Origin of the sequence: Sporanaerobacter sp. PP17-6a (assembly GCF_900095615.1) — a bacterium.
GTDB classification, from domain to species: Bacteria; Bacillota; Clostridia; order Tissierellales; family Acidilutibacteraceae; genus Acidilutibacter; species Acidilutibacter cellobiosedens.
In genome coordinates, this window is sequence record NZ_FMIF01000004.1 from 115,344 (window position 1) to 173,014 (window position 57,671).

69 protein-coding genes and 2 other annotated features (2 of these 71 cut by a window edge) are annotated in these 57,671 nt (G+C 33.9%); of the genes, 63 read left to right on the forward strand and 6 right to left on the reverse strand.

Annotated elements, in window-relative coordinates; translation table 11 throughout:
• From PP176A_RS03570 to PP176A_RS03630, 13 genes are all read left to right on the forward strand, one after another.
• On the forward strand, positions 1-915 hold the 3' portion of the coding sequence (locus PP176A_RS03570) for a sigma-54 interaction domain-containing protein (RefSeq protein ID WP_071139078.1). 492 nt of this gene lie to the left of the window's left edge; 915 of the gene's 1,407 nt are visible here — the last part of the coding sequence; its start codon lies off the left edge, out of view; the stop codon is at positions 913-915.
• 209 nt (positions 916-1,124) lie between these two features.
• Positions 1,125-2,177 (forward strand): 2,4-diaminopentanoate dehydrogenase, encoded by a 1,053-nt coding sequence (gene ord, locus PP176A_RS03575; protein ID WP_071139079.1) that lies wholly within the window; start codon positions 1,125-1,127, stop codon positions 2,175-2,177.
• Between the two features lie 35 nt (positions 2,178-2,212).
• Positions 2,213-2,521, forward strand: a complete 309-nt coding sequence (gene ortA / locus PP176A_RS03580) for a 2-amino-4-oxopentanoate thiolase subunit OrtA (RefSeq protein ID WP_071139080.1) — start codon at positions 2,213-2,215, stop codon at positions 2,519-2,521.
• On the forward strand, positions 2,521-3,939 hold the full coding sequence (ortB, locus tag PP176A_RS03585) for a 2-amino-4-oxopentanoate thiolase subunit OrtB (protein WP_071139081.1): 1,419 nt from the start codon (positions 2,521-2,523) through the stop codon (positions 3,937-3,939). The genes ortA and ortB overlap by 1 nt, the downstream gene beginning before the upstream one ends.
• A gap of 15 nt (positions 3,940-3,954) precedes the next feature.
• Complete coding sequence (locus PP176A_RS03590) at positions 3,955-4,320, forward strand: ornithine aminomutase subunit alpha (protein WP_071139082.1); 366 nt, start codon at positions 3,955-3,957, stop codon at positions 4,318-4,320.
• Positions 4,320-6,542, forward strand: coding sequence for a D-ornithine 4,5-aminomutase subunit OraE (oraE, locus tag PP176A_RS03595; protein ID WP_071139083.1), 2,223 nt, complete (start codon positions 4,320-4,322; stop codon positions 6,540-6,542). Before PP176A_RS03590 ends, oraE begins: the two co-directional genes overlap by 1 nt.
• Positions 6,532-7,899 carry a GlmL-related ornithine degradation protein gene (locus PP176A_RS03600; protein WP_071139084.1) on the forward strand — a complete coding sequence of 456 codons (1,368 nt, stop codon included), beginning with the start codon at positions 6,532-6,534 and terminating at the stop codon, positions 7,897-7,899. The genes oraE and PP176A_RS03600 overlap by 11 nt, the downstream gene beginning before the upstream one ends.
• A 51-nt stretch (positions 7,900-7,950) precedes the next feature.
• Complete coding sequence (gene orr, locus PP176A_RS03605) at positions 7,951-9,015, forward strand: ornithine racemase Orr (protein WP_071139085.1); 1,065 nt, start codon at positions 7,951-7,953, stop codon at positions 9,013-9,015.
• 51 nt (positions 9,016-9,066) lie between these two features.
• A complete protein-coding gene (locus PP176A_RS03610; protein ID WP_071139086.1) occupies positions 9,067-10,392 on the forward strand; it encodes a replication-associated recombination protein A in 1,326 nt (441 codons plus the stop codon).
• 25 nt (positions 10,393-10,417) lie between these two features.
• Positions 10,418-10,656: a binding site (T-box leader), on the forward strand.
• Between the two features lie 63 nt (positions 10,657-10,719).
• Positions 10,720-12,111, forward strand: a complete 1,392-nt coding sequence (gene asnS, locus PP176A_RS03615; protein ID WP_071139087.1) for an asparagine--tRNA ligase — start codon at positions 10,720-10,722, stop codon at positions 12,109-12,111.
• 58 nt (positions 12,112-12,169) lie between these two features.
• Positions 12,170-12,376, forward strand: a binding site (T-box leader).
• 42 nt (positions 12,377-12,418) lie between these two features.
• Positions 12,419-14,830 (forward strand): leucine--tRNA ligase, encoded by a 2,412-nt coding sequence (gene leuS, locus PP176A_RS03620; protein ID WP_071139088.1) that lies wholly within the window; start codon positions 12,419-12,421, stop codon positions 14,828-14,830.
• Between the two features lie 298 nt (positions 14,831-15,128).
• Positions 15,129-16,085, forward strand: a complete 957-nt coding sequence (locus tag PP176A_RS03625) for an L-threonine 3-dehydrogenase (protein ID WP_071139089.1) — start codon at positions 15,129-15,131, stop codon at positions 16,083-16,085.
• A gap of 171 nt (positions 16,086-16,256) precedes the next feature.
• Entirely contained in the window at positions 16,257-16,529 is a 273-nt protein-coding gene (locus PP176A_RS03630; protein WP_071139090.1) for a DUF3343 domain-containing protein, read from the forward strand.
• Between the two features lies 1 nt (position 16,530).
• Here the strand turns inward: PP176A_RS03630 and PP176A_RS03635 are convergent, their stop codons facing one another.
• Positions 16,531-17,850, reverse strand: coding sequence for a hypothetical protein (locus PP176A_RS03635; RefSeq protein WP_071139091.1), 1,320 nt, complete (start codon positions 17,848-17,850; stop codon positions 16,531-16,533).
• A gap of 103 nt (positions 17,851-17,953) precedes the next feature.
• On the opposite strand from PP176A_RS03635, the gene PP176A_RS03640 reads away from it, so the two are divergent.
• From PP176A_RS03640 to PP176A_RS03745, 23 genes are all read left to right on the forward strand, one after another.
• Positions 17,954-18,613 carry a hypothetical protein gene (locus PP176A_RS03640; RefSeq protein ID WP_071139092.1) on the forward strand — a complete coding sequence of 220 codons (660 nt, stop codon included), beginning with the start codon at positions 17,954-17,956 and terminating at the stop codon, positions 18,611-18,613.
• The gene (locus PP176A_RS16165) at positions 18,591-18,761 is read left to right on the forward strand and encodes a hypothetical protein (protein ID WP_159429029.1); all 171 of its coding nucleotides are present in this window, start codon (positions 18,591-18,593) and stop codon (positions 18,759-18,761) included. Before PP176A_RS03640 ends, PP176A_RS16165 begins: the two co-directional genes overlap by 23 nt.
• Positions 18,745-19,200 carry an RrF2 family transcriptional regulator gene (locus PP176A_RS03645; RefSeq protein WP_071139093.1) on the forward strand — a complete coding sequence of 152 codons (456 nt, stop codon included), beginning with the start codon at positions 18,745-18,747 and terminating at the stop codon, positions 19,198-19,200. The genes PP176A_RS16165 and PP176A_RS03645 overlap by 17 nt, the downstream gene beginning before the upstream one ends.
• Positions 19,200-20,375 (forward strand): cysteine desulfurase NifS, encoded by a 1,176-nt coding sequence (gene nifS / locus PP176A_RS03650; protein WP_234958774.1) that lies wholly within the window; start codon positions 19,200-19,202, stop codon positions 20,373-20,375. The genes PP176A_RS03645 and nifS overlap by 1 nt, the downstream gene beginning before the upstream one ends.
• Before the next feature lie 2 nt (positions 20,376-20,377).
• Positions 20,378-20,812, forward strand: a complete 435-nt coding sequence (nifU, locus tag PP176A_RS03655) for a Fe-S cluster assembly scaffold protein NifU (protein WP_071139095.1) — start codon at positions 20,378-20,380, stop codon at positions 20,810-20,812.
• A 216-nt stretch (positions 20,813-21,028) separates the two neighbouring features.
• The gene (locus tag PP176A_RS03660; RefSeq protein ID WP_071139096.1) at positions 21,029-21,556 is read left to right on the forward strand and encodes a PRC-barrel domain-containing protein; all 528 of its coding nucleotides are present in this window, start codon (positions 21,029-21,031) and stop codon (positions 21,554-21,556) included.
• Positions 21,556-21,762 carry a hypothetical protein gene (locus PP176A_RS03665; RefSeq protein ID WP_071139097.1) on the forward strand — a complete coding sequence of 69 codons (207 nt, stop codon included), beginning with the start codon at positions 21,556-21,558 and terminating at the stop codon, positions 21,760-21,762. The genes PP176A_RS03660 and PP176A_RS03665 overlap by 1 nt, the downstream gene beginning before the upstream one ends.
• Positions 21,763-21,835: 73 nt before the next feature.
• The gene (locus PP176A_RS03670; RefSeq protein ID WP_071139098.1) at positions 21,836-23,005 is read left to right on the forward strand and encodes an AI-2E family transporter; all 1,170 of its coding nucleotides are present in this window, start codon (positions 21,836-21,838) and stop codon (positions 23,003-23,005) included.
• Positions 23,006-23,131: 126 nt separating this feature from the next.
• Positions 23,132-25,771: an alanine--tRNA ligase gene (gene alaS / locus PP176A_RS03675; RefSeq protein ID WP_071139099.1), complete on the forward strand. Its 2,640-nt coding sequence runs from the start codon at positions 23,132-23,134 to the stop codon at positions 25,769-25,771.
• A gap of 92 nt (positions 25,772-25,863) precedes the next feature.
• A complete protein-coding gene (locus PP176A_RS03680) occupies positions 25,864-26,109 on the forward strand; it encodes an IreB family regulatory phosphoprotein (RefSeq protein ID WP_071139166.1) in 246 nt (81 codons plus the stop codon).
• Positions 26,110-26,121: 12 nt separating this feature from the next.
• On the forward strand, positions 26,122-28,272 hold the full coding sequence (locus PP176A_RS03685; RefSeq protein WP_071139100.1) for a hypothetical protein: 2,151 nt from the start codon (positions 26,122-26,124) through the stop codon (positions 28,270-28,272).
• Positions 28,273-28,335: 63 nt separating this feature from the next.
• Positions 28,336-28,788: a Holliday junction resolvase RuvX gene (ruvX, locus tag PP176A_RS03690; RefSeq protein ID WP_071139167.1), complete on the forward strand. Its 453-nt coding sequence runs from the start codon at positions 28,336-28,338 to the stop codon at positions 28,786-28,788.
• Positions 28,757-29,014 (forward strand): DUF1292 domain-containing protein, encoded by a 258-nt coding sequence (locus PP176A_RS03695; RefSeq protein ID WP_071139101.1) that lies wholly within the window; start codon positions 28,757-28,759, stop codon positions 29,012-29,014. Before ruvX ends, PP176A_RS03695 begins: the two co-directional genes overlap by 32 nt.
• Before the next feature lie 28 nt (positions 29,015-29,042).
• Positions 29,043-29,486: a Fur family transcriptional regulator gene (locus tag PP176A_RS03700; RefSeq protein ID WP_170177312.1), complete on the forward strand. Its 444-nt coding sequence runs from the start codon at positions 29,043-29,045 to the stop codon at positions 29,484-29,486.
• Positions 29,487-29,567: 81 nt separating this feature from the next.
• Entirely contained in the window at positions 29,568-31,235 is a 1,668-nt protein-coding gene (locus PP176A_RS03705; protein ID WP_071139102.1) for a ribonuclease J, read from the forward strand.
• Between the two features lie 154 nt (positions 31,236-31,389).
• Positions 31,390-31,725 carry a YlbF family regulator gene (locus PP176A_RS03710; RefSeq protein ID WP_071139103.1) on the forward strand — a complete coding sequence of 112 codons (336 nt, stop codon included), beginning with the start codon at positions 31,390-31,392 and terminating at the stop codon, positions 31,723-31,725.
• A 30-nt stretch (positions 31,726-31,755) separates the two neighbouring features.
• Entirely contained in the window at positions 31,756-32,229 is a 474-nt protein-coding gene (locus PP176A_RS03715) for a QueT transporter family protein (protein ID WP_071139104.1), read from the forward strand.
• Between the two features lie 81 nt (positions 32,230-32,310).
• Complete coding sequence (gene mltG / locus PP176A_RS03720) at positions 32,311-33,366, forward strand: endolytic transglycosylase MltG (protein WP_083381760.1); 1,056 nt, start codon at positions 32,311-32,313, stop codon at positions 33,364-33,366.
• Between the two features lie 64 nt (positions 33,367-33,430).
• Complete coding sequence (locus PP176A_RS03725; protein WP_071139105.1) at positions 33,431-34,075, forward strand: O-methyltransferase; 645 nt, start codon at positions 33,431-33,433, stop codon at positions 34,073-34,075.
• Positions 34,076-34,165: 90 nt separating this feature from the next.
• Positions 34,166-35,356, forward strand: coding sequence for a peptidase U32 family protein (locus PP176A_RS03730; protein WP_373419497.1), 1,191 nt, complete (start codon positions 34,166-34,168; stop codon positions 35,354-35,356).
• Positions 35,349-35,969: a uridine kinase gene (gene udk, locus PP176A_RS03735; protein WP_071139107.1), complete on the forward strand. Its 621-nt coding sequence runs from the start codon at positions 35,349-35,351 to the stop codon at positions 35,967-35,969. Before PP176A_RS03730 ends, udk begins: the two co-directional genes overlap by 8 nt.
• 60 nt (positions 35,970-36,029) lie before the next feature.
• On the forward strand, positions 36,030-37,685 hold the full coding sequence (locus PP176A_RS03740) for a peptidoglycan D,D-transpeptidase FtsI family protein (RefSeq protein WP_071139108.1): 1,656 nt from the start codon (positions 36,030-36,032) through the stop codon (positions 37,683-37,685).
• A gap of 64 nt (positions 37,686-37,749) precedes the next feature.
• Positions 37,750-38,199 carry a sigma-70 family RNA polymerase sigma factor gene (locus PP176A_RS03745; protein ID WP_200795990.1) on the forward strand — a complete coding sequence of 150 codons (450 nt, stop codon included), beginning with the start codon at positions 37,750-37,752 and terminating at the stop codon, positions 38,197-38,199.
• 10 nt (positions 38,200-38,209) lie between these two features.
• On the opposite strand, the gene PP176A_RS03750 is transcribed toward PP176A_RS03745, so the two are convergent.
• A complete protein-coding gene (locus PP176A_RS03750) occupies positions 38,210-39,739 on the reverse strand; it encodes a recombinase family protein (protein WP_071139109.1) in 1,530 nt (509 codons plus the stop codon).
• Between the two features lie 588 nt (positions 39,740-40,327).
• On the opposite strand from PP176A_RS03750, the gene PP176A_RS03755 reads away from it, so the two are divergent.
• Positions 40,328-40,729: a hypothetical protein gene (locus tag PP176A_RS03755; RefSeq protein ID WP_071139110.1), complete on the forward strand. Its 402-nt coding sequence runs from the start codon at positions 40,328-40,330 to the stop codon at positions 40,727-40,729.
• 195 nt (positions 40,730-40,924) lie between these two features.
• On the opposite strand, the gene PP176A_RS03760 is transcribed toward PP176A_RS03755, so the two are convergent.
• The gene (locus PP176A_RS03760; RefSeq protein ID WP_200795992.1) at positions 40,925-41,263 is read right to left on the reverse strand and encodes a hypothetical protein; all 339 of its coding nucleotides are present in this window, start codon (positions 41,261-41,263) and stop codon (positions 40,925-40,927) included.
• 20 nt (positions 41,264-41,283) lie between these two features.
• The gene (locus tag PP176A_RS03765) at positions 41,284-41,679 is read right to left on the reverse strand and encodes a helix-turn-helix domain-containing protein (protein ID WP_083381761.1); all 396 of its coding nucleotides are present in this window, start codon (positions 41,677-41,679) and stop codon (positions 41,284-41,286) included.
• Positions 41,680-41,835: 156 nt separating this feature from the next.
• Here PP176A_RS03765 and PP176A_RS03770 point away from each other — a divergent pair, with 156 nt between their 5' ends.
• Entirely contained in the window at positions 41,836-42,036 is a 201-nt protein-coding gene (locus tag PP176A_RS03770) for a helix-turn-helix transcriptional regulator (RefSeq protein WP_200795994.1), read from the forward strand.
• A 35-nt stretch (positions 42,037-42,071) separates the two neighbouring features.
• Entirely contained in the window at positions 42,072-42,200 is a 129-nt protein-coding gene (locus tag PP176A_RS16580) for a hypothetical protein (RefSeq protein WP_255401466.1), read from the forward strand.
• A gap of 1 nt (position 42,201) precedes the next feature.
• Here the strand turns inward: PP176A_RS16580 and PP176A_RS03775 are convergent, their stop codons facing one another.
• Positions 42,202-42,423, reverse strand: coding sequence for a hypothetical protein (locus PP176A_RS03775; protein ID WP_071139112.1), 222 nt, complete (start codon positions 42,421-42,423; stop codon positions 42,202-42,204).
• Positions 42,424-42,530: 107 nt separating this feature from the next.
• Between PP176A_RS03775 and PP176A_RS16585 the strand changes: the two genes are divergently transcribed.
• Positions 42,531-42,662: a hypothetical protein gene (locus PP176A_RS16585; protein WP_255401467.1), complete on the forward strand. Its 132-nt coding sequence runs from the start codon at positions 42,531-42,533 to the stop codon at positions 42,660-42,662.
• On the opposite strand, the gene PP176A_RS03780 is transcribed toward PP176A_RS16585, so the two are convergent.
• A complete protein-coding gene (locus PP176A_RS03780; RefSeq protein ID WP_071139113.1) occupies positions 42,659-43,270 on the reverse strand; it encodes a hypothetical protein in 612 nt (203 codons plus the stop codon). The two genes, PP176A_RS16585 and PP176A_RS03780, sit on opposite strands and share 4 nt — an antisense overlap.
• A 149-nt stretch (positions 43,271-43,419) precedes the next feature.
• Between PP176A_RS03780 and PP176A_RS03785 the strand changes: the two genes are divergently transcribed.
• From PP176A_RS03785 to PP176A_RS03890, 23 genes are all read left to right on the forward strand, one after another.
• Positions 43,420-43,617 (forward strand): hypothetical protein, encoded by a 198-nt coding sequence (locus PP176A_RS03785; RefSeq protein ID WP_071139114.1) that lies wholly within the window; start codon positions 43,420-43,422, stop codon positions 43,615-43,617.
• Positions 43,610-43,801 carry a hypothetical protein gene (locus PP176A_RS03790; protein ID WP_071139115.1) on the forward strand — a complete coding sequence of 64 codons (192 nt, stop codon included), beginning with the start codon at positions 43,610-43,612 and terminating at the stop codon, positions 43,799-43,801. The genes PP176A_RS03785 and PP176A_RS03790 overlap by 8 nt, the downstream gene beginning before the upstream one ends.
• A gap of 6 nt (positions 43,802-43,807) precedes the next feature.
• On the forward strand, positions 43,808-44,014 hold the full coding sequence (locus tag PP176A_RS03795) for a hypothetical protein (RefSeq protein ID WP_071139116.1): 207 nt from the start codon (positions 43,808-43,810) through the stop codon (positions 44,012-44,014).
• Between the two features lie 28 nt (positions 44,015-44,042).
• A complete protein-coding gene (locus tag PP176A_RS03800; RefSeq protein ID WP_071139117.1) occupies positions 44,043-44,327 on the forward strand; it encodes a hypothetical protein in 285 nt (94 codons plus the stop codon).
• Positions 44,320-44,460, forward strand: a complete 141-nt coding sequence (locus tag PP176A_RS16170; protein ID WP_159429030.1) for a hypothetical protein — start codon at positions 44,320-44,322, stop codon at positions 44,458-44,460. The genes PP176A_RS03800 and PP176A_RS16170 overlap by 8 nt, the downstream gene beginning before the upstream one ends.
• Positions 44,457-44,732, forward strand: coding sequence for a hypothetical protein (locus tag PP176A_RS03805; RefSeq protein ID WP_071139118.1), 276 nt, complete (start codon positions 44,457-44,459; stop codon positions 44,730-44,732). The genes PP176A_RS16170 and PP176A_RS03805 overlap by 4 nt, the downstream gene beginning before the upstream one ends.
• Complete coding sequence (locus tag PP176A_RS03810; RefSeq protein WP_071139119.1) at positions 44,729-45,061, forward strand: DUF6011 domain-containing protein; 333 nt, start codon at positions 44,729-44,731, stop codon at positions 45,059-45,061. The genes PP176A_RS03805 and PP176A_RS03810 overlap by 4 nt, the downstream gene beginning before the upstream one ends.
• Positions 45,058-45,420: a hypothetical protein gene (locus PP176A_RS03815; RefSeq protein WP_071139120.1), complete on the forward strand. Its 363-nt coding sequence runs from the start codon at positions 45,058-45,060 to the stop codon at positions 45,418-45,420. Before PP176A_RS03810 ends, PP176A_RS03815 begins: the two co-directional genes overlap by 4 nt.
• On the forward strand, positions 45,413-46,036 hold the full coding sequence (locus PP176A_RS03820; RefSeq protein WP_071139121.1) for an ERF family protein: 624 nt from the start codon (positions 45,413-45,415) through the stop codon (positions 46,034-46,036). The genes PP176A_RS03815 and PP176A_RS03820 overlap by 8 nt, the downstream gene beginning before the upstream one ends.
• A 45-nt stretch (positions 46,037-46,081) precedes the next feature.
• Positions 46,082-46,945 (forward strand): DnaD domain protein, encoded by an 864-nt coding sequence (locus PP176A_RS03825; RefSeq protein ID WP_071139122.1) that lies wholly within the window; start codon positions 46,082-46,084, stop codon positions 46,943-46,945.
• Between the two features lie 84 nt (positions 46,946-47,029).
• Entirely contained in the window at positions 47,030-47,392 is a 363-nt protein-coding gene (locus PP176A_RS03830) for a RusA family crossover junction endodeoxyribonuclease (RefSeq protein ID WP_071139123.1), read from the forward strand.
• A complete protein-coding gene (locus PP176A_RS03835; protein WP_071139124.1) occupies positions 47,392-48,165 on the forward strand; it encodes a hypothetical protein in 774 nt (257 codons plus the stop codon). Before PP176A_RS03830 ends, PP176A_RS03835 begins: the two co-directional genes overlap by 1 nt.
• A 218-nt stretch (positions 48,166-48,383) precedes the next feature.
• Entirely contained in the window at positions 48,384-48,590 is a 207-nt protein-coding gene (locus tag PP176A_RS03840; protein ID WP_071139125.1) for a hypothetical protein, read from the forward strand.
• Between the two features lie 69 nt (positions 48,591-48,659).
• A complete protein-coding gene (locus PP176A_RS03845) occupies positions 48,660-49,238 on the forward strand; it encodes a hypothetical protein (protein WP_083381762.1) in 579 nt (192 codons plus the stop codon).
• 44 nt (positions 49,239-49,282) lie between these two features.
• Positions 49,283-49,564 (forward strand): hypothetical protein, encoded by a 282-nt coding sequence (locus PP176A_RS03850; RefSeq protein WP_071139127.1) that lies wholly within the window; start codon positions 49,283-49,285, stop codon positions 49,562-49,564.
• 12 nt (positions 49,565-49,576) lie between these two features.
• Complete coding sequence (locus PP176A_RS03855) at positions 49,577-49,990, forward strand: RNA polymerase subunit sigma-24 (RefSeq protein ID WP_071139128.1); 414 nt, start codon at positions 49,577-49,579, stop codon at positions 49,988-49,990.
• Positions 49,991-50,388: 398 nt separating this feature from the next.
• Positions 50,389-51,495 (forward strand): AAA family ATPase, encoded by a 1,107-nt coding sequence (locus PP176A_RS03860; RefSeq protein WP_071139129.1) that lies wholly within the window; start codon positions 50,389-50,391, stop codon positions 51,493-51,495.
• A 3-nt stretch (positions 51,496-51,498) separates the two neighbouring features.
• The gene (locus tag PP176A_RS03865; protein ID WP_071139130.1) at positions 51,499-53,853 is read left to right on the forward strand and encodes a S8 family peptidase; all 2,355 of its coding nucleotides are present in this window, start codon (positions 51,499-51,501) and stop codon (positions 53,851-53,853) included.
• 65 nt (positions 53,854-53,918) lie between these two features.
• A complete protein-coding gene (locus PP176A_RS16590) occupies positions 53,919-54,356 on the forward strand; it encodes a stalk domain-containing protein (RefSeq protein WP_255401479.1) in 438 nt (145 codons plus the stop codon).
• Positions 54,357-54,498: 142 nt separating this feature from the next.
• Positions 54,499-54,975: a hypothetical protein gene (locus tag PP176A_RS03875; RefSeq protein ID WP_071139132.1), complete on the forward strand. Its 477-nt coding sequence runs from the start codon at positions 54,499-54,501 to the stop codon at positions 54,973-54,975.
• A 78-nt stretch (positions 54,976-55,053) separates the two neighbouring features.
• On the forward strand, positions 55,054-55,824 hold the full coding sequence (locus tag PP176A_RS03880; RefSeq protein ID WP_071139133.1) for a helix-turn-helix domain-containing protein: 771 nt from the start codon (positions 55,054-55,056) through the stop codon (positions 55,822-55,824).
• Positions 55,796-57,064 (forward strand): PBSX family phage terminase large subunit, encoded by a 1,269-nt coding sequence (locus tag PP176A_RS03885; protein ID WP_071139134.1) that lies wholly within the window; start codon positions 55,796-55,798, stop codon positions 57,062-57,064. Before PP176A_RS03880 ends, PP176A_RS03885 begins: the two co-directional genes overlap by 29 nt.
• Positions 57,065-57,077: 13 nt before the next feature.
• Positions 57,078-57,671, forward strand: the start of a protein-coding gene (locus PP176A_RS03890; RefSeq protein WP_071139135.1) for a phage portal protein. It continues 828 nt past the right edge of the window; only the first 594 of its 1,422 coding nucleotides appear in the window; it begins with the start codon at positions 57,078-57,080; its stop codon lies beyond the right edge, outside the window.

Sequence of the window (57,671 nt, forward strand, 5' to 3'; positions counted from 1 at the left end):
GCTGTAGACATAGGTAAAAGGGCCAGTAATACCATATCCAGCGTATTAATATATGGAGAAACCGGATCGGGGAAAGAGCTTTTTGCTCAGAGCATACATTATGGAGGGATCAGAAGAAAAAAACCTTTTATAGCTCAGAATTGTGCTGCTATACCTGATACCCTCCTTGAAGGAATCTTTTTCGGCACTGAAAAAGGTGGTTTTACAGGGGCCATAGAGAGACCCGGAATATTTGAACAGGCAAGTGGAGGGACTTTAATGTTGGATGAAGTAAATTCTATGCCTGTAATGCTTCAGGCGAAGCTGCTGAGAGTACTTCAGGAAGGCTACATTAGAAGAATCGGCGGGGTTAAAGATATACCTATTGATGTAAGAATTATTGCTACCGTTAACGAAGATCCGGATGAATGTGTAAAAAAGGGATTATTAAGAAAAGATCTTTATTATAGATTAAATGTGGTGTATATAAAGATTCCTCCCCTCAGAGAGAGGGTAGATGATATTCCTGTTATATGTAATTATTTTATTGATAAATATAATAGAAATTTAAATAAGGATGTATGGATAATATCGGATGATGTACTAAATTCTTTTTATACGTATTCATGGCCCGGAAATGTAAGAGAACTGGAAAATGTAATCGAGTCAGCCATGAATTACATATCCGATGATGAGCATACTTTAAAAAAAGAGCATTTTATAACAAATTCCCATATATTTAAAAAGTATGATAATCCAAATGTCTTAGATAGTATGGATTTATCAATACCTCTTCCTAATTTAATGGATAATATTGAGTGTAAAGTTATAAGCTCCGCATTTGAGAAATGTAATTATAACGTTTCAAAAACAGCTAAAAAGTTGGGAATCAAAAGGCAGACTCTTCAACATAAAATCAAAAAGTATCAATTATAGCATTTATCGCCATGCAAATATATTGGCGTTAACGCCAATATATTTGCATGGTAATATTTTTTTGCTTTAATATTTCCATAAATTTCTTTTGAGAAACCTCTATATTTCCAAATTCTGCTCTTAAAACCCTTTTCAATATTTGTTGGCAAGGTTATTGCATATTTATATTAAAGGATAATAAATATTAATAAAATTTGGAGGTGCTCTTAATGAGAAAAGAAAATGTCAAAATTATTATTTGGGGCCTTGGTGCCATGGGAAAAGGCATGGCAGAAGCATTGCTTGCTAAAAAAGGCGTTGATATTGTAGGAGTGGTTGGAAGAGGTAATAAAGTTGGTAAGAGCATGTATGATTTTCTCGATGTAAAGAGAGGAAACAGAAAAGATGTCATCATTGGAACAAGGGATGAAGTTATCACTGAAAAAGCAGCGGATTTGGTACTTCTTGCAACGGATTCCTATACAAGAAATGCTTTTGATAAAATGAAATTTTGCTTGGAAAAGAAGATCAATGTTATAACTACTGCAGAAGAAATGGCTTATCCGAAGGCAAAAGAACCGGAACTTACAAAAGAATTAGATAAAATTGCAAAGGAAAACGGTGTTACTGTATTAGGAACAGGAATTAACCCGGGACTTATTATGGATTTACTTGTAGTGATTTTAACCGGCGCTTGCCTTGATGTTGATCATATTAAGGCAGAAAGAGTTAACAGCCTTTCACCTTTTGGGACTACTGTAATGCATGAACAAGGAGTAGGGATAACTGTTGACGAATTCAACCAGAAAATGAAGGAAGGAAAATTGGCAGGCCATGTTGGTTTTGCTGAATCAGTTAATATGATAGCAGATGCTTTGGGATGGAAATTAAGCAAGAAAGTAGAGCAAACCATGGCTCCTATAGTTTCAAAGGTATACAGAAAAACTCCTTATGTTGAAGTTCAACCCGGAAATGTGGCTGGATGCAAGATGTTAGGCTATGGATATGTTGATAATGAATTGAAAATAGAGATGGTTCATCCTCAACAAGTTGAGCCTCAATTGGAAGGAACAAATACGGGAGATTATATAACAATTAAAGGGACACCTAATATAAATATGTCGAATAAACCTGAAGTTCCCGGAGGAATAGGTACGATTGCAATGTGTATTAACATGATACCTCAGGTAATCAATTCACGTCCTGGACTTAAGACAATGTTGGATTTACCGGTACCGAGAGCAATAATGGGAGATATGAGAGAATTCATTGAAGAAGAATAATAATATTTATTTAAATTGAAGAGGAAGGGATATAAATGGATGCAAAAAAAGGTACATGGGTAAGAATTCATAATATTGTATTGAAGTCGGAAGAAAGATCGCCTCATTTGCCTGAAGATACTCGAAAGGTACCATTGGAAATGTGGGTAAAGGGATTTCTTCTTAACGACGAAGCAAATATCGGAGATATGGTGGAAGTTGAGACTTATATAGGACGCAGGGAAAAAGGAAAATTGGTGGAAGTTAATCCTTATTATACTCATAGCTTTGGAAAATGCGTTCCAGAATTACTTTATATAGGCAGACAATTGAGAGGAATAATCAGCAAGGAAGGTGATCGATAATGAGTAAGGATATGAGCTTTGAAGCTGTAATGGGCAGAAGGTCTGAAATTATGAAAAAAGCTATAGGAATTGATTATGATGCTTTTGAGTCAGACGGTATAGTTTTTGATTATGAAAAGATGATGCGAGAAACCGGATACAGTCTTCAAGAGATAGAAAGGATACAGAAGGAAACAGGCGTCGGCAATACACCTCTCCTTGAATTAAAGAATCTGACCGAATTAGCAAGAAAATATGCACCGGAAGGAAAAGGAGCAAGGATATTCATTAAAGACGAAGCGGCAAACCCATCGGGAAGTTTTAAAGACAGAAGAGCGGCAACGGCTTGTTATCATGCCCAGAAATTAGGGTATAAGGGAGTTGTTGCGGCGACCAGCGGAAATTACGGAGCAGCGGTGGCAAGCCAGGCTGCCATGAGAGGGCTTAAGTGCATAATAGTTCAGGAATGTTACGATTCAAGAGGAGTAGGACAGCCGGAAATAATAGAGAAAGCAAGAAAATGTGAAGCACTGGGAGCGGAAGTAGTGCAACTTACAGTCGGACCGGAACTCTTCTATACATTTTTAAAGATTCTTGAAGAAACAGGATATTTTAATGCTTCTTTATATACTCCCTTCGGAATAGCAGGAGTCGAAACTTTAGGATATGAATTATCAATGCAGTTCAGGGAAAGAGAAGGAAAGGATCCGGATGCGGTAGTAATCACAAATGCAGGTGGAGGGAATCTTACCGGAACGGCAAGAGGACTTATAAAGGCAGGAGCTTCCCATACTCAGATAGTGGGAGCAAGTGTTGATTTAAGCGGACTTCATATGGCCAGTGATACACAGTTTAATAAAAAATCATTTACTACAGGTCATACAGGATTTGGAGTACCCTTTGCAACATGGCCGGACAGATCCGACGTTCCAAGGTCTGCAGCAAGACCTTTAAGATATATGGACAGATACCTTCTTATAAACCAAGGTTCCGTATTTTATATGACGGAAGCTTTAGCCCAAGTGCAAGGGATAGAAAGAGGACCTGCAGGGAACACATCCTTGGCTGTGGCTTTTTCATTGGCACAGGAATTGGACGAAGACAAAATAGTAGTGGCTCAGGAGACAGAATATACGGGAGCCGGAAAGCATATTCAACCTCAGCTTAGTTTCGCTAAGGAGAACGGGATTAAAGTAGAAATAGGAGATCCTGAGGATGAAGTACCGGGAAAGAATATTGTTCTTCCCAAGGATCCAAGTTATATCAAAGCAAAAGATACGGATATAAATAAGATGAGAAAGTCCTATATTAAAAATTGTATTAAACATTCCGATGCTAAGAAAGTAACTGACAAGGATATCAAGTTTTTAGCTGAAGAAACAAAGACAAATGAAGAATTTGTTAAGGAAGAATTGAAAGAATTAAATATTATTTATTAGTAGGAGGTAAAATCAGTGAAGAGAGCCGATGATTTTCAAGAAAGAAGAAAACATTTAGCTAATCTCTCGGAAGAAGAATTAAAAGAAAGATTCTGGGAATTAGCAGGAAAAATTGTTGATCCTATGGTTGATTTAGCATATAAAAATACGAGTCCTTCTATTGAGAGATCAGTTTTGTTGAGAATGGGATTTTCAAGCATTGAAGCTAAAGGAATAGTTGATAAGGCGGTTGAGAGAGGGCTTCTCGGGAAAGGTGCGGGAAATATTGTTTATAGATTAGCCAAAGAAAAACATATGGGCATAAGAGAAACCGGATTAAAACTCTATGAAGGTCAAATGTGGGAAGATGCCATTGCAGCTTTCAAGGGAGGTGCCAAATAATGGAGCTTAAACCTAATGAAAAATTGAGCATTGAGAATATTTTAAAGGACCTCGATAAATACAGGCCGAGAAGAAGAGGCTGGACGTGGAGAAAGGGAACAGGACAAAAGAGAAAAATATGGCAATTTGAATACCACGATACATCAGAAAATTTAAAGCAGTCTCAGCCGTTGCCTGCCTCAAAATATTTTGATAATATTGATCCTCAGCCTGAACCGGTTATAACCACGGAAATTGCTTCGGGAAGGTTTGAAGATGATATCAGAAGAATGAGAATGGCCGCATGGCATGGAGCAGATCATATAATGGTTATAAGAACAGCGGGCCAAAGCCATATTGACGGATTGATAGAAGGGACTCCTCAAGGTATAGGAGGAATACCGGTAACCAGGAAACAGGTTCGTGCTCAGAGAAAAGCATTGGATTTAATAGAAGATGAAGTGGGCCGCCCGATAAATTATCACTCTTATGTAAGCGGTGTGGCAGGCCCGGAGGTTGCGGTAATGTTTGCGGAAGAAGGCGTAAACGGGGCCCATCAGGATCCTCAGTATAACGTGTTATACAGGGATATAAATATGATAAGGTCCTTTGTTGATGCCGCTTCTGCAAAAAAGGTTATGGCATGGGCAGATATGGCTCAGATAGATGGTGCCCATAATGCCAATGCAACAGCAAGAGAAGCATGGAAGGTAATGCCGGAACTTATGGTACAGCATGCGCTGAACAGTATTTTTTCAGTAAAAGTCGGAATGAAGAAGGGGAATATTTGCCTTTCAACAGTACCGCCTACGGCACCGCCGGCTCCTTGTATGAGATTGGATTTACCTTATGCCGTAGCTCTGAGAGAATTTTTTACGGGTTACAGAATGCGTGCCCAGATGAATACCAAGTATATGGAATCGTCAACAAGAGAAGCTACAGTTACTCACGTTTTAAACCTTATGATTTCAAAACTTACAAGTGCCGATATTCAGTCAACTATTACACCAGATGAAGGAAGAAACGTTCCATGGCATATTTACAATATTGAGGCAGTAGATACTGCTAAACAAGCTCTTGTGGGCATGGACGGCCTTGAGGAAATGGTTGAGATAAAGAGAGATAAAGGAGAACTTGCGGACAGAGTAAGAGAAATAAAAGAAAGAGCTGTTCTTTTCATGGAAGAAATATTGGAAGTAGGAGGATATTTCAAGGCTGTTCAAGATGGTTTCTTTGTGGACTCGGGGTATTATCCTGAAAGAAACGGAGACGGAATAGCAAGACAGATTGATGGAGGAGTTGCAGCAGGTACAATTGTTGAAAGAGATAAAGATTATATGGCTCCTGTAACAGCGGTATTCGGATATAATAACGTAGCTCAATACGACAAAACCGCTGTGGACGATCCTTCCAAATTAATCGGAGGATGTACTTTTGAGGATCCGGACAAGATAATATATATTGACGAACTGGACGAAACCGATAATGTTAATATAAGAATGGAAGAAAATAAAGAATTAAGAAATTCCACAAAGATAAAACCGGAAATGGAATGGCTGGGAGACGGGACAATCCTAATAACAATGTTCCTGCCGGTAGAAGCAAGAACAGCAGAATTTGCCGCAATTGAAATAGGAAAGAAATTAGGGCTTGAAAATGTGGAAGCAATCAGTAGGGAAATAATGCAGGAAGCAGAAGGAACGAGAGTGGAAATTAAGGGAAAAGTTCCTTTCACGATTGATACAAGTAAGCTGGTTATTCCGCCTAAACCAGAAGTAATGACAGACGACGAAATCAGAGAGGAAATAGATGCTCATCCCATGAAAATTGTAGCTGCTACTGTGGGAGAAGATGAACATTCCGTTGGTTTGAGGGAAATTATCGATATCAAACACGGAGGAATTGAACAATACGGTATTAAGTGTGTATACCTTGGAACAAGCGTGCCCGTTGAGAAGCTGGTGGATGCAGCCATAGAGGAAAAAGCAGATGCCATCCTCGCTTCAACTATTATAAGCCATGACAATGTTCACTATAAAAATATGAAAAAATTGCATGAGCTTTGTGTTGAAAAGGGTATAAGAGATAAAGTAATAATTGCTACCGGAGGAACTCAGGTATCTAATGAACTGGCGGTTAAAACCGGCGTTGATGTAGGTTTCGGCAGAGGGTCAAAAGGCTCTGAAGTGGCTACATTCTTGGTTAAAAAAAGAAGAGAAATGAGAGAGAAAAATGAAAATTGATGTTTTGGTAGCTGAAATAGGAAGTACTACTACCGTTGTAAATGCTTTTGATAAGGTAAACAGCCCTTGTCCCGTATTTGCGGGACAGGGGCAGGCTCCAACCAGTGTCGGAGAAGGAGACGTGAATATCGGACTGCACAATGCCATTGATAACTTGTCTTTTAATCTAAAGACAGACAGTATAGAGTATGGTGAATTAATAGCTACAAGCAGCGCTGCAGGCGGACTCAGGATGACCGTTCACGGCCTCGTGTATGATATGACCGTAAGAGCGGCCAAAGAAGCTGCTTTGGGAGCTGGAGCCAATATAAAACAGGTAACTTCCGGAAAACTGAGGAAGAGTGATTTAAATAAGCTGATGCAAATAAACCCCAATATAATCCTCGTAGCAGGAGGAGTAGATTACGGGGAAAGAGAAACAGCCCTCTATAATGCGGAGCTTATTGCGAATTTGAATTTGGATATACCTGTTATTTATGCAGGAAATGTAGAGAACCAAGATGATGTAAAAGATTTGTTTAAAAACTCCAGATCTGAATTATATATAGTGGAAAATGTTTATCCTAAGATAGATGAATTAAATGTAGAACCTACAAGAAAGGTGATTCAGGATGTATTCGAAAAGCATATTGTTCATGCTCCAGGCATGCAGAGAGTAAGAGAAATGGTTACCGGCTCAATCATTCCTACTCCCGGTGCGGTTATGGTTGCTTCAAAGCTTCTTTATGACGATATCGGAGATTTGATGACGTTGGATGTGGGAGGAGCTACTACCGACGTTCATTCTGTAACGGAAGGCAATGAGGAAGTCTCTAGAATACTTATAAGTCCTGAACCGTTAGCAAAGAGAACTGTTGAAGGAGATCTGGGAGTGTATGTAAACATGCATAATGTTGTTGACATGGTAGGAAAAGAAAAACTGGAAGAAGAATTAAATTTATCCCCTGAAGAATTACAAAATCTTATTGACAATCATAAACCCATACCCAAAACGGATTTAGAAAAAGCTTTTGTAGAAAAACTGACTCTTCATGCAGCAGTTACGGCAGTTAAGAGACATGCAGGTATATTCAGATATCTGTACGGTTCCGGCGGAAGGACGACTGTTGCGGAAGGAAAAGATTTGACGAGAGTGAAATATATTATAGGTACAGGAGGAGCTTTGACAAGGCTTCCCCACAGAGTCGATATAATGAGAGAAATTCCCTTGAGCAATAAAGGGCACGAACTTCTCCCTAATAAAGATGTGGAAATATTGGTTGATAACGATTATATAATGGCTTCTTTGGGAATTTTGTCAAAGAAATATCCTGAAACGGCACTAAGATTATTGAAAAATAGCTTAAATATTAAATAAAATAAGTCCAACATTTATGTTGGACTTATTTAAAGTATATGGAGGGATATTATGGATTACCCAAGAATTGAAATAAATTTAAGCAAACTTAAACATAATGTAAAAACTATAACGGATAAATGTAAAGAAAATGGAATAAAAGTTGCCGGAGTTACTAAAGTATTCTGTGCCGATAAAAAACTTGTTAAAGCTTATGTAGACGGAGGAGTATCATATTTGGCGGATTCCAGGCTGCAAAATTTTCAAAGATTGAAGGATTTTTCTCTTCCCAAGATACTTTTAAGGCTTCCGATGATAAGTGAAGCAGAAGAAGTAGTAAAGTATGCGGATGCCTCTTTGAATTCGGAAATTGAAACAATTAGGGCCCTTTCTAGGGAAGCTGTAAAAATAGGGAAAAAGCATGAAATTATATTGATGGTGGATTTGGGAGATTTAAGAGAAGGATATTTTTATGAAGATGATTTGTATAAATCGGCAGAAGAAATAAAAAAACTTGAAGGAGTGGAACTAATAGGAATAGGCACTAATCTTACCTGCTACGGAGGGGTGATTCCGACTCCGGAAAATCTGGGCAGATTGGTTGAAATTAAGAACAATTTAGAGAAAAACCATGATGTAAAGCTCAAAATTATTTCCGGCGGAAACTCATCAAGTATTCCCCTTTTATATGATGGAACGATACCGGAAGGAATAAATAACTTAAGACTTGGGGAATCCCTTGTTTTGGGAAGGGAAACAGCCTACGGAAAAGATATTGAAGAAACATTTAATGATGTATTTAAATTAGTAATTGAAGCAATAGAAATTAAAGACAAACCTTCCCTTCCTGTCGGAGAAATAGGAAAGGATGCTTTCGGAAACGTACCTGTATTTGAAGATAAGGGAATAAGAAAGAGAATGATATGTGCCATCGGAAGGCAGGATCTTTTACCTGACGATATAACACCTTATGATAAAGAAATAACTGTTATAGGAAGCAGCAGTGACCACTTGATATTGGATATAACAAATAGTAAAATAAAATATAAGGTCGGAGATAAATTGGAATTCGGATTAAAATACGGAGGAATACTTAGAGGTATGACTTCGGAATATGTAAAGAAAGTTTATGTATAGATTTATATTATAAAATGAAATTTTCCGGAAATAATAGAGATAGGTGATTAAATGGATCTTTTCACTATGAATATGGAAAACAATTTAAAAAAGAATGCTCCTCTGGCGGAACGGATGAGACCGGAAGTATTAGAAGATTTCATAGGGCAAAAACATATATTGGGAAAGGACAAATTCTTATACAGATCTATAAAAGCAGACAGACTTTCCTCAATGATATTTTATGGTCCTCCGGGTACGGGAAAAACTACTTTGGCAATGGTTATAGCCAAAAGTACCAAAATGAATTTTGAAAAATTAAGTGCGGTTTCTGCAGGAATTAAGGATATAAGGGAAGTAGTAGACAAAGCAAAAGAATATTTAAAACTTTATTCCAAACGGACAATATTGTTTATCGATGAAATTCATAGGTTTAACAAAACTCAGCAGGATGCTCTTCTTCCCTATGTAGAGAGAGGAATAATAATACTTATCGGTGCTACAACGGAAAATCCCTATTTTGAGGTAAACAAAGCTCTTCTTTCCCGATGTCAGATAATAACTATTGAAAAGCTCAGCAAGGCGGAATTGAGAGAAATATTGATGAGAGCATTAAAAGATAAAGAAAAGGGACTAGGAATGTTTAATGTAGACATAGCAGAAGATGCCGTCGATTACCTTGTGGAAATTTCTGAAGGGGACGGAAGAATTGCATTGAATTCTCTTGAGCTCGGAGTGTTGACTACTCCGAAAGATGATAAGGGAATAATCAACATTGATCTGGAAGTAATTAAAGATTGTATTCAAGTAAAGCAAGCCAAATATGACAAGGGCGGAGATGAGCATTATGATACTATTTCAGCTTTTATTAAGAGCATGAGAGGGTCTGACCCAAATGCTGCCCTTTATTGGCTTGCCAAGATGATATATGCGGGGGAAGATCCTAAATTTATTGCCAGAAGGATAATAATATGTGCTTCCGAAGACGTAGGCAACGCTGATCCCAATGCTTTAACCGTTGCTTTATCTGCGTTCAAAGCGGTAGAGACAGTGGGAATGCCTGAGGGGAAAATCCCCTTGGCTCAAGCAGCAGTATATGTGGCTTGTGCCCCGAAGAGCAATGCGGCTTTTTCCGGTATACTTAAAGCTCTGGATGATGTTAAAAATAAGAGAATCGGAGAAGTCCCCGATTATTTAAAGGATGCAAATTATAAGGGAGCATCTGATTTTAACCACGGCATAGGATATAAATATCCTCATGATTATGAGAATTCCTTTGTTAAGCAGGATTATCTTCCTCCCGAGTTAAAAGAAGCAAAATATTATGAACCTACGGAAAACGGATATGAAAAAGTAATTAAAGAAAGACTATCAAAATTATTTGACAAATATAAGTAATATAATTTATAATTATATAAATATGATATTGACTTTGATGAGAAGAGTAGACATAAGTAATGTAAGAAGCGAATCGATGATGGTGGAAGGTCGATACAAAGCTTATGCTGAAGAACATCTCTGAGTTTCTGGCTGAAATCCTTTAAAGAGAGTAGGAATGACGGAACTGCACCGTTATAGGCAGGCAATATAGAATATATTGCAAAGAGTGGCTGTTTTTTAAGACAGCAATTAGGGTGGCAACACGAACCTTTCGTCCCTTCATAAGAAGGATGAAAGGTTTTTTTATATATTATTTTTACAGTTTAAAGAGAAAGGAGTAATTTCATGGAGAAAACTACAGTAAGGGAAATATTTGAAGCACAAGAAAAGTATTTAGATAAGGATGTCCAAATATCTGGGTGGATAAGAACCATAAGAAGCTCAAAGTCCTTTGGCTTCATTGAATTAAATGACGGAACCTTTTTTAAGAATATTCAAATAGTTTTTGATGAAAATTTGGGAAATTTCAAAGAAATAACAAGATATCAGATAAGTTCCGCAATAACTGTCCAGGGGGAGTTAAAGGAGACTCCTGAAGCACAACAACCTTTTGAAATCCGGGCAAAAATGATTAAGCTGGAAGGCAGTTCCGCTCAGGATTATCCTCTTCAGAAGAAAAGACATAGTTTTGAGTACCTGAGGACGATTGCCCATTTAAGGCCGAGGAGCAATACGTTTTATGCCGTATTCAGAGTAAGATCCCTTGCGGCTTATGCAATTCATAAATTTTTTCAAGAAAGAGGGTTTGTATATGTTCATACTCCTATAATCACCGGAAGCGATGCGGAAGGAGCAGGAGAGATGTTTCATGTAACCACTTTGGATATGGGAAATGTCCCTTTGAACGATGAAGGAAAAGTTGATTATTCCAAAGATTTTTTCGGAAGAGAAACAAATCTTACGGTAAGCGGTCAGTTGGAAGCGGAGGCTTTTGCTTTGGCTTTCAAGAATGTATATACCTTCGGGCCTACTTTCAGAGCTGAGAATTCAAATACCGGAAGACATGCGGCAGAATTTTGGATGATTGAACCGGAGATTGCTTTTGCCGATCTGTTCGATGCTACGAAATTAGCTGAAGATATGATGAAATATGTTATCAATTATGTTATGGAAAATGCCAAGGAGGAAATGAAATTTTTCAATTCATTTATAGATAAGGAATTGTTAGAGAGACTGAACCATGTAGCCAGCTCAAAATTTGAATATATCACATATACCGAAGCAATCGAAATACTTAAAAAATCAAAGGAAACCTTTCAATATCCTGTAGAATGGGGCTTGGATTTACAGACCGAACATGAAAGATATATTACAGAAAAAGTAATTAAAAAACCTGTATTTGTAATTGACTACCCAAAAGAAATCAAAGCCTTTTACATGAGATTAAATGATGATGGAAAAACAGTTGCGGCTTCAGATATGCTTGTTCCCGGAATCGGAGAGATAATAGGAGGAAGCCAGAGAGAAGAAAGGCCAGATATATTAGAAAATAGAATGGAAGAGCTGAAATTAGATAAGGATACTTATTGGTGGTACAATGAACTGAGAAAGTTCGGCGGGGTAAAACATGCGGGATACGGTCTGGGGTTTGAAAGAGCAATAATGTATATTACCGGTATGAACAATATAAGAGATGTCATACCTTTCCCAAGAACAGTAAAATCCGCTGAGTTTTAAAGTTATATTTTATCTATTGATTAACTGCCGTATATCTGTTATTATATATTTAAATGAATATTAAACGATGACAAGAAGTAGTAAACTTTTTCCGTTTTAAAGAGAGCTGTTGAAAGGTGGAAGGCGGCAATGGAAATGTTGAACTCGTCTTTGAGCTGTTAAGGTGAATAAATTAGCTTTAACCGGTTTAAAAAACCGTTATTTTAATAAGAGGACAGATTTTATCTGCCAATTAGAGTGGTACCGCGGACCTTTCGTCTCTATAGAGATGGAAGGTTTTATTTTTTATAATAGGAGGTTGTATTGTATGACGGATTATAATCCAAAGGAAATAGAGAAAAAGTGGCATGATATATGGGATGAGAATCAAACATTTAAGGCAAGTAATGACAGAAGTAAGAAAAAATTTTATGGCTTGATTGAATTCCCTTATCCTTCGGGAAAAGGACTTCATGTAGGCCATCCAAGGCCATATACTGCCATTGATGTTGTGGCGAGAAAAAGAAGGTTGGAAGGATATAATGTACTTTTCCCCATAGGATGGGATGCTTTCGGACTGCCTACGGAGAATTACGCGATAAAGAATAAAATCCATCCTAAAAAGGTTACCGAACAGAATATTAAAAGATTTAAGATTCAGCTTAAATCCTTAGGATTCTCCTTTGACTGGTCGAGGGAAATAAATACTACAGATCCTAATTACTATAAATGGACTCAATGGATTTTTTTGAAACTCTTTGAACACGGCTTGGCTTATAAAACCGAGATGCCTATAAACTGGTGTACTTCCTGTAAAATAGGATTGGCAAATGAAGAAGTAGTAGACGGAAAATGTGAAAGATGCGGGGGAGAAGTTATAAGAAAAGTAAAGAATCAGTGGATGTTGAGAATAACCGACTATGCGGAAAGACTGATAGACGATCTTGACTTGGTAGATTATATACAAAGGGCCAAGATTCAGCAGATAAATTGGATCGGAAAATCCGAGGGAGCAGAAGTAAATTTTAAAATTGCAGGAAAAGATGAGAACTTAAAAGTATATACTACAAGGCCCGATACTCTGTTTGGGGCAACTTATATGGTTTTGGCACCGGAGCATCATTTAATCGATAAATATAAAGAGGATATTGAAAATTTAGATGAAATAAATGAATACAGAAAAAATGCCATAAAAAAATCCGACTTTGAGAGAACAGAGCTTGTAAAGGAAAAAACAGGTGTTGAAATAAAAGGGATTAAAGCTGTAAATCCTGCAACGGGAAAGGAAATTCCCATATGGGTATCGGATTATGTTCTTGCTTCCTACGGCACCGGAGCTATAATGGCTGTTCCTGCTCATGACAGCAGAGACTGGGAATTTGCAAAAAAATTTGATCTCCCTATTGTGGAAGTTGTAAAAGGAGGAAATGTAGAGAAGGAGGCCTATATTGATACAGAATCGGGAGAATTGGTAAATTCGGGATTTTTAAACTGTTTAGATGTAAAAGAGGCTAAAGAAAAAATGGTATCATGGCTTGAAGAAAAGAAACTGGGTTCTCGAAAAATCAACTTTAAATTAAGAGACTGGGTATTTTCCCGTCAAAGATATTGGGGAGAACCTATACCATTGGTTCACTGTAAAAAATGCGGATGGGTTCCAATACCTGAGGAAGAACTTCCTCTTATGCTTCCGAATATAGAAGCCTATGAGCCTACGGATACCGGAGAATCGCCTCTTGCCAATATAAAAGAATGGGTGGAAACCACTTGTCCCAAATGCGGAGGGAAGGCTGAAAGAGAAACGGATACTATGCCTCAGTGGGCAGGTTCTTCTTGGTATTTTTTAAGATATATCGATCCCCATAACGATAAAGAGCTGGCAGATAAAGAAGCCCTTAAATATTGGCTTCCGGTAGACTGGTATAACGGAGGAATGGAACATACTACTCTTCACCTTCTTTATTCAAGATTCTGGTATAAATTTTTGTATGATATTAAAGTAGCTCCTACTAAAGAACCATACCAAAAGAGAACTTCTCATGGAATGATTCTCGGAGAAAATAATGAAAAAATGTCAAAATCAAGAGGAAATGTGGTTAATCCAGATGATATCGTAAAGGAATACGGAGCAGATACGTTGAGAACCTATGAGATGTTCATAGGCGATTTTGAAAAAAGTGTTCCTTGGTCTGAAAACGGATTAAAAGGCTGCAGAAGATTCCTGGACAGAGTATGGAAGCTGCAGGATATACTGACTGAAGGGGATTCCTATTCTGAAAAGATGAAGAAGAGTATTCACAAGGCGATTAAAAAAGTAAGCAATGATTATGAGACCCTTAAATATAATACTGCTATTGCGACTCTAATGTCACTTCTTAATGAAATTAATAATGCGGGAAAGATTAATAAGGCGGAATTAAAAACTTATCTTATTCTCCTTAATCCTGTAGCACCTCATATTACAGAAGAAATGTGGGTAGGACAAAATTTTGGAGGAATGTTGAATCAGTCTTCTTGGCCGAAATATGATGAAAAATTAACTATAGATACTGTGGTAGAAATAGCAGTTCAGGTGAACGGCAAAGTGAGAGGCAGGGTTACAATCAGCTTAGATGATTCACAGGAGAAGGTAAAAGAAAAAGTTTTAAGGGATGAGACTATAAGCAAGTTTATAGAAGGAAAGACTGTAGTGAAAGAAATCTTTGTACCGGGTAAAATATACAATATTGTAGTAAAATAAATATAAAACTGATAGCTAAGGTTATTTTCGTGAATACTTAGCTATCAGTTTTATATTTCATGGGAAAATCATGATTTCCTTAGTGTATATTTTCCGTTAAGTGGATTTCAAAAAGGGCTTCGTTAGTTTATTTTTGCTTCGATTGAAGCCCTTTTTATAATCCATAGGGAGATTATATTATAAATTATTATTTTTTCTTAATTATTATGGTTATGGTTTTTATATATGTATGAATTAAAATATGCTATAATATAAATAAGATAATTGTATTTACTATTTCATGGAGGTGTGTTATATAATGAAAAAAATCTTGGTGACAGGTGCTCTTGGTCAAATTGGGTCAGAACTGACTATGAAATTAAGAGATATATATGGCAGGGATAATGTTGTTGCCAGCAGCAGAAGAAAAAAGGAAGGTCAGGAATCGATAATTGAGTCGGGCCCCTTTGAAATTGTTGAAGTAACAGATGGAAAACAGATATCGGAAGCTGTTAAAAAATATAAAATAAATACAATAGTTCATTTAGCGGCTCTTTTATCTGCCGTGGGAGAGCATGATCCTCAAAAGGCATGGAATATTAACATGAATGGTCTTTATAATGTACTTGAGGTAGCTCGGGAGGAAAATTGTGCCGTATTTACACCGAGCTCAATAGCAGCTTTTGGGCCGTCGACTCCAAAAGATAAAACACCTCAGGATACTATTCAAAGGCCTGAAACCATGTACGGAGTTACTAAAGTTGCCGGAGAAATACTTTCCGATTATTATTTTAAAAAGTTTGGAGTAGATACAAGAGGAGTGCGTTTTCCCGGGCTTATTTCCTATGATACTCTTCCTGGGGGAGGCACCACAGACTATGCAGTACATATATACTATGAAGCAATAAAACACAAAAAGTATACCTGCTATATTCAAAAGGGAACTTATATGGACATGATGTATATGCCTGATGCATTGCATGCTATAGTTTCATTGATGGAAGCCGATCCGGATAAATTAATCCACAGGAATGCTTTTAATATTTCCGCCATGAGCTTTGAACCGGAAGATATCTATGGTGAAATTAAAAATAATATACCGGAGTTTACTATGGATTATGATGTAGATCCTGTAAGACAGGCTATAGCCGATTCTTGGCCTAATTCCCTTGATGATACGGCTGCAAGAGAGGAATGGGGATGGAAACCAGAATATGATTTGCCAAAGATGACGGTGGATATGCTCACCAAATTAGCTGATAAACTTAAGAAGTAGATATAAATCAAAAAAGGACTAAAGACTTATTCAAATAAGTTTTTGGTCCTTTTTTATATCATCATCTTTGTAACAATTTTTTTAAAAATAAATATATTTATATTAAAAGAATTTTGCAGTAATATATGTCATACATTATTTCTGCATTTATCATAAGGGAGTGGACATTTAATGGCAGGTAGAAAATATTATTTAACTGTAATCAGATCCAGAAATCATGCTGTAAAACTTCATTACGTATTGGATATATTAGATTCAAATAAATTTCATCTTGTATCAACTCCTTGTGAAATACAGGCTGGATGTAGTTATTCAATCAAATTCTATAACTTAAATGATTTAAGCATTATAGAAAATGAAGCTAAAGAATTAAGTATCGAAATCTTTGGTACATTTAGTTTTGAAAGAAAGGAAGGAAAGAATATTATTAAAAGGATAAATTAAATTATTTGAACAATCCAAACCTTTTCTTTTTTTCATTTTTATTTAGGATTTCTTTTATTTCCTCTATTTTGGATTCAAGACTTGATGTTTTTGAGTATAGTATATTTATATTATCTTTTATATAATTTGAAATTTCTTCTATTTTTATTTCGGTTTCTTTTTTAAAAGATTCTAAAGCACTATCTTCGACAGATGAAAATTTTTCTTCGTCTGTCTCTTTATTTGTTTCTTCTTTTTGTACTTTATCTATTTCTCTTTTTTCTGCTGTATTGAAATCTTCCTGTATTTCACTGAAATAGAAGGATATACTATTATCTAATTTTACATAAATATTATTTATCTTATTTTTTTCATTAAAGTTAGAAGAATTATTTCTAAAAAATATAAAGTACATATTTTCATTTTCCGCTGTAGCTTCTTTTTCATATTTCCAAGACAGTCCATAATCGGGAGAACAAATACATTTAATTTTTTCTCCATCAGAAAATATTATTTTAAGTATGCCATTTTCCTCCAGCATTATAGGAATATAAGCACAGTTTCTGATAGTTGGAATAGAGGTTGATACCCATTTAAAGTTGTTTGATTTTGTTAAAGATAACATTTTTGATTTTAAAATATAATCTTTATTGATTAATTCTTCCCATAAGATATGAATATTATTTTGAGTGTCTATAAAAAGATAAGGGAAAATATTGTCATTATTTAATGTTGATATCTTTTCGGGTGTAGGATTCCATTTATTTATATATACGTTATAATAGGTATAATATATATGGTTTGAATTAATGTCCTTGGCCCTATAAATTAAATGAATATTTCCCAGATTGTCTAAGTCCATAAAGAAAGGACTGAAAAATTTTTCTGAAATAGTATTTATAACAGTAGATTTTTTGATTTTTTCACTTTTTATTATCTGATGAATAGACCATATATTGGGATTTATTACGTTTGAACAGGAGTATAAAATAATAATATTATTTTTTTGTAATTTGAAATTTAAATTTGAATAGATATTGGATCGAGTATCTAATTTTGTAATATATTCTTTTTTAGGTTTTTCATTCTCCTCATTTTTAAATGTGTAATGAGTTAAATGTCCTTCATTATTAATGTAAATCAGATGAATCCTATCTTCCTCATCAATATCTGCGGCGAAATCAATTATTCGTTCATCTTCCACAAGTAACATGGATCTGTTTTTTTTGTTTTTGTTATCAAATATTGAACATACAAGTTTTCTGTTTTTTCTTAGTTGAAAAAAGTAATATCTGCCTTGAAGACTTTTTATTAAAAAGCCATTTTGTATTTTTAAAACCACATTTATTCCCCCCTTAATATTTAAATAAAATTATCACAAAACTCTGCTTAATTCATAATATGAAAGTAAAAGTGTATTTATTAAATTGAAAGGAGTGAAATATATGAAAAAAATAACTAAATCCAGTTTTTATGATCCTGATGCACAGAATAGAGCTTTTGAAGTGGATTGTATCATAGCGGACAAAGTATATGCACACTGCCAACAAAGGGAGTGCTTCCCGACAGTTGAAGTTTTACTGGAAAGCGGAACTTTTAGTCATATATCATTTAGACCTGGATTTATTGTGCCCGGGACCTTGGTAGTAACAGATATAGAGGGTAGACCTCATTTTAGGAGAGTACAGTTTACTTTAAGAATACCTTTTGAGGTAATAACAACTGATGGAAGTGTAGTAGAAGGATTTTTGCCTGATATTTATAAAGATGTAGTTCTCTTTATTCCAGATGCGAGAGATGAATTTGAATTCAGAGTTGTTGTTGAAACCAGTTCATTATTATTAGGGCAGCCTTTGCAGACTGGAAATAAAGTTACATTTGCGGTTGGGACGTTTATAATCATTAAAATTGTAGGAACTGTTCAACTGCTAATACCTACATTGGGATTTTGTCCAGAACCTCCGGAATGTGAAGAATTTAGTCCCGGTGATATTTGTGATGGTTTTGAAGAAGAGGAGTTTCCTGATTTCTTTCCACCTCAGTTTGACGACCTTTTCGATGAAGGGGAAGAAGACCTGGAGGATGAAAATTCAGAAGAATGTTAAGGACAGAGGAGTAGAGACTCCTCTTTTTTTATTGAAAATTTTTAGAACTGTGAATGTTGACAAAAATAAAGGGTTAGAATATACTTATAATGAATTGCCAAGTTATTTGGTTGGAATTGGAGGGCGGGAAAATGAAATTGTCAACTAAGGGAAGGTATGGTCTTAAAACGATGTTTCAATTAGCTTATAATTACGGAAAGGGACCTATATCTTTAAAAAGTGTTGCCGAAGAGGAAGGTCTATCGGAAAATTATCTTGAACAATTAGTTGCGGTACTTAAAAGAGACGGGCTCTTGCAAAGCGTAAGAGGGGCTCAAGGAGGATATATGTTAAGTAAACATCCCAAAGATATAACCGTTGGAAGCATACTTAGATCTTTAGAAGGTAATTTAGCGCCTGCAGCATGTGTCATAGATGAAGAGATGAATGTTTGCGAAAAAGAAGAATATTGTGTTACAAGAATAATTTGGCAGAGAATCAGAGATAGTATCTATAATGTAATCGATTCAATTACTTTACAGGATATGATTGATGAACAGGAAAATATACTACAAAAAAAGAAAAAGAAAATTCAGGAGGAAGTATGATGTCAAAATATATTTATATGGATAATGCGGCAACAACTCCTATTAAAAGAGAAGTATTAGAGGCGATGATGCCTTATTTTACCGATAAATACGGAAATCCATCCAGTATTTACTCTATTGGCGGTCAATCAAGAAATGCTATAGAAAGAGCGAGGGAAAAGGTATCCAAGGTTTTTAATGCTAAACCTCAGGAAATATTTTTTACGAGTTGCGGTTCCGAATCGGATAACTGGGCTATTAAGGGAATAGCCTATGCTAACAGAAAAAGAGGAAATCACATAATTACTTCTAAAATTGAGCATCATGCAGTGCTTCATACATGTCAATATTTAGAGAAACAAGGGTTTAGGGTAACCTATCTTGATGTTGATGAATATGGATTTATAAATTTAGATCAGCTGAAAGAAAGCATAAGGGATGATACCATCCTAATCTCAATAATGTTTGCCAATAACGAAATAGGCACTATTCAACCTATAGCTGAAATAGGGAAAATAGCAAAAGAAAAGGGTATATATTTTCATACGGATGCCGTCCAAGCCATAGGAAATGTAAAGATAGATGTAAACGAATTAAATATTGATTTATTATCATTGTCTGCTCATAAATTCTATGGACCAAAAGGAATAGGAGCTTTATACATAAGGCAAGGAGTTAAAATCGATCCTCTTATTTCGGGAGGGGCCCAAGAAAGGAATAGAAGAGCAGGAACGGAAAATGTTCCTTACATAGTTGGATTGGGAAAAGCAATTGAATTAGCCTGTGAAAATATTGACGAACATAATGAAAAATTAACTAAGCTGAGGAAACGACTCATAAAGGGCATATTTGATAATATAGATTATGTGAGATTAAATGGAGATGATGAAAAAAGGCTTCCCGGCAACGCTAATTTTTGTTTCAGATTTATTGAAGGAGAATCTATTCTTCTAAGCCTTGATATGGAAGGGATTGCTGGTTCCAGCGGCTCAGCCTGTACATCAGGGTCTCTTGATCCTTCTCATGTACTTTTAGCTATCGGCCTTCCTCATGAAATTGCTCATGGCTCTTTAAGGCTTACTTTAGGGGATTTTAATACGGAAGAGGATGTTGATTATGTAATTGAGAAGCTGACAGAAATTGTGGCGAGGTTGAGAGCTATGTCGCCGTTATACGACGAGAGGAGGGAGAGATAATCATGTATTCAGAAAAAGTAATGGATCATTTTAGAAATCCAAGGAATGTTGGAGAAATAGAAGATGCAGATGGAATCGGAGAAGTAGGGAATCCCAAATGCGGAGATATAATGAAAATGTACCTGAAAATTAAGGATAATAAGATTGAGGATGTTAAATTTAAAACCTTTGGATGCGGCTCAGCCATTGCATCTTCCAGTATGGCTACAGAAATGATTAAGGGTAAGAGCATAGACGAAGCCATGGAATTATCAAATAAGGCTGTAGCAGAAGCATTGGACGGACTTCCTCCTGTGAAGATGCATTGTTCCGTTTTGGCCGAACAGGCTGTGAAATCTGCTTTATTGGATTATTCGAAAAAAAATAATGTCCATATTAAGGGATTGGAGGATTTTGTACCGGAAAATGATGATTTTCACGGGTGTAAAATAGAATAATAGATCAAAATAAAAAAACTGCTGATATTCGGCAGCTTTTTTTATAACGAATAGGAAAGTTCTTGCTTATAAGATATTGATTAAAGAGAGCTTTCTGTAAATGAGTTTCAAGAAAAGTTACCTTATAATTTTTCAATAGAAATTTTTCTTATTTTAATAAATTTATTAATAAGTGAAATAATAAAAATATAACAGAAATTGAAAAGGGGAATTTAATTGATAAGATATAGCCAATTTTCAATATTAAAAATTGTGGACAGAGATAATGTACCCATAGGTACATTAAAAAACGTATTATGTACTGAGGATAATAAATATATAGATAGCCTCGTTATAGAGGACGGAAAGATATTTAGAAAAAAAATTATAATTCCTTTTGAGGGAATAGAGGATATAGGGAAAGATTCTATGATTATAAATTTAAATAGGGCTGAAAAAGAAGATTATAAAGAAAAAAAGGGTATAAAAATTGATTGCTTTATAGATAAAGAGGTAATTACAGAAAAGGGAGAATTTATAGGGTATATAAAAGATTATATATTTAATAAAGAAGACGGTGGGATATCCGGTTTTATTATTACTGAAGGAGTAATAGAAGATATTATTAATGGAAGAAGCTTTATTCCTTTAAATATAAGCCATGAAGTTAAAGATAAAAATATAATAGTTAAAGAAGAAATAAAAGACATAATTGACAACGGAAAAGATTATTACAAAAAACTGTTAGAATTAGAGGGAAGATAGTGTGGCAAACTAAGGATATAAATTTAAAAGGAGTGAAAAAGATGAATAATGGATTTAAAACCGGTATGTGGGTAGGAAGCATATTAGGAGCAGTTTTTGGAATGGCTGCCGTAAACAGGATGGATCCGATGCATAAGAGAAAAATGATGAGAAGCACGAGAAGAGCATTTTATAATATAAGAAACGGGATAATGTCCCTTTGGTAACGGGCAGCTTTTGGGCTGCCTTTAAAATACATTAATAAGGAGAGGAAAAACAATTAATGTAAAAAGTCCTTTAATGACGGGAATATTGATTTTACTATTGGCATTTCTGTTCTTTTTGATATATTACCTTATAAATATTGGAAATAAATATGTTAATGAAGATAAAAGGATTAAAATAAACGTAAGGAAAGTTTTTTTTGTATTAATATTTATAACTTTTATATATCTTATATATAAAATACTGAATAAGTATAGCTTTTTATCCAATCTATTTGGAATGTTTATCTTTTCTGTTATTATGGCATATTTATTTAACCCGATAGTAAATTTTTTTGAAAAAAGGAAAATTCGAAGAAGCCTTGGGATACTCATTGTTTATGCTATAATTCTGGGAGTTATAGTTATATTATCATTAACGATTATTCCCAATATTACAAAAGAAGCTAAAAAACTCATGGAAATACTTCCCCTATATCTTAACAGAATATTTGATTTTTTAAATAATATTTATGATAGATATTATTCAAGTATTTATAGTTTGCCTCCTCAGCTTCAGGGAGTTGAACAAGCGGTTATGGGTAACGCGGAAAATATGGGGAATATTTTGAGTGAAAATATAAAAAAGATTACAAGTTCAATGATGGATATTTTCCCTAAAATTACATCGATTATTTTGGTTCCCATATTTACGTTCTATTTGATATTAGATAAGGATTCCATTAAAAACAAAATATATATTACGGTGCCTAAGGATAAGAGGCAGGATTTTTCAAGATTATCGAAAGAAATAGATAAAGCTTTGGGCGAATTTATAAGAGGAAGGGTTATAGTGGCAATATTTATTGGAGTGTCCACCACTATTGCTTTGCTGATCTTAAAAATTCCCTTTGGACTTGTTATAGGTCTCATTGCCGGAATTGCAGATATAATTCCCTATTTCGGCCCTGTAATAGGAATTATTCCTGCAGTGATTTTTGCCCTTTTAGATAGTCCATTGAAAGCTTTATGGGTTATAATAATTTTTACTGTAATTCAACAGATTGAAAATGATCTTATAACCCCTAAGATTATCGGAGAAAGCATAGGAATTCATCCTATTACCGTTATTGTTTCATTAATAATAGGAGGCGAGATTATGGGAATATGGGGAATGGTTCTTGCAGTTCCGGCTGTAGCCGTAGGGAAAATAGTATTTTCGTTTTTCATGGAGAAGTTAAATAAAAATCAGATTATTGACAAATAATAGCTTTTAACTTATAATCCTATTTATAAGGCAGAACTTACGTATCGTCCGTTTGATTTGGGACGAGTTTTTTGTAGTTGGTTTAATTTACATATTGCTGAAAGCTAAAATGAGAGGTGTATTCATATGAAAAATATCGGGTTAAATGAAATAAGAAAGGAATTTTTTGATTTTTTTAAAGAAAAGAATCATTTGATTTTACCAAGCTTTTCTCTTGTCCCTAAGGATGATAAAAGCTTATTACTTATAAATGCAGGGATGGCTCCCATGAAACCTTATTTTACCGGACTCAAAACTCCTCCGGGGAAAAGGGTGGTTACTTGTCAGAAATGTGTCAGAACAGTGGATATTGAAAATGTAGGGAAGACTGACAGGCATGGTACATTTTTTGAGATGCTGGGGAACTTTTCCTTTGGGGATTATTTTAAGGAAGATGCGATAAAATGGGCGTGGGAATTTATTACCGAAAGAATGGAAGTTTCTAAGGAACTTATTTGGGTTTCCATATATAAAGATGATGAGGAATCATATAAAATATGGAATGAGAAAATAAATGTACCTGAGGATAGAATTGTAAGATTGGATAAAGAGGATAATTTTTGGGAGCTGGAATTAGGACCTTGCGGCCCTTGTTCGGAAATTTATATAGACAGAGGAGAAGAGTATGGTTGCGGTAAGCCCGATTGCAAACCGGGATGTGAATGTGACAGGTATGTGGAAGTATGGAATTTAGTTTTTTCTCAATACGATAAGGATGAGAATGGAAATTATAATCTTTTGCCAAAACCTAACATAGATACGGGGATGGGACTCGAAAGAATGGCAATGGTTATGGAAAATGCAAAGAATATATTTGAAGTTAAACAGATAAATGAAGTGTTAAAAGAAGTTGAAAGAGTAAGCAAGGTTTCTTATGGCAAGGACTCCGAAAAAGATAAATCCATCCGTGTGATAACGGATCATGCCAGAGCTATTACATTTATGGTTTCCGACGGCATACTTCCAAGCAACGAAGGGAGAGGCTATGTTCTCAGGAGGCTTATAAGGAGAGCTTCAAGACATGGAAAATTATTAAATATTCAAGGAAAATTTTTAAGCAAAATAGCTGAAAAAGTGATAGAATTATGGAAGGAGCAATATCCTGAGATCGAAAAAGAAAAAAATCGAATTTTTAGGATAATAGACGGAGAAGAAGAAAAGTTTTATGAAACGATAAATCAGGGCTTAGAGATATTAGATCAATATATATCAGATATGAGATCTGAAAATAAAAATATATTAGATGGGAAAAAGGCATTTAAACTTTATGATACTTATGGTTTTCCTTTTGATTTAACTAAGGAAATATTAAAAGAACGTGGATATACGGCAGACGAAATTCAATTTAACAGGGAAATGGAAGAGCAAAGAGAAAGAGCCAGAAGTGCAAGAGGAGGAAGTGAAAATAATATCTGGGGAACAGGAGATTTTTCACTAAAAATAGACGGAGATAAGACAGTTTTTAAAGGGTATGAAACTTTTACTTCCCCTGGAGTAGTAGAAAAAATAATAAAGGGAAACGAATTTGTTGGTTCTTTACATGATGGAGAGGAAGGAATAGTAGTATTAAACCAAACACCTTTTTACGGAGAAGGGGGAGGACAGGTTGGAGACACAGGAATCCTGTCAAAAGACGGTTTTGAATCTTTCGTATTAAATACTAAAAAGGATAAAGAAGGGCATATATTTCATTATATAAAGGTAAAAAAGGGAGTATTAAATGTAGGGGATGATTTAACTGCTGAAGTTGATGAGAAAAGAAGAAAGGATATTATGAGAAATCATTCCGCAACTCATCTTCTTCACAGAGCACTGAAAAATGTATTAGGAGAACATGTAAATCAGGCCGGTTCTTTGGTTCTCCCCGATAGATTGAGATTTGATTTTACCCATTTTGAGAGTATATCTAAAGAGCAATTGGCTAAAATAGAAGAAATAGTAAATGAAAAAATTTTTGAAGGCTTGAAAGTGGATACTGCCGTTACTTCCTATGATGAATCAAAAAAGATGAAAGCAGTAGCTTTATTTGAGGACAAATACAGTGATAAGGTACGAGTAGTACAGATGGGCAGTTACACTACGGAACTTTGTGGAGGAACTCATGTAAGGAATACTAACGATATAGGAATTTTTAAAATATTAAACGAGACAAGTATCGCATCGGGGATAAGAAGAATAGAAGCTATTACAGGGAGAAGTGTATATCAATATTTAAAGGAATTAGACGAAGAAATCGATAATATCGCTAACATTGTTAAAGGAAATAGAAATAATATAACAGAAAGAATTAAAGGAATTGTGGAAGAGAACAGACAAAAGGATAAAGAAGTAGAAAAGCTTATGGGAAAAATGGCGTTGTCTCTTAAAGACGATATTATCAAAAATAGTCATGAAATTAAAGGCATAAATGTATTGACTTATTATATTGAGAATATGGATATAAATAGTCTCAGAAATCTTGGGGATGAGATCAAAAATTCAATAGGCTCGGGAGTAATAGTTTTAGCATCTTCCTTGGATGGAAAACTCTCTTTTGTATCTATGGTTACTAAAGACTTGATAGATAAAGGACTTCATGCAGGAAAGATTATTAAGAAAGTATCTCAATGCACCGGTGGCGGCGGCGGCGGACGTCCCGATATGGCACAAGCAGGGGGAAAAGATATCAATAAAGTTAATCAAGCATTAAATTTGGTATATGATATAATTGAAAAACAACTTAAGTAAATATTTATTTAAACATTGTATATAATTATTTGTTTATGGTATAAATAATATAGGGGGTGTGTTTTGTGAATAATAACAATTTTTATGAGACTATGAAGTTTGAATCGCCAAAGGAAAATGTGAACGAGGCGAGAGATATCATTTTGACTGTTTATGAAGCTTTGAAGGAGAAGGGATATAATCCTATAAATCAGATGATTGGATATATATTATCCGGGGATCCTACCTATATAACAAGCCACAATAATGCAAGAAGTTTGATCAGAAAGATAGAAAGAGACGAGCTCATAGAAGAATTATTGGTATTTTATTTAAAGAATGAAGAAAAAAACAAATAGGAGAGATATCCGGTGAATTTAAAAAGATTCAGTATTGTTATTTTAATTGTCGTTCTGCTGCTAATAGGAGGAAGAACTTTTGCCGACAAAGAGAATAAAACCGTATATTTAGTAGTAGCAAACAGATTGACTTTAGATGATATTAAAACTATGTATAATCTAAACGATATCATCCGAGATGGAAGTATAGGATTGATGAATCCCCGAGGATTATCGGGATATAATGGAGCCGAGAGCTATCTTACCATTAATGCATCCAACAGGGCATTTACTGATTATGACGGAGGAGAATCGTATAATCTAAATGACTATTACAAGAAGTTATATGAAAAAAGAGTCGGAGAAACAGTTGGAGATGAAGATATCGGCATAGTCGGGTTTTCAAAACTTATTAAATATAACGAAGATAATTATTATAAACCTTATATCGGAGCATTGGGGGATAGTTTTCATAAAGCCGGACTTAAAACCGCCCTTTATGGCAATGCTGACATACTTGATAGAATCATAAGACCCAGCTCCCTTATTCCTATGGACTCTAAAGGACTTATTGATTATGGGAATATAGACAATATAATAGTGGATGATGATGAATTCCCTTACGGGTTCAGAACGGATTATAAAAAGATGTTGAAGCAGGTTGTTGATATCAGGGAAAAAGCTTCTCTTGTAGTTATTGATACGGGAGATTTGGATAGATTAGCTTCTTATAGCAACGAATTAACGGATAAGCAGTATTTTAATATTAGAAACAAAATATTAAATAATATTGATGAATTTTTAAAAGAGCTATCCCATAGCTTAGATAAAAAGAATTCATTGGTTATTATTATAAGTCCTAATGGTGGAGAAGAAAGAGTAAATGGCAGTATACTTTCTCCCGTGATTTTCTGGGGCGGAGGTATGCCAAAAGGAGTTTTATCTTCCTCAACAACTAAGCGTGAAGGATTGATTTCAAATATAGATATTGCTCCTACTATCATTAACTATTTAGGATTGCCTCATGAACAATTTTTAGGTACTAATGTTTATAGTATTAATAGAGATAATGGTTTTGAATTTCTTTATGAAGACAATAATAGAATAAATGTGGTTTCTAATTCAAGATTTTATGTTCTTGCTGTTTATTCTATATTATCAATTATAAGCTGTATATTGGGAACTCTTTTGGTTGTATTTAACGTAAAAATTTCAGGGAAAATTTCCAAGATTTTTTGGGGATTTATTATATTGGCCGGATCTATACCCTTTGTATTACTTATTAATTCTGCTGTTAATTGGAATAATTACTTTCAGTTTATTTTAAGTTTAATTGTTATTTTATCAATAACTTTTATAATATTATATAATATAAATAATAAAAGTAAAAAAAACATCCTGTACATTTCTTCTTTAGTTATATATTTGACTTTGGTTATAGATATGCTTACCAATAATAATTTGATAAGGTTTTCGCCATTAGGCTATGATCCGATTATCGGAGCAAGGTACTTTGGGATTGGTAATGAAATGGTAGGGGTATTTATGGGATGTATGATTATTTTATTATGCAATATGGAAGTTTTTAAAAAAAGCAAGAATAAAAATAGAATTATTTTATATTTAATATCTTTTTTAACTGTTTTTCTTATAGGAAGTCCAAAATTCGGGGCCAAGGTAGGAGGAACCATATGCGTTCTGTTTGCGGTATTAGTTTTTATATTGGAAGATCTGAATATAAGGATTAATTTTAAAAGTATGGTATTGATTTGTTCTCTGGTAGTAGTAGCTATACTGGGGTTTTCATATATAGATATTAAATTTAATTCAAATCCGACTCATTTGGGGAAAACCATACTTATGGCAAGCAGCCAAGGAGAAGATTTGATTAATAATATTATAATCAGAAAAATACTTATGAATATAAAGCTTATCGGTTCATCTGTGTGGACAAAAAGCTTATATATAAATATTGTTTCTCAATCATGTATTCTTATTTTCTGCGAAGATAAAATCAGAGAAATGTTTAATAAAAGAAAAAACATTTGCATCGGACTAATAAGCGGAATTGCAGGGAGTATTATGGGAATACTTGTAAATGATTCGGGGATTATACTCTCAGCATTATCTATGGTATTGTTAACTTCATATTTTTTGTCTATAACGGCGGAAGAATTGAATTAAGTATAGTGGAATTTAAGGAGAATTCCATAGGAAAGTAATATGAAACGGTGGGAAATATTATTGATGAAGAGAATAATTGGATTGGATTTAGGAGATAAAACTATCGGAGTAGCTTTAAGTGATCCCTTGTTGTTGACCGCTCAGGGACTTAAAACTATTAAAAGAATAGGGCTTAAAAAGGATTTTGCCCAAATCAGACAAATTATAGAAGAATATGATGTATGTGAAGTTGTTATAGGTATTCCTAAGAATATGAATAATACTATAGGGCCTCAAGGAGAAAAGGTACTGAAATTTATTGAAAAATTTCAAAAAGAGTTTAAGCTTAAGGTCAATTTGGAAGATGAAAGACTGACTACTGTAGTAGCGGAAAGAATGTTGATAGAAGGAGATGTAAGAAGAAGTAAAAGGAAAAAGATAATAGATAAAGTAGCTGCTACTTTTATTTTGCAGTCCTATTTGGACAGAAGGAAAAAAGGTGGTGATGAAACTGAGAAACAGGATAGAACTTTTTGATGAATATGGGGAAAAAAGAGAATTTGAAGTAGTAGCAACTTTTGGCCTCGATGATGTGGATTATGCTATTCTGATTCCGATTGATCAGTCTGGAGAGGGAACTTGGCTTTTTAGAATGGAGAAAGATGATAAAGGAGAGTTATTGCTTAAAATTGTAGAGGATGATCAGGAAATTAAGGATGCTTATTCTGCTTATGAGTCGTTGATGAAGGAAAGGATGCAGTGATCAATTTTATTTACAAGTGGGTGAGAAGATGGAGATTAATAATGATGTGGTAAAGAATAAATTAAAGGAAAATGGCTATAAACTGACTACCCAAAGAAGAGCTGTTTTAAATGTAATATTGGATAGAAAAGGAGAGCATTTAAGCCCGGAAGAAATATATGACAGTGTTAAAATTAAATATCCTGAAATAGGTTTGGCTACTGTATATAGGACTCTTATTCTATTTGAACAATTGGGGATCGTGTATAAGCTGAATTTTGACGATGGATGCAGCAGATATGAGTTAAATTCGGGAACTGCAGATCATCACCACCATCATTTGATTTGTCTCGGCTGTGGGAAGGTAATAGAAGTGAAACTTGATTTATTGGAAAATCTTGAGCAGGAAATTGAGAAACAGTTAAAATTTAAAATAGTTGACCATAATGTTAAATTTTTTGGATATTGCAGTGATTGCCAAAATAAATCCTAAAAAGGATTTATTTTTTTTAAAAGATAAGAAGAAAGAATATAGAAGATAATACATTGACATACTTATATATAAAGGAGTGATATGGTGTCAAGAAAACCAGCAAAATTAAAGATAATACCTCTGGGAGGTCTAGGAGAGATCGGGAAGAACATTACTTTAATCGAATATAAAGAAGATATTATAATAATAGACTGTGGAATGATGTTTCCGGATGATGAAATGCTCGGCATAGATGTGGTAATACCTGATATTACTTATGTTCTTAAAAACAAAGATAAGGTCAGAGGGATAATACTTACTCACGGGCATGAAGACCATATTGGAGGACTTCCCTATATATTGAAAAAGATCAAGCTTCCGCTTTACGGGACTAAATTGACCTTAGGCTTAGTAGACAGTAAGCTTAAGGAACATGGAATTCAAGGAGTGGAATTGAATGAAGTAAAAGCAAGAGATACTTTAAAAATAGGATGCTTTAATATTGAATTTATAAAGGTAAATCATAGTATACCGGATTCAGTTGCATTGGCAATCCATACTCCCATAGGGACAGTTGTTCATACAGGAGATTTTAAAGTGGATTATACTCCTATTAATGATGAAGTAATAGATTTGCATCAATTAGCGGAGGTCGGCAGCAAAGGGGTTTTGGTACTTCTTTGTGACAGCACGAATGTTGAAAGACCGGGGTATACTATGTCCGAGAGAACCGTGGGAGCGACTTTTAATGATATTTTCCAGAAGGCAAAGGACAGGATAATAGTTGCTACTTTTGCATCTAACGTTCATAGAATTCAGCAGATCGTAAATTCGGCATCCTTGGTTAACAGAAAAGTGGTAGTGTCCGGAAGAAGCATGGTGAATGTTATGAATGTTGCTATAGAAGACGGATACCTTAATGTTCCCGAGGGAATGCTTATAGATATTAACGATATGGATAAATACCCTAAAGAAGAACTGGTGATTATAACTACCGGAAGCCAAGGAGAGCCTATGTCAGCATTGGCAAGAATGGCTCATTCAGAGCATAAAAAAATAGAATTGATTCCCGGAGATTTGGTTATTATTTCTGCGAGTCCCATTCCGGGCAATGAAAAAACTATCTACGGATTAATCAATCAGCTATTTCAAAAGGGCGCAAATGTAATATATGAAGCACTTGCTGATGTTCATGTTTCAGGTCATGCTTGCCAGGAAGAACTGAAACTTATGCATACTCTTTTGAAGCCTAAATATTTCATACCTGTCCACGGAGAATACAGGCATTTGAGACGTCATGCCCAACTGGCTCAGGAATTGGGTATGCCTAAAGAAAATATCTTCATTGCGGAAAATGGTTCTGTTTTGGAATTTACGAAAAACGGAGCCGGCTTTGGAACTAATGTTCCGGCAGGCAATGTATTGGTAGACGGGTTAGGAATAGGCGACGTAGGAAATATTGTATTAAGGGATAGAAAACATCTTTCGGAAGATGGTCTTATAATCGTAGTTGTTACTATGAGTAAGCAGGAAGGAAAAGTTATATCAGGACCCGACATAGTTTCCAGAGGTTTTGTTTATGTGAGAGAATCTGAAGATCTAATGGAAGAGGCAAAGGAAGTAGTAAAAAATATATTATCGGAATGTGAGAGAAACAATATTACGGATTGGGCAACTCTTAAATCCAATATGAGAGACGGACTTAAAGATTATATATATGGAAAGATAAAGAGAAATCCTATGATATTGCCTATTATCATGGAAGTATAAACAATGGGGGAATGCTTTAAGCATTCCCTTATTTTTTAAGTTAGATTACAGGAAATATTTTCTTTTCTGTCCTTGCATGATATAATATTAAATGGGATTATTTTTTTATATATGTTTATGGTGTTTTTAAATAAGAACATGAGGAGGAGAGAATATGAATATATATGATGACGCCCACAAATTGGCAAGATCATTAAAAGAATCGGAAGAATACAAAGATTATGCGGAGAAAAGCAATAAGGTATTTAAGGATAAAAAGAATAAGGAAATGGTATTGGATTTTAAGAAAAAGGCCCTTGAATTTCAGATAAAGCAAGCATCAGAAGATAAAATAGATGCAGGTGAAGAGGAAGAAATTAAAAAGTTACAGGATATATTAATGCTAAATCCGGATATAAAAGATTTTTTTATATCTGAAATGAAGTTTTCTCAAATAGTTGCTGATGTATATAAGATTATAGAAGATGCTATTAATATAAAGGAGGAATAAAATTTTATTGGGAGGAAATGTTAAGAGAGGATGAATACGAAATATTTAACAAAGGCCAGCTTAATAGGAGGTATATATGTTATATTGGTGATGATTCAGATCCCCTTTGGAGAGCTTACTTTTGGACCTGTACAGTTAAGACTTTCAGAGGGGTTATGCTTACTGCCTTTAGTTGAGAGTGCGGCTGTCCCAGGGCTATTTGTAGGGTGTCTGATTTCAAACTTGATTTTATCCATTTATTCAGGATTTGGACTTATAGATATTTTAGGGGGTAGCATAGTAACTCTTGTGGCAGCTTATTTGACATCTAAAGCGCCGAATAAATTAATTGGAATATTACCCCCTGTGTTATTAAACGGGTTTATAGTTTCTCTTTGGGTTTCATACTTTACTAATATTCCTTATTGGATAACCGCTATAGGGATTTCTGTCGGAGAATTTGCATCTGTTTATATATTTGGAAGCATTGTACTTACAGCTTATAATAAATTTTTGAAGAAATGATATTAATTGTTTGTTCTTGTAATATTCCAACCGTTTATGTATAATTAATGTGAGTAACGATAAAAAGGTGGAGATTAAGCAATGGAAGAAATAAGGAATAAGAAAAGTGGCGGAAAAAATGAAAAAAAAAATAAACTGATGCTGATAATTTTACCTTTAGTGATATTAGTACTTTTATTTGGCAGTTTATTTTATTATAAAAAAAGTTTGGAACCAATGAATTTGAAGAATATGACTGAAGTATCCATTGATATTCCTCGGGGAAGTAACGTATACGGTATTGCAGGTATTCTTAAAGAGAACGGATTAATCAAAAGCAAGCTTGTCTTTGAATGTTTGACAATAAAAGAGAATAAAGAGGGAAGACTTAAGGCAGGTTCTTATACTTTAAATACGGGAATGAATTTGAGAGAAATTCTCGAAGAGCTTTCTACGGGAGGTAAAGATGATAATATCGTTACTTTTACTATTCCCGAAGGGTATGAATTGAGACAAATTGCGGATAAATTATCGGAAGAAGGCTTGGCAGATGCAAACAAATTTTTAAAGTTATCCGCGGATGCTAATAATTTCAGAGGAAAATTTTCCTTTTTAAAGGAAATTAATCAAAACCAAAGCTTAGAAGGTTATTTGTTTCCTGCTACCTATGAAATATTTGTTAATTCCACAGAGGAGCAAATTATAGAAAAGATGCTTGAAAAGTTTGAAGAGGTTTATGAAAATGATATTAAAGACCAGTTAAAAGGCCGAAATTTGAACGATTTGATAATATTGGCGTCTATAGTGGAAAGAGAAGGAAAATTGGACAGTGAAAGACCGTTAATTGCAGGCGTATTTAAAAATCGGCTTGATAAAGGAATGAAGCTTGAGTCTTGCGCTACGATTCAATATGCTCTTGGAGAAAGAAAAGAAGTATTAAGTTATGATGATCTGAAAATTGATTCTGTGTATAATACTTATATTCATAAGGGACTACCTCCCACACCTATTGCATCTCCAGGTTTAAAATCTATACGGGCTGTTCTTGAGCCTGAAAAGACCGATTATCTTTTTTTTAGGACAAAGAATGACGGCAGTGGAGGACATATTTTTTCCAGGACTTACGCAGAACATTTAAATTCCAATCCTAAAAAGTAATTTTATTATTAATACATGGTATATAATTCCATGTATTAATTTATGTATAAGAGGAGAGATTTTTTTGAATTACATAAATGAGGAATATATAGAAGAGTATATAAGATCAATACTTCCGGAGAGATCTGATTATTTAAAATCTATGGAGGAGTATGCGGACAGAAATCATGTTCCTATAGTTCAGCCGGAAGTTGCCCAGTTTTTAAGAGTGTTGTTGTTAATAAAAAAACCCGGTAAAATTCTTGAAGTTGGAACGGCAATAGGGTATTCTTCTATTGTTATGGGAGAATTTACAGGCCAAAACTGTAATATTACAACTATTGAAAAAAGGGAGGATATGGTTTCTGCGGCAGAAAAAAATATAGAGAAGACCAATTTCAAAGACAGGATAAATATAATTAAGGGAGAGGCTATGGAAATTCTGCCTTTTTTAAAAGATAAATATGATTTTATATTTTTAGATGCGGCTAAAGGTCATTATCTTGAATTTTTTAATTGCTGTATTGAATTGTTAAATAAGGACGGGATAATAGTATCAGATAACGTTCTGTATAAAGGAATGGTAGCAACTGACGAATTGGTAGTAAGAAGAAAAAAGACCATAGTTAAAAGGATGAGACAGTATTTAAAATATATTTCCGAATTGGAAGGATTTCATTCTTCCATAATACCTATTGGTGATGGAATTGCTGTAACTTGTAGAGTTTGATAATATGAAATTTTAAATAAGAGGAGAGGAGGAAAAAAATTGATTAAGCCTGAATTGTTGGCTCCTGCGGGAGATTTGGAGAAACTTAAAATGGCGGTAATATATGGAGCTGATGCAGTATATTTGGGAGGAGAAAGCTTTGGATTAAGGAAGGCATCCAAGAATTTCACTCTAAAGGAAATGAAAGAAGGAATTGATTTTGCCCATGAGAGGGACAGAAAGGTGTATGTCACTTTAAATATTATTCCTCATGACGAGGATCTGATAGGAATTGAAGAATATTTGAAGGATTTGCAGAGGATAAAAGTTGACGGGGTTTTAGTTGCGGACCCGGGGATGTTTGTGAAGGTTAGAAATACAATTCAGGATATGCCCATTCATTTAAGCACTCAGGCAAGTGCTACAAATTATGAAACGGTAATGTTTTGGTATAATCTAGGGGTTAGAAGAATAGTTCTTGCTCGGGAACTGTCTTTGAATGAGATAAAGGGAATAATCAAAAGAATACCAAAGGATCTGGAGATAGAAACTTTTGTCCACGGGGCCATGTGCATTTCTTATTCAGGAAGATGTTTGCTTAGCAATTATATGGCTGAAAGGGATTCCAACAGGGGAGGGTGTGCTCATCCCTGCAGGTGGAAATATTTTTTAATGGAGGAGGAGAGAGAAGGTCAGTATTTTCCGGTTTATGAGGATGACAAGGGGACTTTTATATTTAACTCCAAGGATTTGTGTATGATTGAGCATATTCCTGAGCTGGTAAAAGCGGGGATCAGTAGTTTTAAAATTGAAGGAAGAGTGAAAAGTCAATATTATGTTGCTACTGTTGTCAGGTCATACAGAATGGCATTAGACGAATACTTAAAGGATCCGGACAACTATGTGTATAAACCTCAATGGCTTGATGAAATAAAGAAAGCAAGCTATAGGGATTTTACAACGGGGTTTTATTTTAATAAACCTTCCGGCAGGGATCAGGTATATACTTCAAGTTCTTATATAAGAAATTACGATTTTGTCGGGCTGGTTTTAGATTATGATGATAAAACACGGTTAGCAACCGTGAGCCAAAGAAATAGAATGTTTGTAGGAGATGAAATAGAAATCTTCGGACCTAATAAGGATTTTGTGACTCAAAGAATAGAAAAGATGTGGAATGAATTCGGAGAAGAAATTGAAGTGGCTCCCCATCCTGAGCAGATAGTTAAAATTGAGATGAAACAAAGAGTTGAACCATGGGATATTATCAGAAAAGGCAGGGGAAGTGATTCAATTGGATAGGCCCATACTTATTGGAATAACGGGAGGGACAGGCTCGGGAAAAAGTACTGTTGCTAAGGAGATATTTCGTAGCTTAGATGAAAAGAATGCCGTAATAATTGAACAGGATTCCTACTATAAGGATCAAAGCAGTTTGACTTTTCAAGAAAGGATGAAGACGAACTATGATCATCCTTTTGCCTTCGATAATGATCTTCTTATAGAACATCTGAAATGTTTATTAAAGGGGCAACCTATACGAAAACCGATTTATGACTTTGAAATACACAATAGAAAAAAAGAAACCGTCTTGATTTATCCGCGGCATATTATAATTCTTGAAGGCATACTTATTTTAGGAGACGAGAGGATAAGAAATTTATTAGATATAAAGATATTTGTTGATACGGATTCTGATGTAAGGGTTATCAGAAGAATTATGAGAGATATAAATGAAAGAGGAAGGAGCCTGGATTCCGTTATAACTCAGTATATGAGAACGGTGAGGCCTGCTCATATGCAATTTGTGGAACCCACAAAAAAATATGCAGATATTATAATTCCTGAAGGAGGATATAACAAAGTAGCTATTGACATTATTTCGACTAAAATAAAGTCCATTATAAATAAATGATAATATCTCTGCAACAATTTGGAAATAATAAATATAGAAAATTGTTGCGGAGGTTTTTTTATGAGCAGATATAGAAGAAATTTGTTGAAGAGCAGAATTTTTTATTTTGCATTTTTTATTGTTATCTCATTTATTGTCTTAGGATTCAGACTATATTGGGTACAGATAATTAAATATGATGATTATTGTACCGAAGCATTAAAACAGAGAGGGGAAGAAACGAACGTATACCCGGACAGGGGAGTGATATATGATAAGAATTTCATACCCCTTACTAACAGAGATAAAATAAAAACCGTGTTCGTATTCAAAGATGATATAGAAAATAATAAGAATGTTGAAGATTTTGTATTGAAATATGGGGATATAGATAAGGAAAAATTATCTAAGTTTTTAAAAAGCAGTAACAAGATAATGTCCGTACCTTTATCCTCATCGGTCAGTCAAAAGGATATTCCAAAAGAAGTATTTATCCTTGACAAAACATTGAGATATAATGAGGAGGGGATTCTTTCCCACGTTATAGGTTATGTAAAGGAAAGCGAAAATAAAGGAGAAAGCGGAATCGAAAAGGTATTTGATGATATTTTAAAAAAGGAAGATTCGGAAGATGTGTACTTTGAATTGGATGGGAAAAGAAATGTTATATCCGGAGCCGGGTATGCTGTCAATAAATCTCAAGATAGCGGTAGACCTTCTTCCGTTAAATTGACAGTTGATTATCATATTCAGAAAATCGTTGAAAATGTTATGGATGATTATAAAGTAAACGGAGCAGTTATAGTTACCGAAGTATCGACGGGAGATATTGTAGCTATGGCAAGCAGGCCGAATTTTAATCAAAATAATATTGATACATATTTAAATAAGGGAAATATGGAGTTTTTTAATAAGGCTGTCCAGGTTTCTTATCCTCCGGGTTCTCTGTTTAAAATAGTTGTGTTGTTGGCCGGTCTTCAGGAGGATATGAATTTAGTCAATAAAGAATTTTATTGCAGAGGATACGAACAGATTAATGATCTGATAATTAAATGCAGTAAAGAAGAGGGCCATGGTAAAATTAATCTTAAGAATGCTTTTGCACAATCATGCAATTCCGTCTTTATTCAAATAGGGGAAAGAATAGGGGCAAAAAAAATAATAGAAATGGCAAAAAAATTAGGTTTTGGAGAGAAAATCAACATAGGACTTGTGGAAGAAATAAAGGGAAATTTACCAGAGGGGAGAGAATTGATAGGCCCTGCCATTGGTAATATATCAATTGGTCAGGGGACAATTGAAGTAACGCCTTTACAGATAGCTAATATGATTACAATAGTAGCAAATAACGGTGTAAAAAAGAGTTTGTCTATTGTAGACGAGATAGTTACGGAAGATGGCTATCCGGTGAAGAAATTTAACAGAGAAGATGACGTACGAATTATAGAACAGAAATATTGTGAGATTGTAAGGGATTATTTAAATGAGGTTGTAATATCGGGAACCGCTAAAAAAGCAAATTTGGAGGATATAGGAGGAGCAGGAGGGAAAACCGGCTCTGCCCAGGCGATACTTAATAAGCAGCCTACCATTCATGGATGGTTTGCCGGTTATTTTCCCAGAGAAAATCCAAAGTATACAGTTACCATACTTGTAGAAGAAGGTCATTCCGGTTCAAGTTCGGCAGTGCCCATTTTTGAAAAAATAGTACGAAGAATACAGGAAATTAACAGATAGGACTTGCACAAGTTCTTTCCTTTTTTCATATATTTTAATATGGGGAAAGGGGAGGTGTTTTCTGATGGAGGCATTGGTTATATTGGAGCTATTAGGGTTGATTAAACCCTTTTTCATATTTGCAGGATATATATCAAGTGCAAATTCCTTTCCGAAACCACTGACTAATGAAGAAGAAGAAAAATATTTAAAATTATTTGCAGAGGGAAACGAAGAAGCGAGAAACATTCTTATAGAAAGAAATTTAAGATTAGTAGCTCATATAGTAAAGAAATATGCTAATACAGGGAAAGATTCGGATGATTTAATATCTATAGGGACAATAGGACTTATAAAAGCGATTACCACTTTTAACAGGGATAAAGGCACAAGATTGGCAACTTATGCCGCAAAATGTATAGACAATGAAATATTAATGACTATACGTTCAAATAAGAAAGTTAAAGTGGAAGTATCTCTTCAGGAACCTATAGGAATAGATAAGGAAGGTAATGAATTACCTTCCGCATGTTAGACATATGTTATTACTCCGGCAATTTAGGGTATAAGGTCAAGGTGAAATTATCGTTTCTCTGGTCTTTTTCTTTATTATATTCTACCTTTTCCAATATGTTTTTCAAAAGCATATTTTTTTGCAATACATCATCTGTATTGTAATATGCATCCATAGCCATTTTGATTTTCGGGATAATATTTATGTCTCTCTTTCTTTTTTCCTCATTTTTGATTTTTGTCTTTATTACTTCTATATTTTTATTAGTATTATCAATTCTTTCACTAATATTTTTAGAACGTTCCACAAAGGTATTAACGTCATATATATTTCTCTCCAGCAAATCATATAAATTCAGTTTCTGCTCCTGCAATTCCTGAAGTTCTTTTTCAAGATTTTTAAGCTGTTTGTTATAGGCCGGCATAGCTGAACTTCTGTTGGGGATTCCATTGTTTTTTATTTCAAGCTCATAATTTCTTAACCATTCCTTTAAAGAATTTAAAAGCTTCTGTTCCACATAAATAAACTTGCTGCTTTTATTCCCGCATTTATTGGGACAAATAATATGAGGGTCTACATTTTTCCCGTAGGGCCTATATACCATCTTTGAACCGCATTTTTCACAGACGATTAATCCGGCCAATGGATTTTTAGGTCCGTTCACAAGCTTATATGGCACATGGTATTTTCCGTTTAGTATTTCCTGTGCTTTATAGAATACATTCTTTTTTATTATGGCCGGATGCTTTCCGTCAACTACAATCCATTCTGACTTAGGGCGCTGCTTAGTATCCCTTTTCTTATTCGGATCCTCTGATTTTTTTATATCTTTTTTTTTCCAAGTAATTTTACCTATGTAAACAGGATTTTTTAATATGTTCAGTACGGCATTTGATGTCCAGCCAATTCCTGTGTATGACTTATAACCCATTCTGTTTAATTCTTCTGCTATAATGGTACCTCCCATTTGCTTATTCACATACATATCAAATATAAGCTTGACTACAGCAGCTTGTACTGAGTTAGGGGTTAGGGTCCGTATGAATTTTCCTTCTTTGATATTGTAGCCATAAGGAGGTAAGGGAGATAAATAATTTCCGTCTTCAATGGAGCGTATTCTTCCTCTTTGGAGCCTTCTGTTTATCATCTTTAGCTCTTTCCTGCTCATAAATGCTTCAAATTCGGAGTATTCTTCGTCAAAGTCATCATTAAGATCATATGCTTTATTTAAGGTTATTATCTTGGTATTTGACTTCTTAAAGGTTTCAAGTATCAATCCCTGTTCCTGCATATTTCCTCTTCCAAGACGCTGCAGGTCCATACAAAGGACAGCATCATACATGCCTTGTTCAACCTCTTTTAGGAGTTCCAGCATTTCAGGCCTATGTATTAAACTTTCTCCGGATACTACTTCTTCATGTATTTTAACTATGCTTAAATTCTTTTCTTTGGCATACTTTAGAAGTGTTTTTCTATGCTTAGCAAGTGTTTCGCCCTGCCCGAATTCTTTCTCAATTTCTTCATCTGCACGTGATTTACGTAGATATATACATACATTCATTTTTTTGGCCCCTTTGTTTATTATATTTTATATTATATTAGATAAGAGGGTAAAATAAAAGATGTTATTATTTTATTTCCCAACCTAATTTATGGATTAGCTCAATTCAAATTATTGCAAAATAACTATTCTAAGGATATAATATATATAAATAAATTTAATAAAGACGGTGGGGAAAATAAATATAAAATCAAGAAAGCAACAGGTATTAAGAGATTTTATGAAAATGATGAATGTGTAATTTGATGTAGTTGAACCTTAACATAAGATGTATTTAAATTCTAATGGAGTGGATCCTGCATCAGACCACAAAGAAGTTGAACCTTAACATAAGATGTATTTAAATGTGGAAGGAAAAGTGGCAAAGGTAATAAACAAACATGTTGAACCTTAACATAAGATGTATTTAAATAAGAAAGGCTTGTTAATATCGTATTCGCAGATTTGAGTTGAACCTTAACATGAGATGTGTTGAAATTCTACTATATACACACTACCGTCCTCAAACTCAACGTTGAACCTTAACATGTGATGTGTGAAATTAATACTTGCAGGATATAATTAATAAAAAGAAAGGGATTGATTTAAGTGGATAATAATGAAAAGATTTATGATTTATTAGAAAAGATATATGTTGAGTTACAAGATACTAAGAAAGGCTTAAGAAATGAATTACAGGATACCGCAGAGAATCTAAGGAGTGAAATGCAAGATGGCTTTAATAAAGCAAATTCTAAGATCGATAACTTGGAATCTAAGACCGGAAGTTTAGAGAGCGAATTAAAAGATTTTAGAAAAGAGACTAGTGATAGATTTGATAAGTTGGAAAATAAGCTCGATGATATTGAAGCAAACAATGCAGATAGGCATGTTACTATTAATGGGGAACTAAAAAGGATAAAGGCTGGGTTGTCTAAAGTTGAAATAATTACTGCCGACAATTGGGGAGATATAGCTAGATTAAAGGCTAAAAGGAATAATATAAAGTAATATAAAATGATTATTTATTATATGGGCAACCAGTGGATAGAGGTTGAACCGTAGCATGGGATGTGTTGAAATCTGAATGCATTAGCAAATACCAATGATATAGCTTCTGTTGAACCTTAACATAGAATGTATTAAATTAAAGAAAGAACTCTTACTTGAGTTCTTTTTTTAATTTTAACATAAAATGTATTGAAACTATAAATACTTAGTTAATTTTTCTGCCATTTTATCAGCCGCTATCTCAATTTCTGCATGCTGCATGTCCAATCCGATTATGTACCCTGCCTTTGGTAAATCATATGTAATATGTTTTATTTCATGGATGAAAGTCTTACATTGTGCTTCATAATTTACATTTCCGTTCAATATCAGATGATAATATCCTCTTCTGCTTACATATGCAAAGCCTAATATTTTCCCAGAAAGATTAAACGCTATAAATGTCCTTATATTATAAGCACTCATAACATCATGAAAAGAAATTGTTTTATCCATTAATGATTTGAGCAAACGATTGTCCTCTATATCCATCAAGTTTGTCCCCCTTTATGCCATTATTCCCCTTCCCTGTCCTCTTCATCTTCTATTGCTTTAATTATTCTTATAATTTGTTTAATGTCTTTAGAAGATAAATTTTTAGTCTGCTTAAATAATAATTGGAGATCCTCTCTCTCTTTTAATTTGTTCCAAAAGTCCGCCAGTTCTTTATCATCTTCTAAGGCATCAGATATTTCATCGGAGGGATTTTTAACATCGGTTCTACATAGAAGGTAATCCGATGTTGTCCCGAAGTAATCGGCTATTTTTGAAATCATTTCTGCCTTAGGGGTTCTTCTATCGTTTTCATAATTTGCCAAAGTACTTTGTTCTATTCCTAAAAAATTGCATAACTCTTGTTGACCAATACCTTTTTCTTCTCTTAACATTTTAATTCTGTGTCCTAATGTCAAAATAATCACTCCTAAATATTACTATTTGAAATAATTATATTTCATTTTGTAATGAAAATCAAATTTCAATTCGAAATATTTTCTCAAAAAGTGTTGACAAACATTTCTTAATGAAATATAATTATATTACAAAATGAAATATAGGAGAGGTGAAAAATGATAAACTTGAAAGAAATAAGAATAAAAAAGGGATTGACTCAAAAAGAATTAGCTGATGCCATAAATCTTAGTCAAGAAACAATATCACAATACGAAATAGGGAATAGAACTCCCAGTATTGTAGTGGCAAGAAAAATTGCAGAAGTATTAGGGGTAAGTTTAGATAATATTTTTTTTGGATCCGATATTTCAAAATGAAATATAAACAAATTAATTGGCAGGAGGTGAGAGAGGTGGATTCAAATACTGAAATATTAATTTATTTGGAATCAATCACAGAACTGGAAGATTTACTAAAAAAAATCAAAGAAATTAAAAAAGAGAACCCCAATACAAAGTTTCGTATTGAGGTTCGATGGTAGATTATTTTTCTCTAATTTCCATATAAAGTAATCCGTGAGTAGATACAGAATAGTTGGAAGTATCAGAGTAAAGATACATTGTACCGTGCGGTCTAAAATGGTATGCCAATATCTGTTCGTTAGAGATTGTAGCATATCCGCTGGAAGTTTCTATATCTATTTTATTAATGCTATCGCACAGTGCTTCGTTACCATCAGTGTATTTAAAATAAACTGTAAACATAGGAATATTCTCCTTTCTAATATACTCGGCTTGGCAGAGCCTGTACTTATATTATAGGAGAAATTTGGAATAAAGACAATAAATCATAACCATAGGAGGTGAAGGTTTTGCTGATATTAATACTTGGAATAGTTTTTTTAAGTATTTATATAGGGCGGCAATTAGGCATTGGATATGGAATCCTTTTTCTACTAGTAGAACTAATGATAGTAAGAGGCATGAAGAAAAACAGATATTAAATGTCAAAATATTTTATCAAGCCAAGAAACATAATTGAAACAATTAACAAAAGTACTGGTTCATTTTCTGGGGTCTTGACTCTGCTAAAGAAATAACAACCCAAGAGTAAGAGAGATAAAAATATCAGGAGAGCCATTCCTAAAACTAGAAGACCTTTGACAGTAAGAAAACAAATATAAATAAACAAAGATAACTTAGTTTCATATTGTTTTCGATTCAATCTATATTCGATTGAACGAGTTCTAAGCCCTAACCGCTTGCAAGATTTATCATAAGATTTATTTATATAGGCACAAAGTGCATTGTAATTAGCTTGAGATGGATTCTCATTACAAAAATAAGCAATCTCAAGTAGCTTACCATCAACCAAAGATTTATTTTTGCCAATTAGGTGAAAAACTTTTTCTAAACACTCATTATTTATACTTTGAAATAGATACGGTTCTAAAATAAAAAATATCGGGGAAATAAGTTTTTCATGTTGTTCTTTAATGATTTCTTGTGAGCTTGTATGCCTAGATAAATAATATGTAAAAATAATCGTTATTATGGCAATAACAAAGGCTAAACCATCTGAGTTTAATATTAGTAACTTTATTGTATCCATGTTATTCAATCCTCCCTCGAGAAAATTTTACCACATAGGGGGCAGAGGGACAAGGTTAAAGGAGTGATTAGAAGATATATAAATTTTATGAATCAAAATCATCATAGGACATTCTGATAGCAACATAATTATAAAGTGAGGTGATTAAATTGGAGGATAAAAAGAATCAAAAAAATAGTGCAGAACCACGCCACTATGACAAAAAATATGTTTTTGGCAATACGACCGTATATGTGGTCGCTCCAAAAATCACAGAGGAAGAGAAGCAGAAAAGATGGGAAAGTTTTCGTGAAATAGCAACTCAAATATTCTTGGAAAGCGAAGAAAGGGAGGCTAACCATGAATGATAAGGAGAGAGTTAAAATGTTAGAAGATGAAATAAAGCTGCTTAGAGAGGAAGTTATAACGTGGAAGGCACGATATGAAGAATTAAGAAATTGTGTAGAAATGATTAATGCTGAAAGGCTGGAAGAAGCCAAAAGGCAGAGAGAATTCCTATATTCTCTTTTAATCAAGAAAGAGGGGGAATAGAAAAACATGGAAAATGTAAAAGGTTTTGATAAGCTGACTAAAGAGCAGAAACAGCTGTTAATCAGAACGAATGAACGGCATAAAGCTGTAGCAGGAAATGATTATAAAGACGGATGGACACCAGTGAGCGTGAAACCATTAGGAAGGGACCTTAAAGTAACTTTTAAAAATGGGAAATGGTTACATTATACTCCGGATGGGAGCTGGTATTAAATTTTTATTTTTAAAGGAGGAAAGAAAGTTGAAGGATAAGGAAGTATTAAGCTATCTAATGGATAGATATAAAAAATCAAATGGTAAGAGAAAGAAGATGCTGTATGCTTCAATACTTGCCCTGAGGAAACGAATACCTCAAAAACCTAAAGAGCAGTCAGAGGTTTTGAGCATATACAATATATACAATTGCCCGTGCTGTGAAGAAGGCGTCGGCATATACAATATAGAACGTGAAGAATGGTCATATCAGAATGAATATTGTCCCGAATGTGGGCAGCACATCAGCTGGGAGGGAATAGACAGTGAATGATGAAGCTGAAGCTGAAAAGATAGAAGAAATAGCTATGCTTGCAGCAAAAATATTGTTTGAGAAACCAAAGTTAAAATACAGTGAAGTCATACAATTAGCAAAAGAAATTGTTGAAGGAGGAAAAGAAAGATGACTGAAACATATACAAAAAATGGACAAACCTACACAAAATCAAATCATAGGCTTAGATATACTCCAGAAATTCATTTTCGATATGGAGAGAAGTGGACAAAAGAAGAATTAGCTGAATTATGTGGATTGTGGAAAACCGAAAAGGCAACGGATATTGCTATAGGACTTGGGAGGACAGTGGGGACATGTTACAACAAGGTACGCAAACTGAAAGAGTATGGACTATTTGATTATTATAAAAAATGTTTTGAAAAGGAGGACGAGCAGAAATGAAGTTAATATGCGGTTATGCTGGTAGGGTAAAAGATTTCAGACCAATATTTGCAAAAAAAGAAGACCTTCCCGAACCACCGGAAAAGGTCGAAAACAAAAATCATGATACACATATTCTACCACAGAATATGAAGAAAAGCAACTATTCAGTTGTGTGTAGAAGATGTAATAGAAAACTTACTTCAGAAGTAAGCAGAAATAGAGGATATGGGAGTTATTGTTATAGAAAGGCCAGAGAAGAAAAAGCAAAGGAAAAGGTAAGGAAAGAGATAGAAGGGCAAATAGATATGGATGAGTTGGCTGAGTTGGTAAAGGAGGTAAAGAGATGATTAAAGATAGATTATTAAATTTACCGAACGAGATTGAAGAAAAGAAATTGGAACTATTTAATAAAACACAAGGTTTAGAGGATATAAAGGCTCGGATTAAGATATGGGAACTAATGGAGATAGTTGACATCTCAAATGAAGTGGATGAAAAAGGCAAGGCGGTATATTCAAATGATACTAAAAGACAGGCAGAACTGCAGGAAAGGAAAGACAATTCAGATGTTTACAAAAATTACACTGATATAGCAAAGTCACTTGAAATAGAGATTGCAAATATAAATATAAAGCTTGATAAATTGTTCAACGAACAAAGTAATTTGAGAGCAATATGCAGATTGGAGGGACAGGCAGATGAATAAGTCAGATAGTATTAAGAATTTATCTATAGCATTGTCCAAATTTCAAGGAGAAATTAAAAATCCTAATAATACTGCAGTCAATCCATTCTTTAAATCAAAATATGCACCTTTAAACGATGTCTTAAACTTAGTCAGACCTGTATTAGCTAAAAATGGTTTAAGTGTTGTACAGGCTCCTTCGGGTGATGGAGAAAATATAATCGTTACTACAACATTGTTACATGAGTCAGGGGAGTGGATAGAATTTCCTTCCTTGACGCTAAGGGCAGATAAAGCTACAGCTCAAGGAGCTGGTTCTGCAATAACTTATGCTAGGAGATATTCTCTTTCTGCTGTATTAGGAATCAGCAGTGAAGACGATGGTGACGGTAATCAGTCCAATACAGATAAAAGGCAAGTAGAAAAGCCTAAAAATAAATCAGCTGAAAATAATATGGCAAGTGAAAAACAGTTAAGTCTTATCTATAAGTTGTCAAAAGAAAGAAATTATAATAGTCAAAATATGAGTAACTATATAAAATCCATGTATCAAAAAAATAGCAGTAAAGAACTTACAAAGCAAGAAGCAAGTGAGTTGATTGAAATGTTACAAAGTTTAGGGAATGAAGAAAATTAGAGGGGGATTATTCCCCCTTGGCCTATAAAAGTAGGTGGTGAATAGATGAACTACATTAAAGAAATTAATGCCTTCATGGATTGGCTTGAAATAAACCCATTGGAAGCAACTACACAAACTTTGTGGTTTCATATAATGTCGATCGCAAATAAGAGTGGTTGGCCAGAGTGGTTTACCGTAGCAAATCTAACCTTAATGGCGAAGGTAGGAATTTCAGAAAATACCTTAAATAGACATAGAAACATTCTTATACAAAAAGGAAGAATTGAATATAAAAATCAAGGGAGACAAAAAGCAGGAAGATATAAAATCATTCCTTTTGCCTCAATATTTGAGGTAAGAAAAGAAGATAAAGAGCTTACCTCAAATATTGAGGTAGGTGCTGAGGTAAACCCTGAGGTAAGTACTGAGGTAAGCGCTGAGGTAAAACCTTCAGCATTATATAAACTAAACAAAACTAAACTAGATTTATTTAATAATACTACTGCAGAAACAGTTACCTCAAATATTGAGGCAAGAAAAGAAGGCATTTTTGATGAAGAACTTAAAGAGCTGGCACAGCTGTATCAAAAATGCGGATTTGATATTAACGGGTTAACTCCTGATTGGTTGTTAGATTTAAAACAGAAATATAGTTTTGAGTGGACTAAAAATGCATTGCTTGAAGCTGAGAGGCAGGGAAAAAGAACAAAGAAATATGTTGAAGGAATTTTAAGCAATTGGAAGGCAAAAGGAGGTATGACTTTGTCTATAGATAAGAGCAATACACAAAATAGAAAAACTTCTCCTAAGAATAGATTTCATAACTTTGAGCAGAGGAGCAGCAAGTATAGCAATGACCAGCTTGAAGACATAGCAATGCGGAAAAAAGAAGAGTACTTAAAAAAGATTAAGGGGGAAAAGGAGTGAAGAATTACAAGAGATGGAGATTATTATTGAGTGGAACATTGCTTAGGGTTTATATGCTTAACAGAATATTGAGGGGTTGATTTTATGCAGGAAGCAACAATAGTTATTCCTGGAGAGCTGCCAGATTTAAATACAATCATAGATGCATCAAAGGCACATTACATATGTTACAGGGATATGAAGAAAAAATATACAGAAATGGTGGCTTGGCTGGCTAAAGGGAAAGGACGTTTTAAGAAAATAGATTTAAATATTACTTGGATTTGTAGAAGTAAGAAAAAGGATAAGGACAACATTGCAGCAGGAATTAAGTTTATTTTAGACGGATTAGTTATGGCAGGAGTAATTGAAAATGATGGATGGAAACAAGTTAATAGCTTTAGACATGATTTTAAGGTGGACAAGAATAACCCACGGGTTGAAATAGAGATTAAGGAGGCAGAGTGATGTATAGAGAAGATATAGACATAAGATTAATTCAGTCAAAAAGGCGGTTAAGGGAAAAGAAAGTTGAATATGAAAATAGGGTAGAAGAACTCGAGGATCTTCAAATAGAAGTCCGCCGAGCAGAGAATAGATGTGATGGTTTAAGAGCTGAAATAAGACAGCTTGAAGAAGAGCTGATTAATGCGAAACCTGCAGCAAAAGCAAAGGATGGATTTGTAGATTCATTTATAAAATGCTCATATTTTTGTCGGGAAAATGACGAAAGATTTTTCTTAGACCATGTTATGGTGGAAGAAAATCGGTTAATAGCAACGGATGGAATTGCGGGGATAATTGTTAATTGTAATAATATTTCAAATGATTTTAAAAATACTCTTATCAAGTGGGATACAAGAGCTGATTTTGGAGAACATGCAGAGGATATAAATATTTTTCCAGTTGGTATAAAGGAGAGTTTTTTACACATGGAGGACTTTATTAAACAAGAAAAGAGTGAAAATATAATTAGGCTTAAAACAGAAGATTTTATTCACAAATTATGCGTGAAAAGGCATATATACAAGGAAACATCATCAGAAATTATCATGTTAGAACATTCAAATTTGAAAGTAGCCTTTCAAAAATATTATATAGATAAATTGCTTATGGCATTTTCAGGAATGAATATTATTATCTCCTATCCAAAAAGCGGGGTTAATGCTTTGGTTGTAGAGGGAAATAACCAGCAAGCTTTATTCTTACCTGTATTTTTAGGCGATGAATCTGAATGTTAAAAATAGACTTAAGTTTTTTATTTAGGAGGAGGTAGACAAGAAATGATGATAATATCATGGATTTTGTTTGTTATATCTATGCTGTCTGTAGTTATAGAGTTGGTTGGAACGCTAAAAGAAGATGAGCTATACGAAAGAGTTATAAGTTTCTTAGGTTTAATAATCTGGTGTTTGGTTTTAGCACAATCATACGCGATAATTTGGTAGGAGGCAGAGCAATGAGTAAATATTGGGAGAATGCATCAGGGTGTTATGATCCCACAGCAGCAAAAATAATTGAAAAAGAAAATTTTGTTGAAAGAGTAAGAGATAAAGAGGTCCATGACACAATTCGTGAAATAAAAAATATTCTTAAATACAGGAATTTAGAACTGATAGATAGAGTTAAATTAAAAGATAAGGAAACAGGCAGGAAGTATCTATAAGAATGATATCAATCAAACGGAGAAAAACAGGCAAATTCGTCAACCAAGTTTGCTGGAGGAGGGATTGGAGTGTCTAAAACTGATTTGACAAAAGAACTTGAAAAAGGCATATATGATGCTACAAATAAGACTGGCATATTTGGGTGCTTTGAAGTAACTATAGGCTTTTATGGCCGTGAAAGAGTTGATTATGTAACTTATGACACCAAAGGTATTTGGCGATTTTATGAAATAAAAGTATCAAAGGAAGACTTTCGCAGTAAAGCCAAGGTATCATTTTTGGGTCATTTTAATTATTACGTTATGCCAGTGGCATTGTATGAAGAAGTAAAAGATGAAATACCCGATTACGTAGGGGTATTTACTGGCAGTGCATATATTAAAAGAGCTAAAAAGCAAGAACTTTCCATTGATGAAAATATACTTAAAGACTCTATGATAAGGTCTTTGAATAGAGAAAAACAAAAATTTATAAAGACGTGTGATACTGGATATATAAATAGGCTTACCATTCAAATTGAAAAGTTAAGAAAAGAAGCAAGGGAAAATTGTTTAAAGTATAGAAAATTAACAACTTCAATATTTGAACTATGCGAAAAATATAGCTTAAATTACATGGAAGTAAGAGAGTTTTTAAGGAATCTGTAAGGGAGGAAATAACAACGTCAGATAAGAAAATAACTCTTAAGGACTTGAACGTATTTACTAAAGATGAGTTAATATATGCAATATTACATTCGCAGCCTTTATTTAATCCCATTGAATTGCTTTATGAACAAAGAATGGATAATAATTTCCGGAGGGATAAAGAAATTGGGGAAGAAATAAAACTACTTATAGAAAAGATTGAAAATGTAAAGATAATGTCTGAAGAGGTGTACGAAATAATGGTTAAAATAAATAACTTAAGTAAACAGAGAGATAAAAATATGGAAGAAAATGACCGGATAATGAAGATTTTATACGGAAAATAGGGAGGGACAGGGGTGGACAAACACAAACTTTCACAGCTAAGGTATTTGAAAAGTGAAATTGCAATGCTAAAAGAACAAATAGGCGATATACAAGTTCATACTACATCTGATTCAGTCAAGGCATCTCAATCCAGCTTTCCATATATAGAGTACACAGCTAAAATCAGAGGTGTAGATGTGCAAGAGTATGCCAGAAAATTGAGAAGAAGGCAGAGAAGGCTTGATAGACGAGTGAAAGAATTGATGGACCTTGTAGAGGAGATAGAAGAATATATCAACACCATAGACGATAGTCTGACAAGGCAGATACTTTCACTTAGATATGTGAATGGGTTGACATGGGAGCAGGTGGCGGCAAGCATAGGGGGAGGAAATACAGCGGACAGTGTAAGAAAGGTGGCAGAAAGATTTTTAATGAGAAACTAAAGTTGTCCTCTTTGTCCGTTTTAGATGTGGTATTATGGTAGTAGTGAAAAGTATATTTATATAGGAATTTGAAAATCAAAGATCTCCCTACCCCTTTTGAAAGGCATGCCTGAGCGGCGTGTCTTTTTGCATATTTTTACGAAATGAGAAGGAATTTGACATGTAATGAGAAATGGAATAAATCGCATATTACCACGTAAAACATAAATAGATACCAATATACGGATCAATGTTTAGCGTTGGATTTTATTAATGCATAATTGTTTCTTACAAAGCAATAATAAATATTGATAACAATAATTTATATTTTGATAACGTTATTTTGATTTTTAATAACAAATGCATTGACAAAAATGCAATATTTGAGTATAATAATAACGAATAGGAGGAATGTCTGCTTGTATACAGAAATAGTTAAAATAATAGAAGGTGGACTTTCTAATGATAAAGAAAAAGTCCTCAATTATGCTACAGTGTTAGCTGATAATCTGGATTCTCAAGGTGAGAATTCTTTAGCAAAGAGAATTCGTGCGGTTTTAAGCAAAAAAAAAGGTGCATTAACTTCACTGGATAGTTTTTCCACTAAACCAGTTGATGCTGAGAGTCGCATGGATATTGTAGAAATATCCATGCCACAAATTTCTTCTTCGCAGATTGTACTGAGTAAGTATGTAGAAGAAGAAATTAAGGGATTTATTGAGTGCTATACACGAAGAGATAATCTTTTAAGAGCAGGATTGGAAATGTCAAATTCTCTATTACTATATGGCCCTCCTGGTTGTGGAAAAACTACAGTAGCTCAATATATCGCAACTCTCACAGGACTGCCATTAGTCACTGCACGTTTAGACGGACTGATTTCTTCACTTTTGGGAAGTACTGCTAAAAATATTAGAAAGATATTTGACTATGTTGCCAAAAGAGAATGTATTCTTTTTTTAGATGAATTTGATGTTATTGCCAAATTAAGAGATGATAAAAATGAACTCGGCGAATTAAAACGAGTGGTAAATAGCCTAATTCAGAATATTGATAGTCTTAGTAGCGATAGCATATTAATCGCCGCAACAAATCATCACGAATTACTTGATCCAGCCATTTGGAGAAGATTTTCTAAAGTCATTACCTTAGAAAAGCCTCAAATGGATGAAATTGGGAAATTAGTAAAAATTCTTTTAGATAACGCACCTAATAATATCATAGGCAATGACAAAAAACTGGAACAATTGGAAACTGCACTGTTGGGATTTAGCCATTCAGATATAAAGACTATTGTGTTCAATGCTCTTCGAAATGTTATTATTAAAAACCGTGAAAGTTTGACGAGCAGTGATATTTTGAAAGAAGTTTATTTTCACGCTCACCATGCAATTGATGATGAAAAGGATTTTATTCGGTATCTCCTTAAAAACAATGCACCACACAAAGAAATTAATGAAAGTTTAGAAATTCCACTTCGAAAAATTCAAGCAATTTCTAAAGCTTCTGAGATAAAGGAGGATTAACTCATGAGTAATGAAAAATTACCAATTAAATTTTTTGCACCAAGAGAGGTTGACGAGTTAAGAGTAGAACCCGGTGGGAATTCTGAACCGCCAAAGTGGCTTTTAGAAGGCGAAGAATTAGCTCAAAGATCAGCATTTCTTTCTGATGCATTTGATAGTTTTAAAGAGGAAATGTTTAACAGACAAGAAAAAGAGTCTGCTATTCCATTTATATTTGTTGCAAAGATGTGTAATGACTCCACGGCAAAGTCAAGAAGAAAAGATATATCCACACTTTTTCAATTTACTAATCATAATAATGTTATTGGTTTAGCGAACACTAATGAATTAATTGTCAGATTAAATTCTATTGCTCAAATGAGAGAAATCTCCTCTCGCTTGAAGGATTATGATCATAATAATTATGCAATTTCGTGTTTGGAAAATTTTTGGAAATTTGAACCCATTATGATATTGAAAGATGAGCAAATGGAATACAAAGTTAAATTAATTGATTTTCAAGATTACGAACAAAATCTTGCAATTCAACGACTTTTTGAACGTACGCTTTATAAAAGAGGTATTGAATACAAAAGGACGGATTATTCTGAACAATACCCTATTTATAAAATACTTCATGTTTCTCACGCCAATATAGATAGTCTAAAAGATGAAGATGTATATGAAGCATTGTTTTCGATTGAACCTATGCCAAAATATTTTCTTGAATTGGACTCTTTATCAGATGAAAATCATGTCGATATTATTCGTCCACGGGAAACGCAGCGATATGTTACAATTGGGATTTTGGATAATGGAATTGCTCCCATTCCACATCTTGCACCGTGGATAGTAGATAAAAGATGGACTGTCTATCCGGATAAAAATATAAACCCTACACATGGTACATTTGTTGCAGGTATTGCTTTATACGGTGATATCTGTGAACAAAAAGATTGGGTTGGACATCACGGAATCAAGATTTTTGATGCAACGGTTTTTCCTGATACAGATAAAGAAGGGTTAGATGAAGATGATTTGATAGCAAATATAAAAGAAGCAATTGCTGCAAATTATCAAAATATAAAAATTTGGAATCTATCTATAAGCATCACCAAGCCGGTGAGCGATACTAAATTTTCCGATTTTGCGATTGCATTAGACTTCCTTCAAGATCAATACAATGTTCTTATCTGTAAATCTGCTGGTAACTGTTCAAATTTTGCTCACGGGCTTCCTAAAGGAAGAATTCATGAAGGAGCCGATTCCGTAAGATCATTGGTTGTTGGTTCTGTTGCCCAAGATAAGGGAAAATATGATTTTGTCGATATAGATAATCCATCGCCATTCTCTCGCATTGGTCCTGGCCCCGAATATATCATCAAGCCAGAAGTGTCACATTATGGAGGAAATGCAGGTATTGATAATTCAGGCAAATTAGTAATAACAGGTGTAAAATCTTTTTCTAAAGATGGAAAGCTTTCAAGCTCTGTTGGGACAAGTTTTTCCACACCTCGTATCACTTCGCTTGCAGCAGGATTGTATCAAGAGTTAAATGAAGAATTTGATCCTTTGCTACTTAAAGCCCTTATTATTCATTCTGCCTCTTATACAAAAAATTTAAAAGTACCTATTACAGAGAGAACAAAGCAACTGGGATTTGGAGTGCCTAAGACAGTTAAAGATATAATTTATAATGCTCCGCATGAAGCGACACTCATATTAAGAGATAGTTTGGCTAAGGGTGAATACATAGACATAATGGATTTTCCTATGCCAACTTGTCTAATTCATGATGGTTTCTATTCTGGCCAAGTAATTGCTACATTAGTTTATGATCCTATTCTTGATCCTACACAAGGCATTGAATATTGTCAATCAAATGTGGATGTGAAGTTTGGTTCATATGATGCTAAGACTGAAAGAGATATAAGCAAACGTAATATTCTTAATCCTGTTGGTCGACAAGGAGCACAAAATTTATTTCGTGGGAATTTATACAGCAAGATGAGGATGAGAGAAAAAATTGATGATTTTGCTTTAAGGGAAAGGCTACTTATTCAATATGGGGACAAATACTACCCTGTAAAAAAATACGCTGTCGACTTATCTGAATTGACCGAATCAAATAAATTGCATTATCTCTCGGAAGATAAAAATTGGTATTTGTATGTGCGTGGGTTATTCAGGGATCATACGGAGAGGAAGGCGGCGGCAGAATCAATAGAATTAAGCCAAGAAATTTGTTTGATTATTACAATTCGAGATCCTGCTGGAAAAGAAAATGTTTACGATGAAGTAACTCAAAAGCTGGATGAATTTAACTTTTGGCATAGCAATATCAAAATTTCAAGTGATGTTAATATTTCAATAAAATAGGGCTGAACATAACGTACGCTTTAAAAGAATATGAATGGATTATTGGAACTATTGCAGATGTAGTTATTGGTTACGATGCTGCTAAATCAACAGCAATAGTAATAACTGAACATGATAGAATTGAAATACCAATTGGAACTAAAATTCTGTACAATAATAACGTTGAAATTCAAAATGATACAAAATCTGTTGTTAAAAACGGTAAAACTTATTTACCAATTAAAGCGGTTTTAGAGTCTGCTGGATTTGAAGTGGAATGGGATGCAAAGACTAATACAGTGAATGCTTATACGTTTAGCTATGATCCAAATGAACTTGTTCCATATTCAACCTCAAACTTAGAAACGCTTACGGATAAGACTTTAAGTGGTGATGTAGTTTATATTAATGGCGGTTATTATGCTACTCCTGAGTATATGAAGTTATTATTAAATACAGAAGTTCACTATCTTGATCTTTATAATGATTTAAATACTGCCATATATCCACAGCCTAATTTATAAAAAGAAAGAAATTTATATTAGGTAATAATCAAGTAAGTTAAGGGCTATTAGAAGGCTCTTTTCTTATGCAAAATATTGTTGCAAATTAGAAAGGATTTCCTCTCTTTTTGTAGAAGTATAGGGGAAAAAGAGGAGATAAAATATGGAAGAAATTATTAAAAGTAGTGAAAGAAAACAATTAAGAAATGTTTTTGAAAAGTATTTTCATAAACAAAGCCAAGCGTGCGTCTCAGACGATAAACAGTTTTATAATAAATTTATTGCAGAAGTAAAAGAGCAGTATAAAGATATTGAAAATGCTAATTATAAGGAAGAGAGGTATCGCCTTACCATTAAGAAAGATAAAATAACAAATTATGATTGTAGCCCTGAGGTATCATATTTTGCGTTAGCCATAACAATCATGATGGTCTTTATAAAGATCTTTTATGATCGAAATAAAACAGATAGTTTTTTACTTTTTACATATATTGCGGTATTTGCAGCCATTTTAATAATAATGTTTTACAGAGACAATAAGAGTAAGAAAGATGCCACAGAAATAGCTTTTTATAACTTATGCTTACATATATTAAATCAAATTAAAGTTGAAGAATCAAATAATATTAGATATAAATAAAAATTAGTTTACTATAGAGCCTCTAACTAAGGCTCTTTTTTCGTACATAAAAAACAACTTAATTAAGTAGGTGGTGATGTGGACAACAATATAAGAGATAAGGCTAAGCAGGATTATCTTAAGGGAATGAAATATAAGGATATATGCGATAAATACAATATATCCATAAATACATTAAAGTCCTGGATAAAAAGATATAGATGGTCTGATGAAAAGAAAAAATATAAAAAAAAGGATGCACACAAAAATAAAAAGGGTGCACCCTTTAATAATAAGAATGCAGTAGGGAATGACGGTGGAGCTCCCGAAGGAAATTTAAACAGTATTAAACATGGTGCGTATCAATCAATATATTTCGATATGCTTAATACAGAAGATAAGATATTATTTAGTGTGATGCAGTCGTCTACAAATGTGGATGATGAAATAAAGCTGCTTAGGCTTAAAATCGCAAGACTACTTAATTTGAAACAGTCTTTTTTTTATAATATGTTTGACCAAAAGGTAAAAAAAGAATTATCAGAAGAAGATAGGATAGCTGGCATAAATGCCTGCATGGATCAACTTAGAAGACTTATTGAGGCTAAGGCTAAAATAGCAGGAGATACAGAAAAGTTACAGCTTGAGAAGGAAAGATTTGAATTTAATAAATATAAGGCAGATATAGAATTGAAGCTTAAGAAGGATCGAATAGAGATCGAAAGAGCCAAGGTATTTGGAGCCGAAGAAGGTGATGAAGATAAGAAAGGTATAAATTCATTCCTAAAAGCTACTAAATTAAATAAAGAAGAAATAAAAACATTATTCAAGGATGATAACAATGAGGATATTCAAGAAAAAGAAAATTAAAACTTTTCAATTCAAGCCTTTCTCGTTAAAGCAGAAAAAGCTATTGTATTGGTGGCAAGATGGTTCTGTTCATGAAAATAAAGATATAGTTATAGCGGATGGAGCTATACGTTCAGGAAAAACAATTGCAATGATATGCAGTTTTTTAAGATGGTCATTAACTAATTTTGAAAGCCAGGATTTTATTATTGCCGGGAAATCTATGGGGGCATTGAAAAGAAATGTAGTTAAGCCTATGAGACAAATATTAGAATCTTGGGTGATTAAAAGTGAATACAATAGGTCTGAAAATTTTATTATTATAGGTAGCAATACTTATTATTTATTTGGCGCCAACAATGAAGCTTCACAAGATGTACTACAAGGGCTTACAGCTGCAGGGGCTCTTGCTGATGAAGTAGCTTTGTTTCCTCAATCTTTTGTAGACCAAATGATAGGCAGATGCTCAATAGATAATTCAAAAATATTTATGAATTGTAACCCAAGAGGGCCATACCATTATTTCAAGACTGAATATATCGATAAGATTAAAGAAAAAAATGTTTATTATTTACATTTTACTATGGAAGACAATTTGACATTGTCCTTAAAGGTGAGAGAAAGATATAAACGAATGTATTCAGGAGTATTCTTTAAAAGATATATCTTAGGATTATGGGTTATGGCTGAGGGACTTGTCTATGATATGTTTGATGAAATCAAACATAAAGTATCTATAGATGATGAATTGTGTACCGAACATTACATCAGCTGCGATTATGGGACTCAAAATCCTACTACTTTTGGATTATGGGGGAAATATCAAGGTAAATGGTGTAAAATAAAGGAATATTACTATTCGGGGAGAGATGAATCCAAACAAAAAACTGATGAAGAATATTATCAGGACTTAGAAAATTTTATAGGAAAGATAAAAATAAAAGCTGTAATTGTGGATCCAAGTGCAGCTTCTTTTATTGCTACTATAAAAAAACATGGGAAATTTAAAGTCAAGAAAGCCAATAACGATGTTATAGACGGAATAAGAAATATGAGCACAGCTTTAACTAATTGTCTTATAGCATACAATAACTGTTGTATAAATACATTTAGAGAATTTTTTTCTTACGTCTGGGATGAAAAAGCGGCAGAGAGGGGTGAAGATAAGCCTATAAAACAGAATGATCATTGTTTAGATAGTGATAGATATTTTGTGAATACAGTATTATTCAGGGGTAAAGGGATTACATTTCTTAAGTAAAAGAGGTGAAAAGATGATTTTTAATAATAATGTGAACATATTAACAATTCCAGAACTTATAAAGATTTATATAGATGAATTTAATGTTTCTAAAGAACGCAGACTTATGATTGAAGGAGAAAAATATTACAAAGTTGAAAATGATATTCTAAACCGAAAAATGGTTCGATATGAAGATGAAAGGCCTGTAGAAGATGAAACTAAAGCTAATAATAAACTTGCTCACGGATTTATGCATACCTTAGTTGATGATAAAGTCAATTATTTGTTATTAAAACCATATACTTTAACATGTGATGATAAGGAATATCTTAAAATAGTTGAAAAAGTTTTAGGAAAGAGATTTCAAAAAAAGTTGACTCAACTTGGCACAGAAGCGAGCAATAAAGGAATAGCATGGCTTCATGTGTATATAGACTCAAAAGGACAATTTAGAACTATAAAAATTCCATCTGAACAGATCATACCTATTTGGGTAGATAATGATCACGAGGAACTACAGGCAGTTATACGATATTATGAAATAGAAGTCTATGAGGGCAAAGAAAAGAAATATGTTACCAAAATAGAGTATTGGACTGCTGATAATGTAGAATATTATGTTCTT

Bases quoted from the DNA above. Each gene is read 5' to 3' on its own strand.
- ord (WP_071139079.1), top strand. From the start codon at position 1,125: ATGAGAAAAGAAAATGTCAAAATTATTATTTGGGGCCTTGGTGCCATG.
- PP176A_RS03830 (WP_071139123.1), top strand. From the start codon at position 47,030: ATGCAGGAAGCAACAATAGTTATTCCTGGAGAGCTGCCAGATTTAAAT.
- PP176A_RS03645 (WP_071139093.1), top strand. From the start codon at position 18,745: ATGAAATTGTCAACTAAGGGAAGGTATGGTCTTAAAACGATGTTTCAA.
- PP176A_RS03835 (WP_071139124.1), top strand. From the start codon at position 47,392: ATGTATAGAGAAGATATAGACATAAGATTAATTCAGTCAAAAAGGCGG.
- PP176A_RS03815 (WP_071139120.1), top strand. From the start codon at position 45,058: ATGATTAAAGATAGATTATTAAATTTACCGAACGAGATTGAAGAAAAG.
- asnS (WP_071139087.1), top strand. From the start codon at position 10,720: ATGGAGAAAACTACAGTAAGGGAAATATTTGAAGCACAAGAAAAGTAT.
- nifU (WP_071139095.1), top strand. From the start codon at position 20,378: ATGTATTCAGAAAAAGTAATGGATCATTTTAGAAATCCAAGGAATGTT.
- alaS (WP_071139099.1), top strand. From the start codon at position 23,132: ATGAAAAATATCGGGTTAAATGAAATAAGAAAGGAATTTTTTGATTTT.
- ruvX (WP_071139167.1), top strand. From the start codon at position 28,336: ATGAAGAGAATAATTGGATTGGATTTAGGAGATAAAACTATCGGAGTA.
- PP176A_RS03705 (WP_071139102.1), top strand. From the start codon at position 29,568: ATGGTGTCAAGAAAACCAGCAAAATTAAAGATAATACCTCTGGGAGGT.
- ortA (WP_071139080.1), top strand. From the start codon at position 2,213: ATGGATGCAAAAAAAGGTACATGGGTAAGAATTCATAATATTGTATTG.
- PP176A_RS03820 (WP_071139121.1), top strand. From the start codon at position 45,413: ATGAATAAGTCAGATAGTATTAAGAATTTATCTATAGCATTGTCCAAA.
- PP176A_RS03710 (WP_071139103.1), top strand. From the start codon at position 31,390: ATGAATATATATGATGACGCCCACAAATTGGCAAGATCATTAAAAGAA.
- PP176A_RS03780 (WP_071139113.1), bottom strand. From the start codon at position 43,270: ATGGATACAATAAAGTTACTAATATTAAACTCAGATGGTTTAGCCTTT.
- PP176A_RS03865 (WP_071139130.1), top strand. From the start codon at position 51,499: ATGAGTAATGAAAAATTACCAATTAAATTTTTTGCACCAAGAGAGGTT.
- PP176A_RS03745 (WP_200795990.1), top strand. From the start codon at position 37,750: ATGGAGGCATTGGTTATATTGGAGCTATTAGGGTTGATTAAACCCTTT.
- PP176A_RS03670 (WP_071139098.1), top strand. From the start codon at position 21,836: ATGACGGGAATATTGATTTTACTATTGGCATTTCTGTTCTTTTTGATA.
- PP176A_RS03680 (WP_071139166.1), top strand. From the start codon at position 25,864: ATGAAGTTTGAATCGCCAAAGGAAAATGTGAACGAGGCGAGAGATATC.
- PP176A_RS03885 (WP_071139134.1), top strand. From the start codon at position 55,796: ATGAGGATATTCAAGAAAAAGAAAATTAAAACTTTTCAATTCAAGCCT.
- PP176A_RS03840 (WP_071139125.1), top strand. From the start codon at position 48,384: ATGAGTAAATATTGGGAGAATGCATCAGGGTGTTATGATCCCACAGCA.
- PP176A_RS03700 (WP_170177312.1), top strand. From the start codon at position 29,043: ATGGAGATTAATAATGATGTGGTAAAGAATAAATTAAAGGAAAATGGC.
- PP176A_RS03610 (WP_071139086.1), top strand. From the start codon at position 9,067: ATGGATCTTTTCACTATGAATATGGAAAACAATTTAAAAAAGAATGCT.
- PP176A_RS03770 (WP_200795994.1), top strand. From the start codon at position 41,836: ATGATAAACTTGAAAGAAATAAGAATAAAAAAGGGATTGACTCAAAAA.
- PP176A_RS03695 (WP_071139101.1), top strand. From the start codon at position 28,757: ATGAAACTGAGAAACAGGATAGAACTTTTTGATGAATATGGGGAAAAA.
- PP176A_RS03730 (WP_373419497.1), top strand. From the start codon at position 34,166: ATGGCGGTAATATATGGAGCTGATGCAGTATATTTGGGAGGAGAAAGC.
- nifS (WP_234958774.1), top strand. From the start codon at position 19,200: ATGTCAAAATATATTTATATGGATAATGCGGCAACAACTCCTATTAAA.
- oraE (WP_071139083.1), top strand. From the start codon at position 4,320: ATGGAGCTTAAACCTAATGAAAAATTGAGCATTGAGAATATTTTAAAG.
- PP176A_RS03805 (WP_071139118.1), top strand. From the start codon at position 44,457: ATGACTGAAACATATACAAAAAATGGACAAACCTACACAAAATCAAAT.
- PP176A_RS03790 (WP_071139115.1), top strand. From the start codon at position 43,610: ATGAATGATAAGGAGAGAGTTAAAATGTTAGAAGATGAAATAAAGCTG.
- leuS (WP_071139088.1), top strand. From the start codon at position 12,419: ATGACGGATTATAATCCAAAGGAAATAGAGAAAAAGTGGCATGATATA.
- PP176A_RS03625 (WP_071139089.1), top strand. From the start codon at position 15,129: ATGAAAAAAATCTTGGTGACAGGTGCTCTTGGTCAAATTGGGTCAGAA.
- PP176A_RS03750 (WP_071139109.1), bottom strand. From the start codon at position 39,739: ATGAATGTATGTATATATCTACGTAAATCACGTGCAGATGAAGAAATT.
- mltG (WP_083381760.1), top strand. From the start codon at position 32,311: ATGGAAGAAATAAGGAATAAGAAAAGTGGCGGAAAAAATGAAAAAAAA.
- PP176A_RS03875 (WP_071139132.1), top strand. From the start codon at position 54,499: ATGGAAGAAATTATTAAAAGTAGTGAAAGAAAACAATTAAGAAATGTT.
- PP176A_RS03640 (WP_071139092.1), top strand. From the start codon at position 17,954: ATGAAAAAAATAACTAAATCCAGTTTTTATGATCCTGATGCACAGAAT.
- orr (WP_071139085.1), top strand. From the start codon at position 7,951: ATGGATTACCCAAGAATTGAAATAAATTTAAGCAAACTTAAACATAAT.
- PP176A_RS03825 (WP_071139122.1), top strand. From the start codon at position 46,082: ATGAACTACATTAAAGAAATTAATGCCTTCATGGATTGGCTTGAAATA.
- PP176A_RS03740 (WP_071139108.1), top strand. From the start codon at position 36,030: ATGAGCAGATATAGAAGAAATTTGTTGAAGAGCAGAATTTTTTATTTT.
- PP176A_RS03600 (WP_071139084.1), top strand. From the start codon at position 6,532: ATGAAAATTGATGTTTTGGTAGCTGAAATAGGAAGTACTACTACCGTT.
- ortB (WP_071139081.1), top strand. From the start codon at position 2,521: ATGAGTAAGGATATGAGCTTTGAAGCTGTAATGGGCAGAAGGTCTGAA.
- PP176A_RS03810 (WP_071139119.1), top strand. From the start codon at position 44,729: ATGAAGTTAATATGCGGTTATGCTGGTAGGGTAAAAGATTTCAGACCA.
- PP176A_RS03775 (WP_071139112.1), bottom strand. From the start codon at position 42,423: ATGTTTACAGTTTATTTTAAATACACTGATGGTAACGAAGCACTGTGC.
- PP176A_RS16165 (WP_159429029.1), top strand. From the start codon at position 18,591: ATGAAAATTCAGAAGAATGTTAAGGACAGAGGAGTAGAGACTCCTCTT.
- PP176A_RS03795 (WP_071139116.1), top strand. From the start codon at position 43,808: ATGGAAAATGTAAAAGGTTTTGATAAGCTGACTAAAGAGCAGAAACAG.
- PP176A_RS03715 (WP_071139104.1), top strand. From the start codon at position 31,756: ATGAATACGAAATATTTAACAAAGGCCAGCTTAATAGGAGGTATATAT.
- PP176A_RS03630 (WP_071139090.1), top strand. From the start codon at position 16,257: ATGGCAGGTAGAAAATATTATTTAACTGTAATCAGATCCAGAAATCAT.